Source organism: Streptomyces sp. NPDC017993, from assembly GCF_044328065.1.
GTDB lineage: Bacteria > Actinomycetota > Actinomycetes > Streptomycetales > Streptomycetaceae > Streptomyces.
The window spans coordinates 8223-65893 of record NZ_JBIRGO010000023.1 but is presented as its reverse complement, the minus strand read 5'-3'; the positions used below and the strand labels follow the sequence as shown (position 1 = coordinate 65893).

47 protein-coding genes, 2 tRNA genes and 1 pseudogene (1 of these 50 only partly in view) are annotated in these 57671 nt (G+C 70.4%); 35 read left to right on the top strand and 15 right to left on the bottom strand.

Features of this window, described 5'->3' with window-relative positions:
• The 6 genes from ACH4FH_RS32410 to alc form a co-directional block, all read left to right on the top strand.
• A protein-coding gene (locus ACH4FH_RS32410; RefSeq protein WP_398559519.1) for an alpha-L-fucosidase crosses the window boundary here: on the top strand, window positions 1-301 show its end. Its footprint begins 1448 nt before the window's first position; 301 of the gene's 1749 nt are visible here — the last part of the coding sequence; the start codon falls outside the window, past its left edge; its stop codon occupies window positions 299-301.
• Window positions 302-362: 61 nt separating this feature from the next.
• Complete coding sequence (locus ACH4FH_RS32405; RefSeq protein ID WP_398559518.1) at window positions 363-611, top strand: hypothetical protein; 249 nt, start codon at window positions 363-365, stop codon at window positions 609-611.
• Between the two features lie 242 nt (window positions 612-853).
• Window positions 854-1831 (top strand): acyl-ACP desaturase, encoded by a 978-nt coding sequence (locus tag ACH4FH_RS32400; protein ID WP_398559517.1) that lies wholly within the window; start codon window positions 854-856, stop codon window positions 1829-1831.
• A 217-nt stretch (window positions 1832-2048) separates the two neighbouring features.
• Window positions 2049-2933 (top strand): DMT family transporter, encoded by an 885-nt coding sequence (locus ACH4FH_RS32395; RefSeq protein WP_398559550.1) that lies wholly within the window; start codon window positions 2049-2051, stop codon window positions 2931-2933.
• A gap of 29 nt (window positions 2934-2962) precedes the next feature.
• The gene (locus ACH4FH_RS32390) at window positions 2963-3934 is read left to right on the top strand and encodes a LysR family transcriptional regulator (protein ID WP_398559516.1); all 972 of its coding nucleotides are present in this window, start codon (window positions 2963-2965) and stop codon (window positions 3932-3934) included.
• Window positions 3935-4039: 105 nt separating this feature from the next.
• Complete coding sequence (gene alc / locus ACH4FH_RS32385; protein ID WP_398559515.1) at window positions 4040-5194, top strand: allantoicase; 1155 nt, start codon at window positions 4040-4042, stop codon at window positions 5192-5194.
• A gap of 206 nt (window positions 5195-5400) precedes the next feature.
• Here alc and pepN (ACH4FH_RS32380) read toward each other — a convergent pair whose 3' ends face one another.
• Window positions 5401-7968, bottom strand: a complete 2568-nt coding sequence (pepN, locus tag ACH4FH_RS32380) for an aminopeptidase N (protein ID WP_398559514.1) — start codon at window positions 7966-7968, stop codon at window positions 5401-5403.
• 124 nt (window positions 7969-8092) lie between these two features.
• On the opposite strand from pepN (ACH4FH_RS32380), the gene ACH4FH_RS32375 reads away from it, so the two are divergent.
• Window positions 8093-8323, top strand: a complete 231-nt coding sequence (locus ACH4FH_RS32375) for a ribbon-helix-helix domain-containing protein (RefSeq protein ID WP_398559513.1) — start codon at window positions 8093-8095, stop codon at window positions 8321-8323.
• Window positions 8310-8657: a type II toxin-antitoxin system PemK/MazF family toxin gene (locus tag ACH4FH_RS32370; RefSeq protein WP_398559512.1), complete on the top strand. Its 348-nt coding sequence runs from the start codon at window positions 8310-8312 to the stop codon at window positions 8655-8657. The genes ACH4FH_RS32375 and ACH4FH_RS32370 overlap by 14 nt, the downstream gene beginning before the upstream one ends.
• A 79-nt stretch (window positions 8658-8736) precedes the next feature.
• Here the strand turns inward: ACH4FH_RS32370 and ACH4FH_RS32365 are convergent, their stop codons facing one another.
• Window positions 8737-9768 (bottom strand): aspartate-semialdehyde dehydrogenase, encoded by a 1032-nt coding sequence (locus ACH4FH_RS32365; RefSeq protein ID WP_398559511.1) that lies wholly within the window; start codon window positions 9766-9768, stop codon window positions 8737-8739.
• 582 nt (window positions 9769-10350) lie between these two features.
• On the opposite strand from ACH4FH_RS32365, the gene ACH4FH_RS32360 reads away from it, so the two are divergent.
• Window positions 10351-12099: a TIGR03767 family metallophosphoesterase gene (locus tag ACH4FH_RS32360; protein WP_398559510.1), complete on the top strand. Its 1749-nt coding sequence runs from the start codon at window positions 10351-10353 to the stop codon at window positions 12097-12099.
• Window positions 12100-12110: 11 nt separating this feature from the next.
• Here the strand turns inward: ACH4FH_RS32360 and ACH4FH_RS32355 are convergent, their stop codons facing one another.
• Together ACH4FH_RS32355 and pepN (ACH4FH_RS32350) are read right to left on the bottom strand one after the other, a co-directional pair.
• Window positions 12111-13133: a hypothetical protein gene (locus tag ACH4FH_RS32355; RefSeq protein WP_398559509.1), complete on the bottom strand. Its 1023-nt coding sequence runs from the start codon at window positions 13131-13133 to the stop codon at window positions 12111-12113.
• Window positions 13134-13257: 124 nt separating this feature from the next.
• Window positions 13258-15846, bottom strand: a complete 2589-nt coding sequence (gene pepN / locus ACH4FH_RS32350) for an aminopeptidase N (RefSeq protein WP_398559508.1) — start codon at window positions 15844-15846, stop codon at window positions 13258-13260.
• Between the two features lie 111 nt (window positions 15847-15957).
• On the opposite strand from pepN (ACH4FH_RS32350), the gene ACH4FH_RS32345 reads away from it, so the two are divergent.
• Entirely contained in the window at window positions 15958-16593 is a 636-nt protein-coding gene (locus ACH4FH_RS32345) for a DsbA family protein (RefSeq protein WP_398559507.1), read from the top strand.
• Window positions 16594-16790: 197 nt separating this feature from the next.
• Here ACH4FH_RS32345 and ACH4FH_RS32340 read toward each other — a convergent pair whose 3' ends face one another.
• The 3 genes from ACH4FH_RS32340 to ACH4FH_RS32330 all read right to left on the bottom strand — a co-directional run bounded on the left by ACH4FH_RS32340 (window position 16791) and on the right by ACH4FH_RS32330 (window position 20778).
• On the bottom strand, window positions 16791-17432 hold the full coding sequence (locus tag ACH4FH_RS32340; protein WP_398559506.1) for a superoxide dismutase: 642 nt from the start codon (window positions 17430-17432) through the stop codon (window positions 16791-16793).
• Between the two features lie 182 nt (window positions 17433-17614).
• Window positions 17615-19063, bottom strand: a complete 1449-nt coding sequence (locus ACH4FH_RS32335; RefSeq protein ID WP_398559505.1) for an amino acid permease — start codon at window positions 19061-19063, stop codon at window positions 17615-17617.
• Window positions 19064-19362: 299 nt separating this feature from the next.
• The gene (locus tag ACH4FH_RS32330) at window positions 19363-20778 is read right to left on the bottom strand and encodes an amino acid permease (RefSeq protein WP_398559504.1); all 1416 of its coding nucleotides are present in this window, start codon (window positions 20776-20778) and stop codon (window positions 19363-19365) included.
• Between the two features lie 311 nt (window positions 20779-21089).
• On the opposite strand from ACH4FH_RS32330, the gene ACH4FH_RS32325 reads away from it, so the two are divergent.
• Window positions 21090-21713: a biotin transporter BioY gene (locus ACH4FH_RS32325; RefSeq protein WP_398559503.1), complete on the top strand. Its 624-nt coding sequence runs from the start codon at window positions 21090-21092 to the stop codon at window positions 21711-21713.
• Between the two features lie 72 nt (window positions 21714-21785).
• On the opposite strand, the gene ACH4FH_RS32320 is transcribed toward ACH4FH_RS32325, so the two are convergent.
• On the bottom strand, window positions 21786-23249 hold the full coding sequence (locus ACH4FH_RS32320) for an amino acid permease (protein ID WP_398559502.1): 1464 nt from the start codon (window positions 23247-23249) through the stop codon (window positions 21786-21788).
• Window positions 23250-23463: 214 nt separating this feature from the next.
• Here ACH4FH_RS32320 and ACH4FH_RS32315 point away from each other — a divergent pair, with 214 nt between their 5' ends.
• The gene (locus ACH4FH_RS32315; RefSeq protein ID WP_398559501.1) at window positions 23464-23949 is read left to right on the top strand and encodes a ribose-5-phosphate isomerase; all 486 of its coding nucleotides are present in this window, start codon (window positions 23464-23466) and stop codon (window positions 23947-23949) included.
• 73 nt (window positions 23950-24022) lie between these two features.
• Window positions 24023-24850: an Fpg/Nei family DNA glycosylase gene (locus ACH4FH_RS32310; RefSeq protein WP_398559500.1), complete on the top strand. Its 828-nt coding sequence runs from the start codon at window positions 24023-24025 to the stop codon at window positions 24848-24850.
• 20 nt (window positions 24851-24870) lie between these two features.
• Here ACH4FH_RS32310 and ACH4FH_RS32305 read toward each other — a convergent pair whose 3' ends face one another.
• Complete coding sequence (locus ACH4FH_RS32305) at window positions 24871-26100, bottom strand: GNAT family N-acetyltransferase (RefSeq protein WP_398559499.1); 1230 nt, start codon at window positions 26098-26100, stop codon at window positions 24871-24873.
• 127 nt (window positions 26101-26227) lie between these two features.
• Between ACH4FH_RS32305 and ACH4FH_RS32300 the strand changes: the two genes are divergently transcribed.
• Window positions 26228-27373, top strand: a complete 1146-nt coding sequence (locus tag ACH4FH_RS32300) for a PP2C family protein-serine/threonine phosphatase (RefSeq protein ID WP_398559498.1) — start codon at window positions 26228-26230, stop codon at window positions 27371-27373.
• A 36-nt stretch (window positions 27374-27409) separates the two neighbouring features.
• Here ACH4FH_RS32300 and ACH4FH_RS32295 read toward each other — a convergent pair whose 3' ends face one another.
• A complete protein-coding gene (locus tag ACH4FH_RS32295; protein ID WP_398559497.1) occupies window positions 27410-28570 on the bottom strand; it encodes an acyltransferase family protein in 1161 nt (386 codons plus the stop codon).
• A gap of 746 nt (window positions 28571-29316) precedes the next feature.
• Here ACH4FH_RS32295 and ACH4FH_RS32290 point away from each other — a divergent pair.
• On the top strand, window positions 29317-29511 hold the full coding sequence (locus tag ACH4FH_RS32290; protein WP_393895537.1) for a hypothetical protein: 195 nt from the start codon (window positions 29317-29319) through the stop codon (window positions 29509-29511).
• Here ACH4FH_RS32290 and ACH4FH_RS32285 read toward each other — a convergent pair.
• Window positions 29508-29888 carry an arsenate reductase family protein gene (locus ACH4FH_RS32285; RefSeq protein ID WP_398559496.1) on the bottom strand — a complete coding sequence of 127 codons (381 nt, stop codon included), beginning with the start codon at window positions 29886-29888 and terminating at the stop codon, window positions 29508-29510. The genes ACH4FH_RS32290 and ACH4FH_RS32285 overlap by 4 nt on opposite strands.
• A gap of 140 nt (window positions 29889-30028) precedes the next feature.
• On the opposite strand from ACH4FH_RS32285, the gene ACH4FH_RS32280 reads away from it, so the two are divergent.
• Window positions 30029-30394: a hypothetical protein gene (locus ACH4FH_RS32280; RefSeq protein ID WP_398559495.1), complete on the top strand. Its 366-nt coding sequence runs from the start codon at window positions 30029-30031 to the stop codon at window positions 30392-30394.
• A 104-nt stretch (window positions 30395-30498) separates the two neighbouring features.
• Here the strand turns inward: ACH4FH_RS32280 and ACH4FH_RS32275 are convergent.
• Window positions 30499-30569 (bottom strand) — tRNA-Gly (locus ACH4FH_RS32275).
• A gap of 262 nt (window positions 30570-30831) precedes the next feature.
• Between ACH4FH_RS32275 and ACH4FH_RS32270 the strand changes: the two genes are divergently transcribed.
• From ACH4FH_RS32270 to clpX, 5 genes are all read left to right on the top strand, one after another.
• Window positions 30832-30908: transfer RNA gene (locus ACH4FH_RS32270), tRNA-Pro, on the top strand.
• Between the two features lie 210 nt (window positions 30909-31118).
• Window positions 31119-32507: a trigger factor gene (tig, locus tag ACH4FH_RS32265; RefSeq protein WP_398559494.1), complete on the top strand. Its 1389-nt coding sequence runs from the start codon at window positions 31119-31121 to the stop codon at window positions 32505-32507.
• A 292-nt stretch (window positions 32508-32799) separates the two neighbouring features.
• Entirely contained in the window at window positions 32800-33402 is a 603-nt protein-coding gene (locus ACH4FH_RS32260; protein ID WP_393895570.1) for an ATP-dependent Clp protease proteolytic subunit, read from the top strand.
• A gap of 67 nt (window positions 33403-33469) precedes the next feature.
• The gene (locus tag ACH4FH_RS32255; protein ID WP_393895571.1) at window positions 33470-34147 is read left to right on the top strand and encodes an ATP-dependent Clp protease proteolytic subunit; all 678 of its coding nucleotides are present in this window, start codon (window positions 33470-33472) and stop codon (window positions 34145-34147) included.
• A gap of 156 nt (window positions 34148-34303) precedes the next feature.
• The gene (gene clpX / locus ACH4FH_RS32250; protein WP_398559493.1) at window positions 34304-35590 is read left to right on the top strand and encodes an ATP-dependent Clp protease ATP-binding subunit ClpX; all 1287 of its coding nucleotides are present in this window, start codon (window positions 34304-34306) and stop codon (window positions 35588-35590) included.
• An 82-nt stretch (window positions 35591-35672) separates the two neighbouring features.
• Here clpX and ACH4FH_RS32245 read toward each other — a convergent pair whose 3' ends face one another.
• Window positions 35673-36632 carry a hypothetical protein gene (locus tag ACH4FH_RS32245; RefSeq protein ID WP_398559492.1) on the bottom strand — a complete coding sequence of 320 codons (960 nt, stop codon included), beginning with the start codon at window positions 36630-36632 and terminating at the stop codon, window positions 35673-35675.
• Window positions 36633-36783: 151 nt separating this feature from the next.
• Between ACH4FH_RS32245 and ACH4FH_RS32240 the strand changes: the two genes are divergently transcribed.
• Window positions 36784-39405: a valine--tRNA ligase gene (locus tag ACH4FH_RS32240; protein ID WP_398559491.1), complete on the top strand. Its 2622-nt coding sequence runs from the start codon at window positions 36784-36786 to the stop codon at window positions 39403-39405.
• Here the strand turns inward: ACH4FH_RS32240 and ACH4FH_RS32235 are convergent.
• The gene (locus tag ACH4FH_RS32235) at window positions 39371-40585 is read right to left on the bottom strand and encodes a hypothetical protein (protein WP_398559549.1); all 1215 of its coding nucleotides are present in this window, start codon (window positions 40583-40585) and stop codon (window positions 39371-39373) included. The genes ACH4FH_RS32240 and ACH4FH_RS32235 overlap by 35 nt on opposite strands.
• Before the next feature lie 234 nt (window positions 40586-40819).
• Here ACH4FH_RS32235 and ACH4FH_RS32230 point away from each other — a divergent pair, with 234 nt between their 5' ends.
• From ACH4FH_RS32230 to rodA, 9 genes are all read left to right on the top strand, one after another.
• Window positions 40820-42268 (top strand): peptidoglycan D,D-transpeptidase FtsI family protein, encoded by a 1449-nt coding sequence (locus tag ACH4FH_RS32230; RefSeq protein ID WP_398559490.1) that lies wholly within the window; start codon window positions 40820-40822, stop codon window positions 42266-42268.
• Window positions 42269-42375: 107 nt separating this feature from the next.
• The gene (locus ACH4FH_RS32225; RefSeq protein WP_398559489.1) at window positions 42376-43890 is read left to right on the top strand and encodes a bifunctional folylpolyglutamate synthase/dihydrofolate synthase; all 1515 of its coding nucleotides are present in this window, start codon (window positions 42376-42378) and stop codon (window positions 43888-43890) included.
• Between the two features lie 2 nt (window positions 43891-43892).
• On the top strand, window positions 43893-44258 hold the full coding sequence (locus ACH4FH_RS32220) for a DUF4233 domain-containing protein (RefSeq protein WP_398559488.1): 366 nt from the start codon (window positions 43893-43895) through the stop codon (window positions 44256-44258).
• Window positions 44259-44381: 123 nt separating this feature from the next.
• Window positions 44382-44795 (top strand): nucleoside-diphosphate kinase, encoded by a 414-nt coding sequence (gene ndk, locus ACH4FH_RS32215; protein WP_398559487.1) that lies wholly within the window; start codon window positions 44382-44384, stop codon window positions 44793-44795.
• 294 nt (window positions 44796-45089) lie between these two features.
• Window positions 45090-46109 carry a rod shape-determining protein gene (locus ACH4FH_RS32210; RefSeq protein WP_393895573.1) on the top strand — a complete coding sequence of 340 codons (1020 nt, stop codon included), beginning with the start codon at window positions 45090-45092 and terminating at the stop codon, window positions 46107-46109.
• A 244-nt stretch (window positions 46110-46353) separates the two neighbouring features.
• Entirely contained in the window at window positions 46354-47286 is a 933-nt protein-coding gene (gene mreC / locus ACH4FH_RS32205; RefSeq protein ID WP_398559486.1) for a rod shape-determining protein MreC, read from the top strand.
• Between the two features lie 3 nt (window positions 47287-47289).
• Window positions 47290-48021, top strand: coding sequence for a rod shape-determining protein MreD (gene mreD / locus ACH4FH_RS32200; RefSeq protein WP_398559485.1), 732 nt, complete (start codon window positions 47290-47292; stop codon window positions 48019-48021).
• 103 nt (window positions 48022-48124) lie between these two features.
• Entirely contained in the window at window positions 48125-50275 is a 2151-nt protein-coding gene (gene mrdA, locus ACH4FH_RS32195) for a penicillin-binding protein 2 (RefSeq protein ID WP_398559484.1), read from the top strand.
• A 29-nt stretch (window positions 50276-50304) separates the two neighbouring features.
• Window positions 50305-51486, top strand: a complete 1182-nt coding sequence (gene rodA / locus ACH4FH_RS32190) for a rod shape-determining protein RodA (RefSeq protein WP_398559548.1) — start codon at window positions 50305-50307, stop codon at window positions 51484-51486.
• 40 nt (window positions 51487-51526) lie between these two features.
• Here the strand turns inward: rodA and ACH4FH_RS32185 are convergent, their stop codons facing one another.
• Entirely contained in the window at window positions 51527-51991 is a 465-nt protein-coding gene (locus ACH4FH_RS32185) for an ATP-binding protein (protein WP_398559483.1), read from the bottom strand.
• Window positions 51992-52210: 219 nt separating this feature from the next.
• Between ACH4FH_RS32185 and ACH4FH_RS32180 the strand changes: the two genes are divergently transcribed.
• The 4 genes and pseudogenes from ACH4FH_RS32180 to ACH4FH_RS32165 form a co-directional block, all read left to right on the top strand.
• On the top strand, window positions 52211-53869 hold the full coding sequence (locus tag ACH4FH_RS32180; RefSeq protein WP_398559482.1) for a CHAD domain-containing protein: 1659 nt from the start codon (window positions 52211-52213) through the stop codon (window positions 53867-53869).
• 252 nt (window positions 53870-54121) lie between these two features.
• Window positions 54122-56044 carry a TIGR03960 family B12-binding radical SAM protein gene (locus ACH4FH_RS32175; protein ID WP_398559481.1) on the top strand — a complete coding sequence of 641 codons (1923 nt, stop codon included), beginning with the start codon at window positions 54122-54124 and terminating at the stop codon, window positions 56042-56044.
• Window positions 56045-56134: 90 nt separating this feature from the next.
• The gene (locus ACH4FH_RS32170) at window positions 56135-56704 is read left to right on the top strand and encodes a GNAT family N-acetyltransferase (protein WP_398559480.1); all 570 of its coding nucleotides are present in this window, start codon (window positions 56135-56137) and stop codon (window positions 56702-56704) included.
• A 284-nt stretch (window positions 56705-56988) separates the two neighbouring features.
• Window positions 56989-57671: pseudogene (locus tag ACH4FH_RS32165) on the top strand (hypothetical protein); the annotation flags it as partial.

The window sequence follows — 57671 nt, the reverse complement described above, 5'->3', positions numbered from 1 at the left end:
CGCCGTACGCGAGACCTACGGCACGGACCTGCGCGCCGGCGCCCCGGGCCCCCGCACCTTCGACCGGGTCGGCCTCGCCGAGGACATCCGGCACGGTCAGCGGGTGGAGCGGTTCACCGTCCAGGCGCGGACCGGCGGCGCCTGGACGAAGATCGCCGAGGGCACCACCATCGGGCACCGGCGGATTCTCGCGCTGCCCGCCCCGGTGACCGCGGACGCCGTACGGGTCGTGGTGCAGGAGGCCAGGGGCCGGACGTACCTGAAGCCGGTCACGCTGCACCGCAGCCGGCCGCCGGCGTGACGGGCCGCAAAAGCCCACCCCCGGGCGCGCGGGGCGACGGTGGGTCCGATACGTTGACTTCGTGAGCAACAAGGTCAATAAGAATGTCCTGCGCGCCGGAACCATCACGGCCGGCACCGCGCTGATGCTGCTGATGTCGTCCCCCGCGTTTGCGCTCACGCGCGACGACGGAGACGACCCGGGTCCGGGTCTGAGCGTGATCGAGACGCTCGGCCTCTACGTCGCCGCGCCCCTCGTTCTCTTCCTGGTCATCGCCGGGCTGGTCATGGTGGGCGACAAGAGCGACAAGCCGGCCAAGACCAAGGGCTGACACCGGCCACCGGTGACGCCTCGGGCGCCCCTCGGTTCTGTTGAACCGGAGGGCGCCCTTTGTCGTACCTGGGGGGAGTTTCCGCAGGTGAGAAACCGGTTGCGGGGAGGCTATCGGGCGGTTTTCGGGCGGTTTGCGAGGGCCGAAGTGTTTAACCGAACCAAACCTACGATGACGTAACCTACGGAGCCGTAGGTCAACCTGCGTCCCCGTAGGTCATCGTCGTCCCCAGGAGTTCCCGTATGACCATCGCCCCCGCCCGCCAGAACGGAGAGCGCGGCCAGACCGCATGGAGCGACGCTCAGCTGCTCTACGCGCTCGAAGAGGTCGTCGAGAAGGAACTCAACCGGCATCTGAAGGTCGCCAAGGAGTGGATGCCGCACGAGTACGTGCCCTGGAGTGACGGGCGGAACTTCGACGGGGTCATGGGCGGCGAAGCCTGGGCCCCCGAGCAGTCCAAGGTCACCGACATCGGCCGGACCGCCCTCGTGGTCAACCTCCTCACCGAGGACAACCTCCCCAGCTACCACCACGAGATCGCCAGCCTCTTCGGCCGGGACGGCGCCTGGGGCACCTGGGTGCACCGCTGGACCGCGGAGGAGGGTCGGCACGGCATCGTCATGCGCGACTACCTGCTCACCAGCCGCGCCGTCGACCCGGTCCAGCTGGAGCGGTTCCGCATGGCGCACATGGAGGAGGGCTTCGAGTCCGACAACGCGCACAGCATGCTGCACTCCGTCGCGTACGTCGCCTTCCAGGAGCTCGCCACCCGCATCTCGCACCGCAACACCGGCCACCACTCCGGTGACCCGGTCTGCGACCGGATGCTCTCCCGTATCGCCACGGACGAGAACCTCCACATGGTCTTCTACCGCAACCTCCTCGGCGCGGCCTTCGAGCTCGCCCCGGACCAGACCATGTGCGCGGTACGCGACGTCGTCACCGGCTTCCGGATGCCCGGCCACGGCATGCCCGGCTTCGAGCGGGCCGCCGCCCGGATGGCCATCGGCGGGATCTACAACCTGCGCATCCACCACGACGACGTGCTGCAGCCGGTGCTGCGCTTCCTGAAGGTGCTGGAGATCGGTGGCCTCGGCCCGGCCGGGCTGGAGGCGCAGGAGGAGCTCGGGCTCTTCATGGGCGGCCTGGACGACCAGGCGCGGAAGTTCGACGAGCGCAGGGCGGCGCTGATCGCCCGCCGCGAGGCCCGTAAGGCGTAGCGGACGCCGGAGGCGGGCCCGTCGGGGGCCGGGCCCGCCTCTCCCGCCCGGGTTCCCATCGATCGTTCAGCTCACCTTAATGAATTGATCGAAAGTTTTCGATGGACCTGATGAATGGCGGGCTGTCACGGTGGATCTCCACACCACCGAGGGAGAGGAACCCGTGGCAGCAGTCCTGGAGAGCATCCGCGCACCCCGTACACCGTCCGCGCAGGGAATGGGGCTGACGCTCGCCCTGACGGCGACCGTCGTCTGGTCCGGCAACTTCGTCATCGCCCGCGCCCTGCACGACAGCGTCCCGCCCGTGCAGACCGCCTTCTGGCGCTGGATCATCGCCCTGCTCGCCGTCGCGCCCATGGCCCTCCCGCAAGTCCGCCGCCAGTGGCCGGTCATCCGCCCGCACCTGCCCTTCCTGGCGGCCGCCGCGCTGCTGGGCGTCACCCTCTTCAACACCCTCATCTACCAAGCGGGCCGCAGCACCTCCGCCACCAACATGGCGATGATCGCGGCGGCTTCACCGGCGATGATCGCGCTGTTCGACCTCGTCGGACGGCGCGGCGGCCGCGAGAAGCTCGGTGCGCGCCGAGCCGTCGGCATGGCGATCGCCCTGCTCGGCGTCGTCACCCTGGTCGGCAAGGGCTCCCCGGCGGCCGTCCTGCGCCTCGACTTCGCCACCGGCGACCTCTGGATGCTGGCAGCGACCGCCGCCTTCGCCGGCTACAGCGCCATGCTGCGCCGCCGCCCCGAAGGAATCGGCGGCCTCTCCTTCCTCTTCATGACCTTCGCCCTGGGCGCGGCGATGCTGCTGCCCGCCTACGGCGTCAGCCTCGCCGTCGAAGGCGGCTTCGACCTCACGGCGTCGACGGCTGGTCCGCTGCTCTACATCGGCGTGCTCTCCTCCGCCGTCGCCTACTTCACCTGGAACAAGGCGATCGCGCTGGTCGGGGCCGCGCGGGCCGGAGTCGTCTACTACCTCCAGCCGGTGTGCGTGGCGCTGCTGTCGGCGGCCGTCCTCGGTGAGGGCGTCGGGGCCGTGCAGGTGCTGTGCATGGCGCTGATCGTCGCCGGGGTCGCTCTGGGGGCGGCGGGCGGCACCCGGTGACCACCGGGGCGGGTGCGTACGCTGCCCGCATGGCCGACTGGGACATCAAGAAGCTGCGCATCCTGCGCACCCTCCAAGAGCTGGGTACGGTCACCGCGACCGCCGAGGCGCTGCACATGACGCCCTCGGCGGTCTCGCAGCAGTTGACGGGCCTCGCCAAGCAGCTCGGCGTCACGCTCCTGGAGGCCCACGGGCGGCGGGTGCGGCTGACCGACGCCGCCCACCTGGTGCTTCGGCACGCCGAGGCGGTCTTCGCCCAGCTGGAGCGCGCGGACGCCGAACTCCTCGGCTACCTCAAGGGAGAGGCCGGTCAGGTGCGCGTCGGGGCGTTCTCCACGGCCATCCCCGCGCTGGTGGTGCCGGCCGTCCAGGAGCTGCGCCGTACGCATCCGGGCCTGGCCGTCGCGGTGCGGGAGGCGGAGGCGGAGGCCGCGTACGAGCTGCTGGCGGAGGGCGCCGTCGATCTGGCGCTGTCCCTCGCCGCGCACGCGCCGACCCCGCGCGACCCCAGGTTCAGCCGGGTCTCGCTGCTCGCCGACCCCCTGGACGTGGCGCTGCCGGCCGGTCATCCGCTGGTCGCCGAGCCGGGGCTGCGGCTGGCCGACCTGGCGGGCGAACCGTGGATCTTCGGCAGCAGCGGGCCCTGGTCCCAGATCACCACCACGGCCTGCGAGAGCGCCGGCTTCGTCCCCGAACAGGCCCACGCCGCCGCCGACTGGGGCGCCATCCTGGCCATGGTCGCGGCGGGGATGGGCGTCGCCCTGGTGCCGCGGATGGCGATGGCGGCCGGGACGGCCGGCCGCGGGGAGCGGGTGGTCACCGGGGTGGCGCTGCGGGTGCTGCACGCGGACCAGCCGCGCCGCCATGTGGTGGCCGCCGCGCGGCGCGGCTCCGAGGGGGCGCCGGGCCTGGCCCGGGTGCTCGCCGCGCTCCAGCAGGCCGCGGCGACCCCGTCACGGGGCGAGGCTCCCCGGGCGTCCGGGGGCGGCCCGCACGTCTGAACCGTTCAGTTCCGCTGAATGTATTCCTCAAGAACTTTCGATGGACCTGCCCGGTGGGCCCTGCGACGGTGGTGAGGTCAGCACCGGCCACAGCGAAGGGCAGAGATGACCACCACCCCAGCCGCCGCCTCCAACGATCCGCACGCCAACGACGCCAACCCGTACGGTGGCGGAGACCCCTACGCGGACTACCGCGGCGGGGACTTCCCCTTCACCTCGCTCGTCGATCTCGCCGACCGCCGCTTCGGCGCCGGTGTGATCGCCGCGAACGACGAGTTCTTCGCCGAGCGCGAGAACCTGCTGAAGCCGACTCCGGCGGTCTTCGACCCCGAGCACTTCGGCCACAAGGGCAAGATCATGGACGGCTGGGAGACCCGGCGCCGCCGCGGCGCGGACGGTGACCATCCCTTCCCCACCGACGACGAGCACGACTGGGCCCTGATCCGCCTCGCCGCCCCCGGCGTGATCCGCGGGGTCATCATCGACACCGCGCACTTCCGCGGCAACTACCCGCAGCAGGTCACCGTCGAGGCCACCTCGCTGCCGGGCAGCCCCAGCCCCGAGGCCCTGCTCGCCGACGACGTCAAGTGGGAGGAGCTGGTCCCGCGCACGCCCGTCCGCGGCCACGCCGCCAACGGCTTCGAGGTCACCGCCGAGCGTCGCTTCACGCACCTGCGCCTCAAGCAGCACCCGGACGGCGGCATCGCCCGCCTGCGGGTCTACGGCGAGGTCGTGCCCGACCCCGAGTGGCTGGACGTGCTCGGCACCCTCGACCTGGCCTCCGTGATGCACGGCGGCACCGTCGAGGACGCCTCCGACCGCTTCTACTCCTCGCCCACCCAGATCATCCAGCCCGACCTGTCCCGCAAGATGGACGACGGCTGGGAGAACCGCCGCCGCCGGGTCAAGGGCACCAACGACTGGGTCCGCTTCCGCCTCGCCGCCCAGGGCGAGATACGCGCCGTGGAGATCGACACCGCCTACCTCAAGGGCAACTCCGCCGGCTGGGCCGCGCTCTACGGCTGCGACGCGACCGCCGGTGACCTGGCCGACGACGCTTCGTGGTTCGAGATCCTGCCGCGGACGAAGCTGCAGCCCGACACCCCGCACCGCTTCAAGCTGACCGGGGCCGTCACCGCCACCCACGTACGGCTCGACGTCTTCCCCGACGGCGGGCTCGCCCGGATGCGGGTGCACGGCAGCCTCACCGACAGCGGGCGCGCCGAACTCGGCCGCCGCTTCGACGAGCTCAACGGCTGACCGCCCGCCACGCCGATTCCGCCGGGCCCCGTGGGCGGACGGGGCCCGGCGGTCCCTCACTCGCCCGGCGGACGGCTGCGCACCGACGCCCGTCCGCCGGGCGGTTTCACGGATGACGACCGGCGCACCCGCCACGCACAGGGGCGCCCGGGACCACTCGGTCCCGGGCGCCCCTCGCTCGATGCCTTGCCGACGCCCCAGGGGCGTCAGCCGGCCGCCGCGTCCGCCGCCCGCGCCTTCAGTGCCCGCTCGACGCCCGCACGGGACTCGGTCACCAGCCGGCGCAGCGCGGCGCTCGGCTCGGCCGAGGCCAGCCAGGCGTCCGTCGCGTCCAGGGTCTCCTGCGAGACCTGCAGCGCCGGGTAGAGGCCCACCGCGATCTGCTGCGCCATCTCATGGCTGCGGGAGTTCCAGACGTCCTTGACGGCGTCGAAGTACCGCGCGGTGTAGGGCGCAAGCAGCTCCCGCTGGTCGGTCTGCACGAAGCCGCCGATGACGGCCTCCTGGAGCGAGTTGGGGAGCTTGTCGGACTCCACCACCGAGGCCCACGCCTCGGCCTTCGCACCGGCCGTCGGACGCGCCGCCCGCGCCGTCGCGGCGTGCCGCTCGCCCGCCGAGGTCTTGTCGCGCTCCAGCTCCGCGGCGATGGCCTTCTCGTCGGCCCGGCCGGCGGCGGCCAGCCGCTGCAGCAGCGACCAGCGCATCTCGGTGTCCACGGCGAACCCGGCCAGCTCCTGCGTGCCGTCCAGCAGGCCCTGCAGCAGGTCCAGCTGCTCGTCGGTGCGGGCCGTGGCGGCGAACGCGCGGGCCCACGCCAGCTGATGGTCGCTGCCCGGCGCCGCGGCCCGCAGCTGCTCCAGCGCCGCCTCGGTCCACTTCGCCAGACCCGTCTCACGCCACTCGGGCGCCGCGTACAGCTCCAGCGCCAGCTTCACCTGGCGGTGCAGCGACTGGACGACGCCGATGTCCGACTCCTTGCCGATGCCGGACAGCACCAGCGCGAGGTAGTCACGGGTGGCCAGTTCGCCGTCCCGCGTCATGTCCCAGGCGGACGCCCAGGACAGAGCGCGCGGCAGCGATTCGGTGAAGTCGCCGAGGTGCTCGGTGACGACCTTCAGCGACTCCTCGTCCAGGCGGACCTTGGCGTAGGTCAGGTCGTCGTCGTTGAGCAGGAGGACGGCGGGCCGCGGGGTGTTCGCGGGGAACGGCACCTTCGTCAGGTCGCCGTCCACGTCCAGCTCGATACGGCTGGTGCGGACGAGCTTGCCGTCCTGGAGGTCGTAGCAGCCGATCGCGATGCGGTGCGGGCGCAGCACCGGCTCGCCGGTGGCGCCGGACGGCAGGGCGGGCGCCTCCTGGCGCACCGCGAAGGAGGTGACGTGGCCGTTCGCGTCCACCTCGATCTCCGGGCGCAGGATGTTGATCCCGGCGGTCTGCAGCCACTTCTTCGACCAGGTCTTCAGATCGCGCCCGCTGGTCTCCTCCAGCGCGCCCAGCAGATCGCTCAGCCGGGTGTTCTTGAAGGCGTGCGCCTTGAAGTACGCCTGCACGCCCGTGAAGAACTCGTCCATGCCGACGTACGCGACGAGCTGCTTGAGCACCGAGGCGCCCTTGGCGTAGGTGATGCCGTCGAAGTTGACGAGCACATCGTCCAGGTCGCGGATCTCGGCCATGATCGGGTGGGTGGACGGCAGCTGGTCCTGCCGGTAGGCCCAGGTCTTCATGGAGTTCGCGAACGACGTCCAGGCGTGCGGCCACTTCGAGCCCGGCGCGTACGCCTGGCAGGCGATCGAGGTGTAGGTGGCGAACGACTCGTTCAGCCAGAGGTCGTTCCACCACTCCATGGTGACCAGGTCGCCGAACCACATGTGCGCCAGCTCGTGCAGGATGGTCTCGGCGCGCGACTCGTAGGCCGCGTCGGTGACCTTCGAGCGGAAGACGTACTGGTCGCGGATGGTGACCGCGCCGGCGTTCTCCATCGCGCCCGCGTTGAACTCCGGCACGAAGAGCTGGTCGTACTTCGCGAACGGGTAGGGGTAGTCGAACTTCTCCTGGAACCAGTCGAAGCCCTGCCGGGTGACGGCGAAGATCTCCTCCGCGTCGAGGTGTTCGGCCAGCGAGGGCCGGCAGTAGATGCCCAGCGGCACCGACCGCCCGTCACCCTCCCAGGTGCTGTGCACGCTGTGGTACGGCCCGGCGATGAGCGCCGTGATGTAGGTGGAGATCCGCGGCGTCGGCGCGAAGCGCCACACCGTGCCCTCCGGCTCGGGCGTCGGCGAGTTGGAGATCACCGTCCAGCCCTCCGGCGCCTTCACGGTGAACCGGAACGTCGCCTTCAGGTCCGGCTGCTCGAAGCTCGCGAACACCCGGCGGGCGTCCGGTACCTCGAACTGCGTGTAGAGATAAGCCTGTTCGTCCACCGGGTCGACGAAGCGGTGCAGCCCCTCACCGGTGTTGGTGTACGCGCAGTCCGCGACCACCGTCAGCTCGTTGCCGCCGGCGCGCAGTCCCGCGAGCGCGATCCGGGAGTCCTCGAACACCTCGGCCGGATCCAGCGCCTCGCCGTTGAGGACCACCTCGTGAACGGTGGGGGCGACCAGGTCGATAAACGATTCCGCGCCCGCCTCGGCGGCGTCGAAGCGCACCGTCGTCACGGACCGGTACGTGCCGCCCTCCTGTGCGCCGGAGAGGTCGAGATCGATCTCGTACGCATCCACGGTCAGCAGCCGCGCGCGCTGCTGCGCCTCGTCGCGGGTCAGATTCGTGCCAGGCACCCGTTCATCTCCTTCGCAGGGGTCATCGGATCGGACTCTTCGGCCATCCTTCCACGTGACCTTGGGTGAGCGACGGGCAATATCAGCGGTAGCGCGATGGTAGGAACCTCGGTAGCATCGGGGTATGAAGATCAGTGTGAGCCTGCCTCCGGAGGATCTCGCGTTCGTCGACGAGTACGCGAAGAGGACGGAGGCCGAATCGCGGTCCGCCGTGATACACGCCGCTATCGAGCTGCTGCGTGCCGGGGACCTCGAGGCGGAGTACACCGAGGCATTCGCGGAGTGGGACGCGAGCAAGGACGCGGCGCTGTGGGATCGCGCGAGCGGGGACGGACTCACCGATGAGGCGTGGTGACGTCTACATGATCGATCTGGAGCCCGTCCGCGGCAGTGAGGCCAACAAGGTCCGCCCGGCGGTGATCGTGTCCAACAACGGCGCCAACCAGTCGGTCGAGTTCAACGGCCGCGGCGTGGTCACGGTGATCCCCTTGACGTCGAACACCTCGCGGGTCCTCTCCTTCCAGGTGTTCCTCCCCGCCGACGAGTGCCGGCTGCCCAAGGATTCCAAGGCCCAGTGCGAGCAGGTCCGCTCCGTCACACCCGAGCGCATACGCCAGAAGGTCGGCGCGGTCCCGCGGCAGCGCATGGCGGAGATCGACGTGGCGCTGCGCCGCCACCTGGCGCTCTGAGCGCACCTGTACGACAGGGCGGGCGGAGCCGGTACGTACCGGCTCCGCCCGCCCTGTCGCACAGGAGCTGCGGTGGAGATCAGCCGCGCAGCTCCGCGGCGACCAGCTCCGCGATCTGGACGGCGTTCAGCGCCGCGCCCTTGCGGAGGTTGTCGTTGGAGACGAACAGCGCGAGGCCGTTCTCGACCGTCTCGTCCTCGCGGATACGGCCGACGAAGGACGCGTCCTGGCCCGCCGCCTGCAGCGGGGTGGGGACCTCGGAGATGCTGACGCCGGGGGCACCGGCCAGCAGCTCCTGGGCGCGGGCCGCGCTGACCGGGCGCGCGAACCGGGCGTTGATCTGGAGCGAGTGGCCGGTGAAGACCGGCACGCGGACACAGGTGCCCGAGACCTTCAGCTCCGGGATGTCCAGGATCTTGCGGCTCTCGTTGCGGAGCTTCTGCTCCTCGTCGGTCTCGTTCAGACCGTCGTCGACGATGGAGCCGGCCATCGGCAGCACGTTGAAGGCGATCGGGCGGACGTAGTTGTCCGGCTCGGGGAACTCCACCGCCGCGCCGCTGTGCGTCAGCTTGGTGGCGTCCTGGTCGATGACCTTACGGGCCTGGCTGTCCAGCTCCGCCACGCCGGCGAGACCGCTGCCGGACACCGCCTGGTAGGTGGAGACGATGATCGAGACCAGGCCGGCCTCGTCGTGCAGCGGACGCAGCACGGGCATCGCGGCCATGGTGGTGCAGTTCGGGTTGGCGATGATGCCCTTGGGGCGGTCGGTGATCGCCGAGGGGTTGACCTCGGAGACGACCAGCGGCACCTGGGGGTCACGACGCCAGGCCGAGGAGTTGTCGATCACGACGGGGCCCGCGGCGGCGACCTTCTCCGCCAGCGCCTTGGACGTCGCGCCGCCCGCGGAGAAGAGCACGATGTCCAGCCCCGAGTAGTCGGCGGTGGCCGCGTCCTCGACGGTGATCTCGGTGTCCTGCCAGGGCAGCGTGCGTCCGGCGGACCGGGCCGAAGCGAACAGGCGAAGCTGCTCGACCGGGAAGTTCCGCTCGGCGAGAATGCCGCGCATCACGCCGCCGACCTGTCCGGTGGCTCCGACGATTCCGATCCTCATGGGACTCCTTCTTCCTAACCTGACATCCGGTGTCTGCTGGGAACACCTGCTCAGAAGCGCTCCCATCATGTGTGTGACACCCGTCGCGTTGCCAATCCGTTCCACTACGTGGAGCGTCCGTTCCACGCCGCGGAGCCCGGCAGACGGCACCGCTCGGGGGTGTGCCCGTCCCTCAAGAGTGCCGCACCACAGGCGAAAGCGGCGGTATCGGGGTGTCCGGGGCGCGGCCGGACACGCTCCGGCGGACGGGGCGCGACGGGGCCGGAGTGTGCCGCGGCTCACTCCGCCGGACGGGGGTCACCCGCGGAGGGCGCGGGCCCGGCGGACCTCGGGCCGGCAGCCCGGACCGCCGGCCCGGATCATGGCCCCGCTACCCCGCCAGATGAACACCCGGTGACCGTCACCCGCCCCCGCGGCCAGAGGACGATGACCGCTCGCCGGCGCCGGGACCTCTGTGCGGTGATGGGCGGGCTGCGTTGCGGTGCCGTTCACGCGCAAGTTACCCCGGCTGCCAAACATCCCTGGTGACAGGGCAGTTGCGCTGCCCGGCCGCCTTCGCGTTCGCACCCGGGGAGTTCGCGCATGTCCCGTATCCGGTCCGCCGCCGCCACCCTCGACCGCCGTACCTTCCTGGCCGCCACCGGCGCCGTCGGCGCGGCCGCCGGGCTTGGCCTCACCCTGGGCGTCGGCGGCGAGCGGCCCGCCGCAGCCGCCACCGTCCCCCCGGGGCCGGCCCCCGCGGCCCCCGAGCCCGTGGAGGCCCCCGCGGTACCGCGCGTGCCGTACGCCCGCGGCACCACCCTCGGCAACGTCGCCACCCCCCGCGGCACCGGAGGCTTCCGCCGGCTCGACGACGGTCCCGGCTGGGACCGGGTCGTCCGCGCCGACCTCGCCTCGGCCCACGGCGGGCGCGCGGACCGCCGCACCGCGCTGGCGTCGTTCGTGCAGTTCACCGACCTGCACCTGGTCGATGTGCAGAGCCCGCTGCGCTACGAGTACCTGCGCTCGGAGACCGCCAGCGCCTGGCGGCCGCAGGAGGCGCTGTCGGTGGCCGGGGTGATCTCGCTGATCGAGCGGGTCAACGCGCTGCCGGGCGGCCCCGCCACCGGCGCCCCGCTGTCCTTCGTCATGACCACCGGCGACAACACCGACAACAACTCGCGCCTCGAACTCGACTGGTTCCTGACCGTGATGAGCGGCGGCCGGATCACCCCCAATTCCGGGGCCCCGCGTCGCTACGAAGGCGTCCAGGACAGCGGGCTGCCCCTGTACTGGCAGCCGGACAGCGCCCTGCGCGACACCGACAAGCAGCGCGGCTTCCCGCAGCTCGAAGGCTTCCTCGCCGCCGCCATCCGCACCGTCCACAGCCCCGGGCTGCGGCTGCCCTGGTACTCCACGGTAGGCAACCACGACTCGCTGCCGGGCGGCTGCTACGCCCCCGGCGACCCCTTCTTCACCGAGATCGCCACCGGCGGCCGCAAGCTGGAGACGCTGCCCGCGGCGGAGGCCGCGCGGGTGTGGAAGGCGGTCAAGGACGGCCTCGACCCCCGGGGTGAGGACTTCAAGCAGCTGCTGATGTCGCAGGCCAAGAAGGCACGGCCGGTCACCCCCGACGAGCGGCGCGCCCCCTTCACCCGGGCCGAGTACCTCAAGGCGCACCTCGACCCGGCGTACACCGGCCCCGGCCCGCACGGCCACGGCTACACCGCCGACCACCTCGCCGAGGACCGGCTCTACTACAGCTTCCCGGTCTCCGACGACGTCCTCGGCATCAGCCTGGACACCACCGACCCCGGCGGCCACTACACCGGCTCCGTCGGCGAGGGGCAGTGGCGCTGGCTCCAGCAGACGCTCAAGGACAACGAGAAGCACGCGAACGCGCACGTCCTGATCTTCAGCCACCACACCAGCAAGACCATGAACAACACCCGCCCCGACCCGGCCCGCCCCCACGAGCGGCGCTACGGGGGCGACGAACTCGTCGAGCTGCTGGCCGGCCACCCGAGTGTGGTCGGCTGGATCAACGGCCACAGCCACAAGAACGACATCACCCCGCACGGCGGCTTCTGGGAGATCTCCACCGCCTCGCACATCGACTTCCCCCAGCTCGCCCGGGTCATCGAGCTGGTGGACAACCACGACGGCACCCTGTCGCTGTTCACCACCCTGGTCGAGTCGGCCGCCCCGCACCGCACGGACTTCTCCGACCTCTCCCAGACCGGCCTCGCCGCCCTCTACCGCGAGCTGTCCTGCAACGCCCCCGCGGGCCGCACCGACCTCGCCGGCACCCCGACCGACCGCAACGTCGAACTGCTCCTGCAGCGCGGCTGACCTGCCCGCGCCTACCGCGGCAGGACCGCCACATACGCGCTCGGCTCCCGGTCCGTCGCCGCCATCAGCGCCGTACGGATCACCGCGGCCTGCTGCTCCGGCGCCTCCCGCAGGGTGCGCGGCGCGCAGCGCACGACCGTGATGCCCAGCCGCTCCAGATGCTCCCGCTTGCGGTCGTAGGGCGAGCGCAGCGGGTCCTCCTCGAGGCGCGACGTCCGGGTGTCGATCTCCAGGGCGACCGCGTGCTCCGGCCAGAACGCGTCCACGCCTCCCAGATGCGGCCCGCCCGGCAGCCGCAGATCGACGTTCCACAGGGGGTCGGGCAGGCCGTGCGTGTGCACCATCGCGTACAGCCGTTGCTCGGCCAGCGCCCGGCCCTCGGCCAGCAGGGTGTCCACCGCGTCCACCACGTGCGGCCGGGTCAGCAGCCGCGCCCGGGTCAACTCCCGTACCACCGCGGTCGCCTCGCAGTGCCCGCCGCGCACCGCCTCGGTCAGCAGACGGCGCACCGCCGACGCGTCGGTCAGCCGGCCGACCGCGTCCGCGAGGGCGCGGGGGACCGGCGCGGTGAGCACCCCGGAGACCTCCTCGGGCACCGGCATCTCCTGCGCCCGCACGATCAGCGCGAAACCGGTCGAGCGCAGCCGCCGGGTCCGGCCCACCAGTACCTCGATCCGGTCCAGGGACGGCAGCGGGGGAGCGGCGGAGAAACCGTGCAGGGCGAGCGCCGCCAGACCGGTGATCATCGCCTCCGGCGTCTCCCGGGCCGGGCCGGCCTGGCTGGGCACGGTCGGCCCGCGCTGGGCGGCGTACAGCAGGACGGCGTGCAGCCGCTCCTCCTCGGTCGGCGGGCCCGGGTGCAGCAGGTGGACACCGGGCAGCAGCTGCTGCCAGGGGCCGCCGGGACGGCACCGTTCGGTGATCTCCGTCGTCCCGACGCCGTGCTCGCGCAGCCGGCGGGAGGTCAGCACCCGGCAGCGGGCGTCGAAGAGGTGGCGGAGGGGGAGCGGGGAGAGCGGGGTGTCGTGGTTCATGACCCGGCCATTCCCGCTCCCCGACCGCCCCCTAACCGCTGTTACACGCCCGTGGCACAACCCGGACAACCCCGCCCTAAAGTACGGGCGTTCGAGTGCCGAAAGGGGCTGGTCGGCTCGGGGGTTACGGCCTCGGCGCGGCCGCCGCGTCACAAGCCTGTCCGCGCAGTGCACGGGCCAGATCGTCGCGCTCCTCCAGGACCAGCCGGCGCAGCGCCGGAGCCGCTTCGGCATGCTCGGACAGCCAGGCGTCCGCGGCGTCCAGCGTCCGCTGCTCCACCTGCCAGGCCGGGAACAGCCCGCGCACCACGGCCATCGCGATCTCGATGGACCGCTCCCGCCACACCCGCTCGATCACCTCGAAGTAGCGCGCGGTGTACGGCGCCAGCAGCTCCCGCTGCCCGAGCTGCGCGAAGCCGCTGATCGTCGCCTCCACCAGCGCGTTCGAGAGGGTGTCGGACTCGACCACCTCCGCCCACGCCGCGGCCTTGACCTCGGCGGAGGGCCGCGCGGCCAGGCAGCGCACCTGGTGGCGCTTGCCGGAGGCGGTGTCGTCGCGGGCCAGCTCCGCGTCGATCGCGGCCTCGTCCGCGACGCCGTGCGAGGCCAGCTGTGACAGGAGCGTCCAGCGCAGCTCCTGGTCCACCTCCAGGCCGTCGATCCTGGCCGTACCGTCGACCAGGCCCTGCAGCAGCTGAAGGTCGGCGGGGGTCGAGGCGACCGAGGCGAAATGCCGGGCCCAGGACAGCTGGTGGCCGCTGCCGGGCTCGGCCCGCCGCAGCTCGCGCACCGCCCCCTCGGCCAGCTCGCGGCCGGCGCTCTCGCGGCGGTCCGGCGCGGTGTAGTGCTCCAGCGCCGTACGGGCCTGGCCGTGCAGCGACTGCAGCACGCCGATGTCGGTCTCCTGGCCCGCGAACCGCAGCACCAGGCCCAGATAGTCGCGGGCCGGCATCAGCGCGTCGCGGGTCATGCTCCACAGCGCCGACCAGCACAGGGCGCGCGCCAGCGGGTCGGCGATCTCACCGAGCCGGGCGCGCAGGGCGGCCAGCGAGCCCTCGTCGAAACGGATCTTGCAGTAGGTGAGGTCCTCGTCGTTGACCAGGATCACCTCGGGCCGCTCCGCGCCGGCCAGCTGCGGCACGGCGGTGTGCGCCCCGGAGACGTCCACCTCGGCGCGCGCGAAGCGCACCAGCCCGCCGGTCGCGTCCTGGCGCCGGTAGAGGCCCACCGCGACTCGGTGCGGCCGCAGTTCGGGGTGCGAAGGCGCCGCCTCCTGGAGGATGCTCAGCTCCGTGATCCGGCCCTGCGCGTCGTAGGTGGCCTGCGGCGTGAGGGAGTTGACGCCGGCCGTCTCCAGCCAGGCGCGCGACCAGGCCGCCATGTCCCGCCCGGAGGTGTCCTCCAGCACCGACAGCAGATCGTTCAGCTCGGTGTTGCCGTAGGCGTGCCGCTTGAAGTAGCGCCGCGCGCCCTCCAGGAACGCCTCCCGCCCCGCGTACGCGACGAGCTGCTTGAGCACCGAGGCGCCCTTGGCGTAGGTGATCCCGTCGAAGTTGAGCTTGGCGTCCTCCAGGTCACGGATGTCGGCGGTGACCGGGTGGGTGGAGGGCAGTTGGTCGGCGCGGTAGGCCCACGACTTGCGGCGGTTGGCGAAGGTGATCCAGCCGTCGCGGAACCGCGTGGCCTCCACCAGCGAGAACGCGCCCATGAAGTCCGCGAACGACTCCTTGAGCCACAGGTCGTCCCACCACCGCATGGTGACCAGGTCGCCGAACCACATGTGCGCCATCTCGTGCAGGATGACGTTGGCCCGGCCCTCGTAGGACGCGGCGGTCACCTTGCCGCGGAAGATGAACTCCTCGCGGAACGTCACGCACCCCGGGTTCTCCATCGCGCCGAGGTTGTACTCCGGCACGAACGCCTGGTCGTACTTCCCGAAGGGGTACGGGTAGTCGAAGTGCTCGTGGAAGAAGTCCAGCCCCTGCTTGGTGACGGTGAAGATGTCCTCCGCGTCGAAGTGCTTCGCCAGCCCCTTGCGGCACAGCGCGCCCAGCGGAATCTCCAGCTCGGTGCCGTCCGCGAAGGTGCGGCGGTAGCTGTCGGAGACGTAGTGGTAGGGGCCGGCGACGACCGCGGTGATGTACGTCGAGATCGGCCTCGTCGTCGCGAACCGGTGCCGGCCGCCCTCGGGCCGGCCTTCCTCCGCGCCGTTGCTGAGGACCGTCCAGCCCTCCGGAGCGGTGACCTCGAAGGTGAACGGCGCCTTCAGGTCGGGCTGTTCGAAGTTGGCGAAGACCCGGCGGGCATCGGCCGGTTCGTACTGGGTGTAGAGGTAGACCTCGCCGTCCTCCGGGTCGACGAAGCGGTGCAGCCCCTCGCCGGTCCGGCTGTAGGCGCACCGCGCCTCGACGACGAGCGTGTTGTCCGCGGCGAGCCCGTCGAGCGAGATCCGAGTGCCGTCGAAGACCGCGGCGGGGTCCAGCTCGCGGCCGTTGAGGGTGACGGAGACGACCGAGGGCGCGAGCAGATCCGCGAAGGTCGAGGCGCCCGGCTCGGCGCAGCGGAAGCGCAGGGTCGTGCGGGAGCGGAAGGTCGCGGCGTCCGGGCCGCGGTCCACCGCTGACCGGACATCCAGCGCCACGTCGTACCCGTCGACACTCAGCAGTCGGCCCCGCTCACGGGCCTCGTCCCGGGACAGATTCTCACCTGGCACGACGTGACTCCCTTGTCCTCGTCTCGAATATCGAACACGGGAATCATGGCATGGCAGGCGGGGGTTGAAGCGTTGACGGAACAAGCAGTGGAACGCGCACAAGGAGACGACGTGTCCGAGACAGCCAAGACCCCGGCAGAATTCTGGTTCGACCCGCTGTGCCCCTGGGCCTGGATGACCTCCCGCTGGATGCTGGAGGTGGAGAAGGTCCGCCCGGTGGAGGTGCGCTGGCACGTCATGAGCCTGGCGGTACTCAACGAGAACCGGCTGGACGAGCTGCCCGACGAATACCGCGAACTGCTGCGGACGGCCTGGGGCCCGGTCCGGGTCTGCATCGCCGCGGAGCAGGAGCACGGCAGCGAGGTGCTGGGCGCGCTCTATACGGCGCTCGGCACCCGCTTCCACAACGAGGGCCGCGACCGCGACCGCGAGACCATCCTGGACGCCCTCGCGGAGGCCGGCCTCCCGGCGAGCCTTGCCGACGCCGCGGACTCCGACGCGTACGACAAGCAGCTGCGCGCCTCCCACAAGGAAGGCATCGACCTGGTCGGCCAGGAGGTCGGCACCCCGGTCATCGCCGTCCCCGGCTCCGACGGCGAGCAGATCGCCTTCTTCGGCCCGGTCGTCACCCCGGCCCCCAAGGGCGAGGACGCCGCCAAGCTCTGGGACGGCACGATCATGGTCGCGTCCATCCCCGGCTTCTACGAGATCAAGCGCACCCGCACCCAGGGCCCGATCTTCGACTGATCCCGGCCCGAGACCCGAGACCCGAGACCCGGGACCCGGGACCCGAGACCCGAGGCCCGGGACCGCGACAGCGGATACGGGCGAGGCCCCACGAGTCACGTCCTCGTGGGGCCTCGCCTTTGCGCCGCCTGCCGGGTGAAGGTTGAGAAGACGATCACGAGGCAGGACGTCCGTGGCGGCGGAACGCCGCAGGGGTGCTACGGCGCCGGCAGCAGGGTGTTCGCGCGGAGCTTGGCGGACGCGTACCGCTTGGCGACGTCCTGCCAGTTGACGACCTGCCACATCGCCTCGATGAAGTCGACCTTCTGGTTCTTGTACTGCAGGTAGAAGGCGTGCTCCCAGGCGTCGAAGACCAGGATCGGCACCGAGCCCTGGCCGACGTTCCCCTGGTGGTCGTAGATCTGCTCGACGATCAGCCGGCCGCTGACCGGCTCGAAGGCCAGGACGCCCCAGCCGGAGCCCTGCGTGGTGGCCGCCGCCTTGGTCAGCTGGGCCTTGAAGCCCGCGAACGAGCCGAAGCTCTCGGCGATGGCGTCGGCCAGCTCGCCCACGCCGTCCTTCTCCAGCGGCTCGCCACCGCCGTCGCCGGTCATGTTGTGCCAGTAGATGCTGTGCAGGATGTGGCCGGAGAGGTGGAACGCGAGGTTCTTCTCCAGGCCGTTGATGCCGCCCCACTGTTCCTTGTCGCGCGCCTCGGCGAGCTGCTCCAGGGTGTCGTTCGCGCCCTTCACGTACGCCGCGTGGTGCTTGTCGTGGTGCAGCTCGATGATCTCGGGGCTGATGACCGGGGCCAGCGCCGAGTAGTCGTACGGAAGTTCAGGAAGTGTGTAGGTGGCCATGCCCAGCCTCTCCAACTGCTTACGACTGCTTATTGCAACGAATGTGCAAGAGCACGCTACCAGCAGGAGTGATCATCGGCCGGTCATGGGCCCGGCCCGGTCCCAAAGACGGAGGCGGGGCGGGACCTCAGGAGGAGGTCCCGCCCCGCCTTGTGCCGGGAGGCGTCGTCAAGGAATGCGGATCAGCCCTCGGCCGGCTCCGTGCCCGCGCTCTTGCGCAGCGCCCGCTGCCGCACCAGGCCGATGACGACCAGCACCGCGCCGAAGGCGGCCGTGAACAGCAGCTGGATGCGCTGGTTGTCGTCGCGCAGCATCAGCAGCAGGACGGCGGCGATACCGGCCAGCGCGACCCAGGTCAGGACGGGGAAGGCCCACATCTTCACGACGAGCTTCTCGGGCGCCTCGCGCTCCAGCCGGCGGCGCATCCGCAGCTGGGCCACCGCGATGAAGCCCCAGACGACGAGGACGGCCGCGCCGACCATGTTGAGCAGCCACTGGAAGACGGTGGTGGGCCACCAGAAGCTGAAGAGGACCGCGAGGAAACCGAACGCGGAGCAGAGGAGCACCGCACGGCGCGGCACCCCGCCGCTCACCTTGTTGAGGAACCTCGGCCCCTGGCCGCGGAAGGTCAGCGAGTACGCCATCCGGGACGAGCCGTAGATGTTGGCGTTCATCGCGGACAGCAGGGCCACCAGGATGACCACGTTCATGATCTGGCCGGCGGCCGGGATGTGCAGGTAGTTCAGCACCGCGACGTACGGGCCGTGCTCGGCGATCGAGGCGTTGTTCCAGGGGATGACGGTGACGATGATCGCCATCGAGCCGACGTAGAAGAGGGCGATGCGCCACATGGCGGTGCGCACCGCACCGGCCACGCCGCGGACCGGGTCCTTGGACTCGGCGGCCGCGATGGTGACCGTCTCCAGCCCGCCGTAGGCGAAGACCGAGGCCAGCAGGCCGACCATCAGGCCGTCGACGCCCCTGGGCAGGAACCCGCCGTCACCGGTGAGGTGCGCGGCACCCGGCGCGTCCGTGCCCGGGAGGACGCCGAAGATGGCGAGCAGGCCCAGGACCAGGAAGATGCCGATGGCGGCCACCTTCAGCGCGGCGAACCAGAACTCGAATTCGCCGAAGTTGCTGACCGCCGCCAGGTTCGTCGCGGAGAAGATCACCATGAACAGCAGCACCCACATCCACGGCTCGGTGCCGGGGAACCAGGCGGTCATGATGTCGGCGGCGCCGAGCGCCTCGGCGGCCACCGCCACGCACAGCAGCGCGGTGAACATCCAGCCGACGGTGAAGCCGGCCCAGGAGCCGATCGAGCGTTCCGCGTGCACGGAGAAGGAGCCGGAGGCGGGGTTGGCCGCGGCCATCTCGCCGAGCATCCGCATCACGAGCATGACCAGGGCGCCGGATATCGCGTAGGCCAGCACGATGGAGGGGCCCGCGGCCGCGATGCCTTCGCGGGAGCCGACGAACAGGCCCGCACCGATCACACCGCCCAGCGCGATCATCGAGAGGTGGCGCTGCTTGAGGCCGTTGGAGAGCGAGGAGCCGCCGTCCTGGCCGGCGCCCGGGACCGCGTCGGTCTGCTCGCGCGTGGGCGCGGCGGACGAGGGTGTCCGATTCATTCGTACCTGTCCCAGTTGGTGAGAGCGGAGCGGGGCGATACTGCGTTCTCCCGGGGCCGCGGCCAGGGCGACGGTGCTGCCCGGCCCCCTGGACCCGCGCGAGGCAGCGGGGCGCTCAGGGGCTGCCGACGGCTCAACTCCGGGGGTCCTCGGTGAAGCGCGCTCAGTTTGGGTGCCGGTGTCCGCTCAGGGCAACAGTCGTGCAGCGAATGTTCGGTATTCAGACATGATCGTTACTTTGCGTGCCTGACAGGTCGTCGGTTGGGACCCACGGTGACCACCCGCCGCGCCGTGCCGGCTCAGCGGGTGGCGCGGCGGCGGTCCCGCAGTTCCCGTGCCACCGCGACGAGCAGCACCGCGGCGGTCGCCCCGGCCGACCACAGCAGCTGCGGACGGGCCGTGGCGTCGGTCAGCATCAGGACCAGGATCGCGCCCATCGCGAGCAGCGCCGCCCAGGTCAGCCAGGGGAACGCCCACATGCGCAGGGACAGCGTCTGCGGTGCCTCGCGCTCGATGCGCGGGCGCAGCAGCAGTTGGGAGACGGCGATCAGGCCCCAGACGAACAACAGCACCGCGCCGACGGCATTGAGCATGTAGAGGAAGACCGAGTCCGGCCACTTCAGATTGAGCAGCACCGAGACGAAGCCGAAGGCGACGGAGGCCAGCACGGCCCGGCGCGGCACCCCGCCGCCCGACACCTTCAGCAGCGAACGCGGCGCCTCGCCCCGCTCCGCCAGCGAGAAGACCATCCGTGAGGAGCCGTAGAGGTTGGCGTTCAGCGCCGAGAGCAGCGCCACGAAGACCACGATGTTCATGATCTGCCCGGCGCCCGGCACGCCGATGCTGTCCAGCACCGCGACGTACGGGCTCAGGCCCGGCTCCATCGACGACCAGGGCAGCAGCGTGACGATGACCAGCATCGAGCCGACGTAGAAGAAGAGGATGCGCCACACCGCGCTGCGCACCGCGCGGCCGACCGCGCGCGCCGGGTCGTCGGACTCGGCGGCGGCGATGGTGACGACCTCCAGGCCGCCGAAGGCGAAGACGACCGCCAGCACGCCGGAGATCACCCCGGACCAGCCGTTGGGCAGGAAGCCGCCCCGTCCGGTGAGGTTCGTCAGGCCCACCGGGTCGCTGTCCGGCAGTACGCCGAGGATGGCGAGCACGCCGAGGCCGAGGAAGAGGACGATCGCGGTGACCTTGAGGGTGGCGAACCAGAACTCGAATTCGCCGAAGTTCTTCACCGCGGCCAGATTGGCGACGGTGAAGACGACCATGAAGATCAGGACCCAGCCCCACTGGGGGACCGCCGGCACCCAGCCGTTGGCGATCTGCGCCGCGCCGGTGGCCTCCACCGCGAGCACGACGACCAGCAGGAACCAGTAGAGCCAGCCCACGCTGAAGCCCGCCCAGCGGCCCAGCGCCCGCTCCGCGTGCACCGAGAACGCGCCGGAGGCCGGCATCGCCGCAGACATCTCGCCCAGCATCCGCATCACCAGCATCGCCAGCGCGCCCGCGATCAGGTACGACAGCACGATCCCGGGCCCGGCTACCGCGATCCCCGCGCCGGAGCCCACGAACAGGCCCGCGCCGATCACCCCGCCCAGCCCGAGCATGGTCAGATGGCGCTGCTTCAGCCCTGCGGACAGCGGCTCTCGCTCGCCGGCGCGCTCACCGGTAGGGGTCTTCCCGGCGGTGGTCGGTGCATCGTGCATGGGCTCGTACTCTCGCAAGGTGCTTTGGGGGAACTCCACAGGTCTCCGCGGGGCGCTGCCAGTTTCCCCGCACGTCGCGCGCTAGCACAAAACGCACGCCCTGCCATGCGGTGCGCCCGTGATGAGCATCACGTGACCTGCGAAGACGCACCTCACCCCGGCACGGCCTGGCAGCGTGGCGGTTGTTCGGAACTCTCCAAGCGGGCTGCCGCGGCTTTGTCGCCGCCACACGATGATCGCCGGGGCCCCGCTGGACTAACGTCGTCGCGTCCCGTCCTGTCCCGGATCCACTCACACCTCGCGGAGTACCGATGAGCACTGAGTCCGCCCTCACCCTCCCCCACGCCTCGCGCGGGGGGACCTCCATCGGTGCGGTCCTCGCCGATCTGCTGCCCGCCGCCACCGCCTCCCGTGCCCGCGTCCGTGACGCGGCGCTGGTGCTCGGCGGTGCCGCGCTGACCGGCGTCGCGGCCCAGATCGCCGTCCCGGTTCCCGGCTCCCCGGTCCCGGTCACCGGCCAGACCTTCGCCGCCCTGCTGGTCGGCGCCTCGCTCGGCGCCGGCCGCGGCCTGCTCTCCCTCGCGCTGTACGCCCTGGCGGGCCTGGCGGGCATGCCGTGGTTCGCCGGTGGCGCCTCGGGTGCCGGTGCGACCTTCGGCTACATCCTGGGCATGCTGCTCGCCGCCACCGTCGTGGGCGCGCTGGCCCGCCGCGGCGGCGACCGCGGCGTGCTGCGCACGGCCGGAACGATGGCCGCGGGCATGGCCCTGATCTACGCCGTCGGCGTCCCGTACCTCGCGCTGAGCACCGGCATGCCGTTCGGCGAGGCGGTGGCCGTCGGTCTGGTGCCGTTCCTGATCGGCGACGCCCTCAAGGCCGCCCTGGCGATGGGCGCGCTGCCCACCGCCTGGAAGCTGGCCGGCCGCCGCGGCTGACACGCTTCCCCACCGCAAGAGGGCGGGGCCCGCACCGGTTCGGTGCGGGCCCCGCCCTCTTCTCGTGCGGCGTTACTCGACCGCGCCGGTCCCGGCCTCGACGGTGCCTGGGTCCCGCGGCCTGCGCCGGTCCAGGAGCAGGCCGATGGCCAGCACCACGACGGCCGCGACGACCGACAGGATCATCTGCTCCCGGCCCTCCGGGTCGTAGAACATGTAGCCGATGACGAAGACGATCATCCCGATGGTCGCGTACGTCAGCCACGGGTACAGCCACATCCGCACCGTCAGCCGCTCCGGCGTCTCCCGTTCGATGACCCGGCGCATCCGCAGCTGCGAGAAGCAGATGACCAGCCACACGAACAGGGCCACCGCGCCGGAGGAGTTCAGCAGGAACTGGAAGATGGTGTCCTTCGACGTGTAGCTGAAGATCGTCGCGACGAAGCCGAAGGCGACCGAGGCCCAGATCGCGACCGCCGGCACCCCGCCCTTGTTGACCTTCTTGAACGCCTTGGGCGCGTCGCCGCGCTCACCGAGCGAGAACGCCATCCGGGAGGCCGTGTACAGCCCGGAGTTCAGACAGGACAGCACCGCGGTCAGCACCACGACGTCCATGACCGTGCCGGCGTACGGGATGTCCAGCGACTTCAGCACCGCCACGTACGGGCTCTTGACCACCGACGGGTCGTTCCACGGCAGCAGCGTCACGATCACCGCGATCGAGCCGATGTAGAAGATCGCGATACGCCAGATGACGCTGTTGACGGCCTTGCGGACGGCCTGCACCGGGTTCGGCGACTCGCTCGCCGCCAGCGTGACGATCTCGCTGCCCATGAAGGAGAAGACCACCAGCAGCATGCCCGAGAGGATCGCGCCCGGCCCGTTCGGCAGGAACCCGCCGTGCCCGGTCAGGTTCGTCACGCCCACCGGGTCGCCGCCCGGGGGCAGCCCGAATATCGCCAGCGCGCCGACCGCGATGAACACGACGATCGCGACGACCTTGATCCCGGCGAACCAGAATTCGAACTCGCCGAACGAGCCGACGGAGATGAGGTTGGTACCGGTCAGCACGATCATCACCAGCAGCGCCCAGGCCCACTGCGGGACGGCCGGCACCCAGCCGGTGAGGATCGCGGCGGCGGCGGTCGCCTCGACGGCCAGTACGACCGACCAGAAGAACCAGTACAGCCAGCCGATGGTGAAGCCCGCCCAGTGGCCCAGCGCCCGGTCCGCGTAGGCGGAGAACGAGCCGGAGGTGGGGGAGGCCGCGGCCATCTCGCCCAGCATCCGCATCACCAGCACGACCAGCAGGCCGGTCAGCGCGTACGAGAGGAGAATGCCCGGCCCGGCGGCCGAGATCCCCGCGCCGGAGCCGACGAAGAGGCCGGCGCCGATGACGCCGCCGATGGCGATCATCGACAGGTGGCGGTTCTTGAGTCCTGCCTGCAGCCCGTCCTGCGGCTGGCTCCCGGAAGGTCCGCCGCCGGGTTCTCCGGTGGTGGGGACCGTCTTGGTGGTAGGCGGGTGCGCGCCCATGTGCACCGTCCTTGTGTGGTTCACGGAATGGAACTCCCGCATTAGATCTTCGCTAACCCAGGGTTTGGAAGGTCTGAATCCGGATCGTTGCATGAAACCCTGGACGGTTACGTCCAGCGCTTGCGTACGAAAGGTCGACCAGGGGTTTCATGCGTAGAACCGTAGGAAGACCCAGGCGCGCCTACCCGCACATCGTCATGCCACACTCATGGCCATGCGCGTGTATCTCGGCTCCGACCATGCAGGTTTCGATCTCAAGAACCACCTCGTCGAGTGGCTCAAGGCCAACGGCCACGAGCCCGTCGACTGCGGTCCGCACCTCTACGACGCCCAGGACGACTACCCCCCGTTCTGCCTGCGCGCCGCGGAGAAGACCGCCGGCGACCCGGACAGCCTCGGCATCGTGATCGGCGGCTCCGGCAACGGCGAGCAGATCGCCGCCAACAAGGTCAAGGGCGTACGGGCCGCGCTGGCCTGGAGCGAGGAGACCGCCAAGCTCGGCCGCGAGCACAACAACGCCAACGTCATCTCCGTCGGCGGCCGGATGCACACCCAGGACGAGGCGACCAAGTTCATCGAGGTCTTCCTCGCCACGCCGTACTCGGGTGAGGAACGTCACACCCGCCGCATCGACATGCTGTCGGCGTACGAGACCACCGGCGAGCTGCCCGCCATCCCCGCACACCACCCGCAGGGCTGACGCCCACCGCCGTCGCCGCCCGCCCACCCCGGCCGCCGGGGCGGGCGGGCGCGCCCACTGGAGGACCACCCGCATGCCCGAGGGGCACACGATCCACCGCCTCGCGCTGGACCACCGGGCCCGCTTCGAGGGTGAACCGGTCCGGGCGAGCAGCCCGCAGGGGAAGTTCGCGGGCGGCGCCGCGCTCATCGACGGTCAGGTCATGGACACCGCCGAGGCGCACGGCAAGCACCTCTTCCTCGGGTTCGGCCCCGCCCGCTGGGTGCACATCCACCTCGGACTGTTCGGCAAGCTCGGCTTCGGCGACGCCCCCGCGCCGCCGCCCACCGACACCGTCCGGCTGCGCCTGGCCACCTCCCGCCACTACGCGGATCTGCGCGGCCCCACCACCTGCGCACTGATCACCGACGCCGAGAAGCAGGCGATACACGACCGGCTCGGCCCCGACCCGCTGCGCCCCGGGGACGACGGGGAGCGTGCCTGGCAGCGGATCTCGCGCAGCCGTACGACCATCGCGGCGCTGCTGCTCGACCAGAAGGTCATCGCGGGCGTCGGCAACGTCTACCGCGCCGAGGTCCTCTTCCGGCACGGCATCGACCCCTACCGGCCCGGCCGTGACCTCACCCGCGCCGAGTGGGACGCCCTCTGGGACGACCTGGTGCTGCTGATGCGGGAGGGCGTGCGCCACAACCGCATCGACACCGTCCGCCCGGAGCACCTGCCGGAGGCGATGGGCCGCCCGCCACGGGTCGACGACCACGGCGGTGAGGTGTACGTCTACCGCCGTGCGGAGGGGCCCTGCCACATCTGTGGCGGCGAGATCCGCACCGCCGGTCTCGCCGCCCGCAATCTCTTCTGGTGCCCGGGGTGCCAGCCGGCGACGGGCGGCCACCGGGCCTGAGAGGCCGCCGGCCCGCGCGGCTAGAACCCGTGCGGCAGCCACGGCGCGACGTCGGAGCCGAACGCCACCGACGCCGCATGCAGCGCACCGGTCCGCAGCTCCTGCACCCGGCCCGCGGCCGCCAGCGCCGACAGGGTGAAGCCCCCCAGGTAGGCGGAGCCCAACTCCCTTACCGACAGCGCCAGATCCGGCGCGTCGGTGGTGCGCGCGCAGGAAGCCCCCTTGGCGTCACCGCTCAGCCGCCAACGCCCTTCGTTCCAGGGGCAGAACGGGTCCGCCACCTCCAGCACCACCTCCACCGGCGTGCGGTACGTCCGCGCCGCCAGCGCCGCGCCCACCTCCACCGGCCGCACGAACAGCGACTCCCGCATCTCGATGCCGCAGCGCCGCATGTCCGCCACCAGATGCAGCACCGGATCGTCCACGGGCCGGCCGCGTACCGACACCGACGAGGTGAGGTCGATCCCGAACAGATAGCGCCACAGCGCCGCGTACACCACCGGCTCCAGGGCGTCGACCTGCCGGACGTGCACCGTCCCGAACGGCCCGGCATGGTCCCACTCCGGTTTGACGGCGTAGCGCGCGTATCCCCGCACCTCGCCGTCGACCTCGGCCACCACGCACTGCAGCCTCCCGGCCCCGTCCCGCTCGCCCTCGGGGTCGTACACGCCCATCCGCTCCCAGCCCGGCAGCCGCGCGAGCATCCCCGCACGGGTCGGCACCAGCTGCCCGTACACCCGCTCGCAGTCGGGCAGCGCTTCCGCCGGATCCACCAGCCGCAGGCGTACGCCGTCGATGCCCGGCAGGTCCGGGGGCGCCAGCCGCAGCGTGTCGACGCTCAGCCGCAGCTCCTGGGTCGCCGGGCCGTAACCGAACCGGCCGTAGATGGCGGGCTCCGAGGCGGTCAGCAACGCCAGCGCCTCGCCGCGCGCGCGGACGTCCGCCAGCTGGTGCCGCATCATCGAGCGCAGCACTCCGCGCCTGCGGTGCGTCGGCAGCACCGAGACCATCGTGACGCCGGCCGCCGCCACCCGGTCCCCGCCCGGCACCGTCAGCCCGAACGAGAACGCCCCGGCCGTGCCGACCCAGTCACCGTCCGCCCAAGCGCCGAAGGAGCGCTCGATCTCGGTGCGGTCCCGCCAGAGGGTCCGCCCTTCCGGTGGCTCGGGCACGCCGCCGAACGCGAGGTCCACCTTGTCGAACCAGCCATCCCATTCGGCGTCGCGCAGCGCCCGCACTTCAGTCGTCATGCGCCATGCCTAGCAGGACACTCTCCGGCCGCGCGACCGCATTTCGAACGCGGTTTCCCGGCAATTGACCTGAGGTCTGTACGGCGAATCGACGCACCGCCGAACGGGTGGCTAAAGTCCCAGAACAATGACAAGCGGCCCGGGAGCGGAACCCCTGACGGCCCGGATGCACAGAGGTCTGCACCGGGCCCGCATCGGCGTGCGCAAGGCCGGCGTCGACTACTTCCGGGGCGACGGCTCCGACTGGATCGCGCTGGCCGCCCTCCTCCTGGCCATACCCGCCATCGCGGCCGGCACGCTCTGGCGCCCCGACTGGATCGCTCCCACCGCGCTGGTGCTCCCCGTCATCGCCGGCGGCCTGCTGCTGCGGCCGGCCAACCTCCTGGCCCTGTACGCCACGTCGGCCGGCGCGCTGATCGTCGAGGCGGCGCTGCTCGGCCCGTACGCCGCGGGACCGGACCGGGTCACCCCCGGCACGGTGCTGGTCGTGGCGGCGGTCGGCCTCTTCGGGCTGCTGATCGCGCAGTTCCGCAGCCGGGTCGGAGTGCCCTGGAGGCGCGGCGGAACCATGCTCTTCGACCTGCGGGAACGCATCCGCGTCCAGAGCAAGCTCCCCGAGCTGCCCCGGGGATGGCACCGGGAGATGGCCCTGCGCCCGGCCGGCGGGCAGTCCTTCTCCGGCGACTTCGTGGTGGCCTCGCGCACCCAGGGCGGCAACATCCTCGAAGTGGTCCTGACGGACGTCTCCGGCAAGGGCATGGACGCGGCATCCCGCGCGCTGCTGCTGTCCGGGGCGTTCGGCGGCCTCCTCGGCTCCCTGCCGCCGCATGCCTTCCTTCCCGCGGCCAACGGCTATCTGCTCCGCCAGGACTGGGACGAGGGGTTCGCGACCTCCATCCATCTCGTCCTGGATCTGGAGTCGGGGGACTACGAACTGCTCTCCGCCGGCCATCTGCCGGCTCTCCAGCTGAGCGCGGGCACCGGTCGCTGGGAGGAGAAGTCGGGCGAGGGCCCGCTCCTCGGGGTCTACGACGGCGCCCAGTTCGACCCGGTCAAGGGGACCCTGCGGCCCGGGGATGTGCTGATGATGTTCACCGATGGCCTGGTGGAGGCCGCCGACCGCGATATCGCCGAGGGCATCGACCGGCTGACCGGCGAGGCCGACCGCTATGTCGTCGAGGGTTTCGTGGGCGCCGCCTGGCACCTGATCGAGGCCGTCGCCAAGGACGTCAACGACGACCGGGCACTGTTGATGATCTGCCGCGACGCCTGAAACCGGTGCGCGTGAGGCCGGGGCGGCCCGCCGCTCTCACAAGCTGACGCGCTCCCGCGCCGTATCGGCCGCGTCCTTCCGGAACGCCCACGCCATCGTCGGCTCCATCGCGAAGCGGAACATCTTGCGGACCGGTGGGGTGCACAGCGCCGTCACGATCGCCCCCGCGATCAGGGTGACCGCGATCTCGCCTGCCGGGGTCTGCAGCCATGCGTAGTCCTCGAACCAGCCCCAGAACCGCGAGCCCTTGGCCAGGAAGCCGTGCAGCAGATAGCCGTAGAGCGTCCCGGCGCCCAGCACCGTGAACCACATCGGCCGGGTGGGCACCCAGGCGAAGAAGCAGGCCACCAGGACGATCGAGCAGCCGAAGAGAGCCATCGTCATGACCGAGCCGATCCACCAGGTGGTGCCCAACTCCTGACCGCTGTCCCGGTGGTAGAACCAGGCCGACGACATCCGGGGCGCCGCCCAGTACGCCATGAGCAGCGCGCAGGCGAAGATCGGCAGCGAGGCGATACGCACCGCCCGCCGCTGCACCATCTTGAAGTGCTCGGGCCGCAGGTTCAGGCCGAGGACGAAGAACGGCAGGAACTGCAGCACCCGTTGGAGGTCCAGATCGTCGCCGATGTCGGGCGAGATGGAGGCGAGTACGGCGATGGCCAGCGCGAGCGGCAGCGGCCAGCGCACGATCTTCCACAGCGGGGTGGTCAGCCGCCAGATGAACAGGGCCACCAGGAACCACGTCAGGAACCAGGGATCGAGCAGGCTGATCGGATGCCCCGGGTCGTCGTCCGCCCAGCGCTTGAAGAAGGCGTAGGCCGTCTCGAAGAGGATGTAAGGGACGGCGACTCCGGTGACCAGACGCTGCAGCCGGTCCTTGCGCATGTCGAAACTGCGCGAGAAGTAGCCGGAGATGATGATGAACGCCGGCATGTGGAAGCCGTAGACGGTCATGTACAGCGCTTCGGCGGTGCGACTGCCGTCGGTCAGCGGTTCCCAGACATGCCCCATCGCCACGAGCACGATGGCCAGGTACTTCGCGTTGTCGAAGAAGGCGTCCCGGCCGGCTTTGGGGGAGGGGGCCGGAGCGCGCTCCGGCACGCCGGACGGCTGTGCCGCACGCGCCGTCCGGTCCGCACCCGCCGCCTCCCTGGCCGGAGGGAGCTCACGTCGTGGTGTCGGGGCAGCGTGAAACATCTGAGGCACGATAGCGGCGGTCGACGAATGCGTAAAACCGCCCGAGCGTAATTCTCTATTTCCCCAGGTGCCGCCGCACATATGGAGTGGATAAAGCTGCGGCGGATACGAAAAGATCTTTCCTGCGACCCTCCGCGTCCCGCAGATCCGTGCCCGCAGGCGCCTTGCTATATCCCGCTTCTCCTCCCTAAAACGGGCGGTATCCCCTGGGGGCGGCCCGGAAGGAATGTCTGCTTCCTTTACGCTATGTCCGAATAGCTCGACCCGGTCGCGGCAGGCGTCGGGTGACATGGATAACGCCTCGCGGGGCCGGGCGATTGCCCGCCGCGGGCGCTCCGTAATTACTGTGACGGATGCCACGGGAATTGTCGCGGACGCGGCTCGATTGTCGTCGCCTCCGCCAATTCATGGCGAGGTCATGCGCATGTCCGTGCCGACGCGCCGCTGTCCGTTTCGACGTGCCGCATTGCGCAGCGGCCACTACCGGCCACCGGCAGGGACGCGATCCAGCCGAATCGTCGACGTCATCTCGGCCGCCGGGGGCCTTCTTCCGACGTGGCACCCCTGCCCGCCTGCCCGGCCCCGCCCACCTCACACGCCCCAGGGGTCGAAATCGGGCAAAGCGTTGGCCGATGATTCGTCACCCACCTCCGGTGGGCAAGGAGTTGGTGGCACGATGGGGCCAGGGGGTGTGCGCGGCATGCTCCCGGGCCGGTGAGGCGTTCCGACCAAGGGTGTGATCAGTTGTGGCTCTTTCACTTTCAGTGGTGCTGCTGTTGGGGATCGTCCTGATCGTTTTGATCAGAGGGAAGTCGATCAAGGCGGGTCCGGCGATCGTCGCCATACTCTTCGGGTTCTTCCTCGCCTCGACCGGCATGGCCCCGTCCATCAACCGGTTCCTCAACTCCCTCGCGGACACCATCAACCACATCACCTTCTAGGCGGTCTGCCCGCCCCCGGTACGCCCCATCGCCTCCTTCACGGCCTGCTCGCTGCGTCCCACCAGCGCCGATCCATCGTCCGCGGTGATGATCGGACGCTGAATCAGCCGCGGGTGTGCCGCGAGCGCCGCGATCCACCGTTCACGTCCGGCGTCGGTCCGCTCCCACGCCGCGACCCCCAGCTCCTTCGCCTCCACCTCCTGGGTCCGTGTGATGTCCCACGGCTCCAGCCCCAGCCGCTCCAGCACCGCGCGCAGCTCCTCCGCGGTCGGCGGCTCCTCCAGGTATTTGCGGACGGTGTACTCCGCGCCCTCCTCATCGAGGATCTGCACGGCGGAACGGCACTTGGAACACGCGGGATTGAGCCAGATCTCCATGCCCGCCACCCTATTGACCCGCGCCCGCGCTGCGAAGGGCGCCCGCCTCGCCGGCTCCGCACGTGTCGCAGGCCCCCACGGCCGGGGCGAGACTGGAAGGGCAGCGAGTCGGCCGGCAGCGGACCGGCCCTGGAGGAGCCATGACGGCAACGACGCGCAATGACACCCCGGTCATGATCGAAGGTGACGGCGTGGAGCTGCGGACGCGGGAAATCGGGGGAGACATGTCCGTCGCCTTCGTGCGCCTGCCCCGTGGCGCGGACATGGGGCCGGCTCTCAAGGGGCTGACGGACGATCTGTGCCAGTGCCCCCACTGGGGCTACCTGCTCAAGGGCCGCCTCAAGATGCGGACCCGGGACGGCGAGCGGGTCTACGAGGCCGGACAGGCCTTCTACTGGTCACCCGGGCATGCCCCGGAGGCCCTTGAGGACTGCGAATACGTGGATTTCTCACCCACGAAGGACTTCGCCGAAGTGATCGACCACATCAAGGCCCGGATGGGCTGACGCCTGAGGACCTCGGCCCGGCCGCCCCGGTCTTCGGTCGTCCGGGCGAAGGCAAAGGGCCAGGTCAGAGGAATCGTCCTCTGACCTGGCCCTTTGTCGTACGGAGCGGGCGACGGGAATCGAACCCGCGTAGCCAGTTTGGAAGACTGGGGCTCTACCATTGAGCTACGCCCGCGAGCGCCGCAGGTCGCAGGACCTCGGCACGCAGTGCATCGTAGCGGGTCGGAGCGGTGTGCCGCACACCCGTGGGCGGGTTCGCGCTCGCGAGGCGCCCTCCGGGGGCTCGCGAGCGCGCGTGTGCGCCCCCGTGCGACCGACCGCCACCGCGCGAGGGCCGGGGCCCCGTCTGCGGGATCGCGGCGTAACGCGCCAGGGTGGGCATCTCGATATCGTGCAGCCGCACTGCCATCAGCCATGTACCCTACGTGTCGCACCGACGGGGTGTGGCGCAGCTTGGTAGCGCGTCCGCTTTGGGAGCGGAAGGTCGTCGGTTCGAATCCGGCCACCCCGACCAGCAGTCCTCAGTTCAGCACTCAGCGCCACTCCGTGGCCGCGGACAGCGGCCTTTCAAGATCGCGTTGTGGGTGCGATCCTCCTTGCGGTTACTATGCAAGCTGCGTGCCCGTGTGTCTTTGTACCGGGTGCGATCGGCCGGGGCCCGGATCACCGGGTGCCGGAAGATCTCAGGCAGAACCCCAGAAGTCAGCCCCAAGGAGACCGAACCGTGAAGAGCGCCGTGGAGACCCTGAACCCGACCCGGGTTCGGCTCACTGTCGAGGTGCCCTTCGAGGAGCTCAAGGACAGCCTCGACGCGGCGTACAAGAAGATCAACCAGCAGGTCACGGTGAAGGGCTTCCGCAAGGGCAAGATCCCGGCCCGCGTCATCGACCAGCGGTTCGGCCGCGGTGCGGTGCTGGAGGAGGCCGTCAACGACGCCCTCCCGAAGTTCTACACCGAGGCGGTCAACGAGGGTGAGCTCAACGTCCTCGGCCAGCCCGAGGTCGACATCACCGAGCTGAAGGACGGCGAGCTGCTGGCCTTCACCGCCGAGGTCGACATCCGCCCCGCCCTGGAGATCCCGGACTACTCCGGTATCGAGGTCGAGGTCGACGCCGTCGAGGTGTCGGACGAGGACATCGACAAGTCGGTCGAGCAGCTTCGTGAGCGCTTCGCCTCGACCAGCCCGGTCGAGCGCGCCGCGCAGGACGGCGACGTCCTGACGCTGGACCTCGAGGCCAAGGTGGACGGCGAGGTCCTGGAGGACGGCGTCGCCCAGGGCGTCAGCTACACCGTCGGCTCCGGTGAGCTCCTCGACGGCATCGACGAGGCCGTCAAGGGCGTCGAGGCCGGCGGCAGCGCCACCTTCACCTCCGAGCTCAAGGGCGGCTCCGCCCAGGGCAAGGAGGCCGAGGTCAAGGTCGACGTCACCGCCGTCGCGGCCCGTGAACTGCCCGAGCTGGATGATGACTTCGCGCAGCTGGCGAGCGAGTTCGACACCCTCGACGAGCTCAAGGCCGACAGCAGCAAGCGCCTCGCACAGATGAAGAAGTACGACCAGGCCACCCAGGCTCAGGAGAAGGTCCTGGACGAGCTGCTCAAGCTCGTCGAGGTGCCGATCCCCGAGAAGCTGCTCGCGGACGAGATGGAGACCCGCAAGCACAACCTGGTGAACCACCAGCTCGGCCAGATGGGCCTCGACCTCGCCAAGTACCTGGAGATCCAGGGCAAGAGCGAGGAAGAGTTCGACGCCGAGACCAAGGAGCAGGCGGAGAAGGGCATCAAGACCCAGTTCATCCTCGATGAGCTGGTCAACAAGGAGAAGCTGAACGTCAGCCAGGAGGAGCTCACCGAGCACCTCATGCGCCGCGCGCAGTCCTCCGGCATGTCCCCCGACCAGTTCGCCCAGGCCGTCGTCGAGGGTGGCCAGGTGCCGATGCTCGTCGGCGAGGTCGCCCGCGGCAAGGCGCTCGCGGTGGTCGTCGAGGCCGCCACGGTCAAGGACACCAAGGGTGAGGTCGTCGACCTCGACGACGAGGACGAGACGGCCGAGACCGTCCAGGCCGAGTCCGAGGGCACCGACGAGGCCGCGGCCGAGGAGAAGAACGAGGGCTGAGCTTCAGCCCCGCGCTCTCCTGCAGTCCTGTGCATACGGGCCCGAACACGCACGTGCGCGTGTTCGGGCCCGTATGTCATCCCGGTCCGTGAGCCTGCGCTCACAGCGAACAGTTCTCAATGCGGGATGGCGTTGTCCGACCTGCGCGTTAGGGTCCGTAGATACGAGGGCAGGGGAGTCCCTGAAAGCGCGCCGGGGGCACCACACGGCGCAGATCCCCGCGCCCCAGAAGACGACGCTGAGACGGTCTCGAGCCGTCCGACAACGAGCAGGTGGACACGTGACGATCCCGATGCCTTCCGCCGCCGCTGAGCCGACCTTCGGTGGCCTCGGCGACCAGGTCTACAACCGGCTGCTCGGCGAGCGGATCATCTTCCTCGGCCAGCCGGTCGACGACGACATCGCCAACAAGATCACCGCGCAGCTTCTTCTCCTCGCCGCGGACCCTGAGAAGGACATCTTCCTCTACATCAACTCTCCGGGCGGCTCGATCTCGGCCGGTCTGGCGATCTACGACACCATGCAGTACATCAAGAACGACGTGGTGACGATCGCGATGGGCCTCGCCGCCTCGATGGGGCAGTTCCTGCTGAGCGCCGGCACCCCGGGAAAGCGCTTCGCGCTGCCGAACGCCGAGATCCTCATCCACCAGCCCTCCGCGGGCCTGGCCGGTTCCGCGTCGGACATCAAGATCCACGCCGAGCGGCTGCTGCACACCAAGAAGCGGATGGCCGAGCTGACCGCCTTCCACACCGGTCAGACCGTCGAGCGCATCACCCACGACTCCGACCGCGACCGCTGGTTCTCCGCCGACGAGGCCAAGACGTACGGCCTCATCGACGATGTGATGACCTCCGCCGCAGGCGTTCCGGGCGGGGGCGGCACCGGGGCCTGAGCCCTGGACCACTCGCCCCACAGCCACCCCAGCCCACTTGATCGCCACCAGGACGGTGAACACCACGATGAACAACTTCCACGGCAGCGGCCTGTACGAGGGCGCGGAGTCCGAGTTTTCCGGCCCGCGCGCCGAGTCCCGCTACATCGTTCCGCGCTTCGTCGAGCGCACCTCGCAGGGCGTGCGCGAGTACGACCCGTACGCGAAGCTCTTCGAGGAGCGTGTGATCTTCCTCGGCGTGCAGATCGACGACGCGTCGGCCAACGACGTCATGGCGCAGCTGCTGTGCCTGGAGTCGATGGACCCCGACCGTGACATCTCGATCTACATCAACTCGCCCGGTGGCTCCTTCACGGCGCTCACCGCGATCTACGACACGATGCAGTTCGTCAAGCCCGACATCCAGACGGTCTGCATGGGCCAGGCGGCCTCCGCCGCTGCCGTGCTGCTCGCGGCCGGCACCCCCGGCAAGCGGATGGCGCTGCCGAACGCCCGAGTGCTGATCCACCAGCCGTACAGCGAGACCGGCCGCGGTCAGGTCTCCGACCTGGAGATCGCCGCCAACGAGATCCTGCGGATGCGTTCGCAGCTGGAGGACCTGCTGGCCAAGCACTCCTCCACGCCGATCGAAAAGATTCGGGACGATATCGAGCGTGACAAGATTCTGACCGCCGAGGAGTCCTTGGCGTACGGTCTGGTCGACCAGATCGTCTCGACGCGGAAGTCGTCCGTCTCCATCGGATAGTGGCTTCGCGCGTGAGCCGGAGAGTCGCCCCCTTGGATCGAGTGAACCCAGTCGGTTCAAGGGGGGCCCGTACGGGGGGCCCGGCAAGGTACCGTCGATAGGCAAGCACCCGGGTCCGTGGAGCAATGCGGATCCCAGGCGAAGGGGAAGCACCTCGTGGCACGCATCGGTGACGGCGGCGACCTGCTCAAGTGCTCGTTCTGCGGAAAGAGCCAGAAGCAGGTGAAGAAGCTCATCGCGGGACCTGGTGTGTACATCTGCGACGAGTGCATCGACCTCTGCAACGAAATCATCGAGGAGGAGCTCGCCGAGACCTCCGAGGTGCGGTGGGAAGAACTCCCCAAACCGCGGGAGATCTACGAGTTCCTGAACGGCTATGTCGTCGGCCAGGAGCCCGCCAAGAAGACGCTCTCGGTCGCCGTCTACAACCACTACAAGCGGGTGCAGGCCGGCGAGAACGGCGGTGGCCGCGGCGACGAGGGCATCGAGCTCGCCAAGTCCAACATCCTGCTGCTCGGCCCGACCGGCTCCGGCAAGACGCTGCTGGCGCAGACCCTCGCCCGGATGCTCAACGTCCCCTTCGCCTTCGCCGACGCCACGGCGCTGACGGAGGCCGGCTATGTCGGCGAGGACGTCGAGAACATCCTCCTCAAGCTGATCCAGGCCGCGGACTTCGACATCAAGAAGGCCGAGACCGGCATCATCTACATCGACGAGATCGACAAGGTCGCCCGGAAGAGCGAGAACCCGTCGATCACGCGTGATGTCTCCGGCGAGGGCGTCCAGCAGGCGCTGCTGAAGATCCTGGAGGGCACCACCGCCTCCGTGCCGCCGCAGGGCGGCCGCAAGCACCCGCACCAGGAATTCATCCAGATCGACACGACGAACGTGCTGTTCATCGTGGGTGGCGCGTTCGCCGGCCTGGAGAAGATCATCGAGTCGCGCTCCGGCGCCAAGGGCATCGGCTTCGGCGCGACGATCCGCTCCAAGCGCGAGATCGAGTCGAAGGACCAGCTCCAGGAGGTCATGCCGGAGGACCTGGTGAAGTTCGGGATGATCCCGGAGTTCATCGGCCGTCTCCCCGTCCTCACCTCCGTCCACAACCTGGACCGCGAGGCCCTGCTGCAGATCCTGGTCGAGCCGCGCAACGCGCTCGTCAAGCAGTACCAGCGCCTCTTCGAACTCGACGGCGTGGAGCTGGACTTCGACCGCCCGGCCCTGGAGGCCATCGCCGACCAGGCCATCCTCCGCGGCACCGGCGCCCGCGGTTTGCGCGCCATCATGGAGGAGGTCCTCCAGGCGGTGATGTACGAGATCCCGTCCCGCAAGGACGTCGCCCGGGTCGTCATCACCGAGGACGTGGTGCACTCCAACGTCAACCCGACGCTGGTGCCCCGCACCCGCAACGGTGAGTCGGGCGAGCCGCACGAGAAGAGCGCGTAGCACCCGCGGTATTCGAAACAGAGAGCCGCCCGGCAGCGAGGTCGCTGCCGGGCGGCTCTGTGCGGTCCGCTCCTCGGTCCGGCTACTTCTCCTTGCGGACCTCGTTACGGATCTTCGCGGTCTGCTCCGAGAGCTCCTCGGCGGACGGCGTCTTCGCGCCGCCGCCGCTGGGCGACGGGACGGCCATGGACTGGACCACGCCGATGGCGCTGCTGTCGCCCCAGATGCAGATGGAGATGTCGACGGACACCGTGATGCCGCTCTGCGACGACGAGACCTTCGTGGTCTTGCACTTCAGCACCGTGCCGTCGAAGTCGCTCGGCGTGTACTCGGTCACCGGAGTGGCCGTCTCGGCCGTGGCCTGCTTGCCCTCCATGCTCTTGTTCTGAGTGTCCTCGATCTTGGCGAACATCTGGTCCACGGCGTGTTCGGGATCGGCGACCGTGCCGTACGCGCCCGCCACCTGCACCTGCAGCTTGGCGGAGTTCTGGTACTTGCCGCTGACGCCCTTGCTGTCGGTGATGCCCAGCGCCTTGGTCGTCTCGTCGTCGGAGATGTCCTCCGCGCCGCCGCTGCTGGAGCTGGACGACTTCGTGAACTCGCCGCTCAGGAGGCTGTCCGGCATCACCATCGTGTACGGCGCCACGTCGCCACCCGAGCCGAAGGCGAAGTAGGCGCCCACGCCGATCGCCGCGACCACCGCGACGCCGCCGGCGATGAGGCCGATCTTCTTGCCGTTGCCGCCCGTCTCGGGCGGGGCCGGCGGGATCATGCCGTAGGGCGTCTGCTGGCCGCCGTACGGGGCCTGCTGGCCATAGCCGGGCTGCTGGCCCTGCTGGGGGTAGCCGTAGCCCTGCTGCGGGGGCACCTGGCCGCCCTGCTGGGGGTAGCCGTAGCCGGGCTGCTGCGGGGGGACCTGGCCGCCCTGCTGCGGGTAGCCGTAACCAGGCTGCTGAGCCGGCGGCTGCTGCGGCTGGCCGTACGGGCCGGGCTGCTGCGGCTGCTGTCCGTACGGGCCGGGAGGCGGCTGGTTGTAGCTCATGGAGCGGTTCCCCTCGTGACAACTGAATCCAGTTGAAGTCCTGCGTGATGTTTATGCGCTGCCGACATCCTGTACGACGCCACTGACGGCCGCTGCCCCGGGGGCGAAACCGATTCGAAGCTGCTACATCCGCGCCCGTACACTGTCGGGCGTGACCGAGAACTCTCAGCAGAGCAACCACAGCGCCCCCGAACTGCCGACTCAGTACACGCCGGCCGATGTAGAGGGGCCGCTGTACGAGCGCTGGGTGGAGCGGGGTTACTTCGAGGCGGACGAGAAGAGCGAGAAGCCGCCGTACACCGTCGTCATCCCCCCGCCGAACGTCACGGGCTCCCTGCACCTGGGTCACGCCTTCGAGCACACCCTGATCGACGCGTTGACCCGCAGGAAGCGGATGCAGGGCTTCGAGACGCTGTGGCAGCCGGGCATGGACCACGCCGGCATCGCCACCCAGAACGTCGTCGAGCGCGAGCTGGCCAAGGAGGGCGTCTCGCGCCACGACTTGGGCCGTGAGGCGTTCGTCGAGCGGGTCTGGCAGTGGAAGGCGGAGTCCGGCGGGCAGATCTCCGGGCAGATGCGGCGCCTGGGTGACGGCGTCGCCTGGTCGCGCGAGCGGTTCACGATGGACGAGGGCCTGTCCAAGGCCGTCCAGACGATCTTCAAGCGGCTCTACGACGACGAGCTGATCTACCGCGCCGAGCGCATCATCAACTGGTGCCCGCGCTGTCTGACCGCCATCTCGGACATCGAGGTGGAGTACCAGGACGACGACGGCGAGCTGGTCTCGATCCGCTACGGCGAGGGCGACTCCTCGATCGTCGTCGCGACGACGCGTGCCGAGACGATGCTCGGTGACACCGCGGTCGCGGTCCACCCCGAGGACGAGCGCTACGCCCATCTCGTCGGCACCGAGATCGAGTTGCCGCTGACCGGCCGCCGCATCCCGGTCGTCGCGGACGAGCACGTCGACCCGGAGTTCGGTACCGGCGCGGTCAAGGTCACGCCGGCCCACGACCCGAACGACTTCGAGATCGGCCGCCGGCACCACCTGACCAACCTCGCCGTCATGGACGAGCACGCGGTCATCACGGCGCACGGCCCCTTCCAGGGCCTGGACCGGCTGGAGGCGCGCAGCGCCATCGTCGGCGCCCTGCGCGCCGAGGGCCGGATCGTCGCCGAGAAGCGCCCGTACACCCACTCCGTCGGTCACTGCTCGCGTTGCAAGACCACCATCGAGCCGCGGCTGTCGATGCAGTGGTGGGTCAAGGTCGGCCCGCTCGCCCAGGCCGCGGGCGACGCGGTCCGCGACGGCAAGGTCGCCATCCACCCCAAGGAGATGGAGTCCCGCTACTTCGGCTGGGTCGACAATCTCCACGACTGGTGCATTTCGCGACAGTTGTGGTGGGGGCACCGCATCCCGGTCTGGTACGGCCCGAACGGCGAGGTCGTCTGCGTCGGCCCGGACGACGAGGCACCCACCGGCGAGGGCTGGACGCAGGACACCGACGTCCTGGACACCTGGTTCTCCTCCGGCCTGTGGCCCTTCTCCACACTCGGCTGGCCCGAGCAGACCCCGAGCGTCGAGAAGTTCTATCCGAACTCCGTCCTGGTCACCGGCTACGACATCCTGTTCTTCTGGGTCGCCCGGATGATGATGTTCGGCATCTACGCGATGGACGGCACGCCGCCGTTCCACACCATCGCGCTGCACGGCATGGTCCGCGACCAGTTCGGCAAGAAGATGTCCAAGTCCTTCGGGAACGCGGTCAATCCGCTGGACTGGATGGACGCGTACGGCTCCGACGCCGTCCGCTTCACTCTCGCCCGCGGCGCCAACCCCGGTGTCGACGTCCCGATCGGCGAGGACTGGGTCCAGGGCTCCCGGAACTTCGCCAACAAGATCTGGAACGCCACCCGGTTCGCGCTGATGAACGGCGCGACCGTCGAGGGTGAACTGCCGCCCGCCGAGCAGCTGTCGGCGACCGACCGGTGGATCCTCTCGCGGCTCAACTCGGTCGTCACCGAGGTCGACGCCTACTACGACGACTACCAGTTCGCGAAGCTGTCGGACACCCTCTTCCACTTCGCCTGGGACGAGGTCTTCGACTGGTACGTCGAGCTGTCCAAGACGACGTTCATGGCGGGCGGCCCGGCCGCCGAGGTCTCGCGCCGCGTCCTGGGCGAGGTCCTGGACGTCACGCTGCGGCTGCTGCACCCGATCGTCCCGTTCGTCACCGAGACCCTCTGGACGACGCTGACCGGCCGCGAGTCGGTCGTCATCGCCGAGTGGCCCGCCGACTCCGGCTTCCGTGACGCGGCGGCCGAGCAGGAGATCGCGCTCGTCCAGCAGGTCGTGACCGAGGTCCGCCGGTTCCGCTCCGACCAGGGGCTGCAGCCCGGCCAGAAGGTCCCGGCCCGGCTGGACCTGTCCGGCACGGCGCTGGCGGCACACGAAGCCGCGATGCGCTCGCTGCTGCGGCTTCAGCCGGCCGGTGACGACTTCAGCGCCACCGCTTCCCTGCCGGTCGCCGGCGCCACTGTCGCCCTGGACCTCTCCGGTGCGATCGACGTCGAGGCCGAGCGCAAGCGGCTGGCGAAGGACCTCGCGGCCGCGGAGAAGGAGAAGGCGCAGGCCAACGGCAAGCTCGGCAACGAGGCGTTCCTCGCCAAGGCGCCGGAGAAGGTCGTGGACAAGATCCGTGTCCGGCTGGAGACCGCCGAGGCGGACATCGTCCGGATCACCGCGCAGCTGGAGGCCCTGCCCAAGGCGTAGGTGCGGGACCCGGCCAGGGGTCGGGCTCCCGGCCGTCCGCGGGACTGTCGTTCGCAGGCCCCTCGTCCTTCGGGACGGGGGGCCTGCGGCGTCCCCGGCCCCGCCCACCCCGTTCGCGTACCGGCCACAGCAGGACGTACGCGGTCGAGACGGCCACGAACGCCAGCCGGATCAGGCCCCGCGCCGCGTCGTCGGGGACGGCGAAGACACTGCCGTAGAGGATGAGCAGCGCGAGCCAGCTCCACCACGGGACCAGCCGGCGCTGGCCGATGACGTCCCACAGCAGCGTGCCCAGCAGCACCGAGGCGGTGTAGTAGGTGTAGACGCTGGGATCGAGGACGATGCGGGCGTTGGCACCGAGCAGGACCACCGCCGCCCAGCGTCCGCGCCAGACGGCGAGAGTGCCGAGCGCCAGCCCCAGTGCGGCCTGCGCGGGCCGGTCCCAGGAGGGGGTCTGCGGGTCGCCGACGCCCAGCCAGCGCAGTGCGGACGCCGGATGATTGGGGATGGCGAATTTCGCCGCGGCGAAGGACTGCGGGTCGCCGACGAAGAACGGGAGCCAGACGACGGCGACCAGCCCCGCGCACCACAGGCCCGCGCGCAGCCACTTCTCCTTGGGGAGGGCGAGCAGCAGCGGGGTGAAGGCCAGGGCGGTGGGTTTGGAATCCATGGCCAGGGCCAGGAAGACGCCGGTGAGGGCGGCGTTGCCGCGGGTGACGGACCGGACCGCGAGGGCGGTGAAGAAGAGCGCGAGCACGTCGTCGAGATGCCCGAACCGGACCGAGACCTCGATCCACATGGGGAGGAAGGCCAGTCCGGCGATCAGTACCCGCTGCCGCAGCCGCTGGTGGTTGGTGCCGGTGCCGAGGAAGTGGTGGGCGGCGCTGCGGCCCGCCAGGACGACGATGACCAGCCCGAGCAGCGCCATCAGTGCGGCGGCGAGGAACTGGCCGGTGGCCTCGGGGAAGGGGTTGAACAGGCCCGCGACCAGGAAGCTGACCGGGCCCATCTGGAGCTCGGGGTGGTGGGCGTAGAGATTGAGCCCTCCGGTGCCGTCCCCGGCGGCTCCCTGGTAGATCAGCTCGCCGCCGGTGCGTAAGTAATGCCAGGAGAAGCCGCCGTTCGGTTCGACCACCGCGAACCACAGCACGGTCCAGGCGGTGAGCAACACCAAATGCATCCGCTGACTGATTGCCGGCACCTGTTCTCCGCTCCCGCTACCCCGTGTGATGCGCGCGTGTGGCAAAGCCGGGGCGTACGGAGCCCGCCGTCGAAGAGGGCGGAAACAGGAGAAAAGTTGTCCGGGGCGGTTGATCGTCCGTTCTCATCGGCCTCTCATGAAGGCCAGGCACGGTGGAGCGGATGGCCGGACGTCCGGCAGTCACCGCCCGTGAGAGCCGAGGAGCCGCGCCCCATGAACAAGCCACTGCGACGGGTCTCGGTCTTCTGTCTCGCCCTGATCCTCGCGCTGATGGGCTGGGTCACCTGGCTCCAGGCCGCCAAGGCCGACACGTACAAGGACGACCCGAAGAACCCGCGAGTGGCGATCGGTAAGTACGCGGCGCCGCTGGGCAACATCCTCGTCGACGGGAAGCCGGTCACCGGCTCGCAGGCCACCTCCGAGCAGCTGAAGTACAAGCGGACCTACCAGCAGGGGTCCCTGTACGCGCCGGTCACCGGCTTCTCCTCGCAGATCTTCGGCAGCAACCAGCTGGAGAACCTCTACGGCGATGTCCTCGACGGCTCCGACAGCCGGCTGCAGAGCCCCGCCGACGCCCTGACGCGCAAGCGGGCCAAGGGCGGCGACGTCGCCACCACCATCGACTCCGCGGTGCAGAAGGCCGGCTACCGGGCCCTGGGCGGCAAGACCGGTGCGGCGGTCGCCCTGGACCCGGGGACGGGGCGGATCCTCGGCATGGTCAGCACGCCGTCGTACGACCCTGGGAAGTTCGCCGGATCGGACAGCTCCGACCAGAAGGCGTGGCAGGCGATGTCGCGGGACGACGGCAAGCCGGAGCTGAACCGCGCGCTGCGCCAGCCGCTGCCGCCCGGTTCCACCTTCAAGCTGGTGGTCGCCGCGGCAGCGCTGGAGAACGGCCTGTACTCCTCGGTGGACGAGCAGACCGACAGCCCCGACCCCTACAAGCTGCCGCACACCAGCACCGAGCTGAAGAACGAGAACACCGCGGCGCCCTGCAAGGACGCCACCATCCGCACCGCGCTCCAGTACTCCTGCAACACCGTCTTCGCGAAGATGGCCGCCGACCTCGGGCCGCACAAGGTGGCCGCCCAGGCGGAGAAGTTCGGCTTCAACGACGACGAGGTGGACACTCCGGTGCGGGCGGCCAAGAGCGTCTACCCCACCGACATGGACGCGGCGCAGACCGCGCTGTCCGGTATCGGCCAGTTCAACGACCAGGCGACCCCGATGCAGATGGCGATGGTCTCGTCGGCCATCGCCAACGGCGGCGAGCTGAAGAACCCGCAGCTGGTCAACAAGGTGACCGACGGCGGCGGGAACACCGTCGAGGAGAACGACCCGAAGACGTACGGCACGGCGATGTCGGCGCGTACGGCAGAGCAGCTGCGGTCGGCGATGGGGACGGTCGTGGACAAGGGCACCGGATCCAACGCGAAGATCGACGGGCTGACCGTCGGCGGCAAGACCGGCACCGCCCAGCACGGTGTCGACAACAGCGGGACGCCCTACGCCTGGTTCGTCTCCTACGCGCAGGACGGCGACGGCCACCAGGTCGCGGTGGCCGTGATGGTCGAGGACGGCCACGCCGCCCGCAACGAGATCTCCGGCAACGGGCTGGCCGCACCGATCGCCCGCGCCATGATGAAGGCGGCGCTCGGCTAGCTCCCGGCGGGCGTCGGCGGCCGCCGGAAGCCGGGGCGGGGCGGGCGGATGCCGGGGAGGGCGGCGCAGCGCGACCGCTGTCACCGGTGCCTCGTAGACTGGTCGGCGTGAGCGAGCGCCCCCAGAACGACGACCCTGACCCGAACGACGCCTTCGACGAACTGGTCGAGGCCGAAACCGACCGTGACCCCGATCTCGCGGTGATCGAGGCAGGCAGCCGGACCCTGCGCGCGCAGGCCGGCCCGCCTCAGGGGGACGGTGTTCCCGCCCGCCCCGCGGACCCGGAGGTCGACCGTGCCCTGCGCGCGGTCGAGGAGGAGCTGGCAGGCCGCTGGGGTGAGACCAAGCTCGACCCGTCGGTGCAGCGCATCGCGGCCCTGCTGGACATCCTCGGCTCACCGCAGCACGCCTACCGTTCCATCCACATCACCGGCACCAACGGCAAGACCAGCACGGCCCGCATGATCGAGGCCCTGCTGTCCGCCTTCGATCTGCGCACCGGCCGCTACACCAGCCCGCACGTCCAGTCGGTCACCGAGCGCATCAGCCTGGACGGCAGCCCGATCTCGGCCGAGCGCTTCATCGAGACCTATCAGGACATCGCTCCCTACGTGGAGATGGTCGACACCCAGCAGGAGTTCCGCCTCTCGTTCTTCGAGGTGCTGACGGCGATGGCGTACGCCGCCTTCGCGGACGCGCCGGTGGACATCGCCGTCGTCGAGGTCGGCATGGGCGGCACCTGGGACGCCACGAACGTCATCGACGGCGATGTCGCCGTGGTCACCCCGATCTCCCTGGACCACACCGACCGGCTGGGGGAGACGCCCGAGCAGATCGCCGGTGAGAAGTCCGGGATCATCAAGAAGGACGCCACGGTCGTGCTGGCCCAGCAGCCGGTCGAAGCGGCCTCGGTGATGCTCAAGCGCGCGGTCGAGGTGGACGCCACGGTCGCCCGCGAGGGCATGGAGTTCGGGGTGCTCTCCCGTGAGGTGGCGGTCGGCGGCCAGATGCTGACGCTGCGCGGCCTGGGCGGCGAGTATCCGGAGATCTTCCTGCCGCTGTACGGCGCGCACCAGGCACACAACGCCGCGGTGGCGCTCGCCGCGGTCGAGGCGTTCTTCGGCGTCGGCTCCGAGCACGCGCGTGTGCTGGACATCGACACCATCCGCTCCGCGTTCGCCGCGGTGTCCTCGCCGGGCCGCATGGAGGTCGTGCGGCGCAGCCCGACCGTGGTGCTGGACGCGGCGCACAACCCGGCCGGCGCGCGGGCGGCGGCCGAGGCGGTCACCGAGGCATTCGGCTTCAGCCGTCTGGTGGGCGTCGTCGCCGCCAGCGCCGGCAAGGACGTCCGGGGCCTGCTGGAGGCATTCGAGCCGATCTTCGCCGAGATCGTGGTGACGCGTAATTCCAGCCATCGCGCGATGGACGCCGATGAGTTGGCGGCCGTCGCGGTCGAGGTCTTCGGCGCCGAGCGGGTCCAGGTCGAGCCGCGGCTCGACGACGCACTGGAGGCGGCCATCACCCTCGCCGAGGAAGAGGGCGAGTACTCCGGAGCGGGTGTGCTGGTGACCGGCTCCGTGATCACGGTCGGCGAGGCCCGGCTGCTCATGGGGAGGAACTGACCATGCGCACCCTGTGTGCGAGCACCCTCATCGGCGAGTTCTTCGTGATCGGCTTCGCCGGTCTGGTCGCGATGCAGCTCAGCGACCTGCCGGCGGCCACGGTCTGGACGGTCAGCGGGATCGCGATGCTGTTGTGCGTGCTGCTGTGCGGCATGCTCACCCGTCCCGGTGGTGTCCAGCTGGGCTGGGTCCTGCAGATCGCCCTGATCGCCAGTGGCCTGGTCATCCCGGCGATGTTCTTCCTCGGTGCGGTGTTCGCGGCCCTGTGGTGGGCGTCGGTCCACTACGGCCGCAAGATCGACGCGGCGAAGGCGCGCTGGGCGGCGCAGGGCGAGGCGGCCGGGGAGCCGGTGGCGGACCCGGCGTAGAGGGTGCCGGGGGTGGGCCCCAGGGGCCCACCCGGTAGGCCGGGGCTGGCCCGCGAAGGGCCCTGCACCCCATGTAGCCTCGGGGAACCCGCTGACCGTCGTTCGTATACAGGGAGTCCCTTCGTGAGCCAGCGCACCCTCGTCCTCCTCAAGCCCGATGCCGTCAGGCGCGGTCTCGTGGGGGAGATCATCGGCCGTATCGAGAAGAAGGCCGGCTGGACGATCGGCGCGCTGGAGCTGCGCACCCTGGACCGCGCGCTCCTGGAGCAGCATTACGCCGAGCACGTCGGCAAGCCCTTTTATGAGCCGTTGGTGGAGTTCATGTCCTCCGGTCCGGTGGTTTCCCTTGTGGTCGAGGGCGAGCGGGTGATTGAGGGCGTGCGGGTGCTCGCCGGTCCGACTGACCCGATTGCCGCACCGAGTGGGTCCATTCGTGGGGACTTCGGCACGATCACCCGAGAGAATCTGATCCACGCCTCGGATTCCGAAGAGTCCGCGGAGCGCGAGATCAAGATTTTCTTTCCGGGCGTTTCCTGACTCATCGTCAGCCGCGAAACCCTTGTGACCTGGGGCGACCGATGGAATCATCGGTCGCCCCTTGGTATATGCGCACCGATCGGGGGAACGCATCATTGCGACACGACGTCACCATTGAAGGGGGCGGGTGCGTGGAGAGCCGACAATGGCGAAGTCCCTCCCACCGGGTTCGAGTGGGCAAGGGACGGGACTACGATGGAAGCTTCCGCGCCTCACGGCGCATCACCTCCTGCCGACCTCCAGTAAGCATTCGCTCCAGTTGGGAAGGCCAGACGTATCCTCATGGGGAACAACATGTCGTTCATCGGCCGTGACATGGCTGTCGACCTCGGGACCGCCAACACGCTGGTGTACGTCAGGGGCCGCGGAATCGTTCTCAACGAACCGTCGGTCGTGGCCATCAACACCAACACCGGCGGCATCCTCGCGGTAGGTGCCGAGGCGAAGAAGATGATCGGGCGTACGCCCGGGAACATCGTCGCCGTCCGCCCTCTGAAGGACGGCGTGATCGCCGACTTCGAGATCACCGAGCGGATGCTCCGCTACTTCATCCTGAAGATTCACAAGCGCCGCTGGATGGCCCGTCCGCGCGTGGTCGTCTGTGTTCCCTCCGGCATCACCGGAGTCGAGCGCCGCGCCGTCATCGAGGCGTCGACCCAGGCCGGCGCCCGCCAGGTCCACATCATCGAAGAGCCGATGGCCGCCGCGATCGGATCCGGTCTGCCGGTCCACGAGGCCACCGGCAACATGGTCGTGGACATCGGCGGCGGCACGACCGAGGTCGCGGTCATCTCGCTCGGCGGCATCGTCACGGCCCAGTCCATCCGGGTGGCGGGCGACGAGCTCGACAACGCGATCATCCAGCACATCAAGAAGGAGTACAGCCTTCTGCTGGGCGAGCGCACCGCCGAGAGCATCAAGATCACCATCGGTTCCGCGTACGACCTCGAGCAGGACGAGCACACCGAGATCCGCGGTCGCGACCTGGTCTCCGGCCTGCCGAAGACCGTCGTCATCTCGGCCGCCGAGGTCCGCAAGGCCATCGAGGAGCCGGTCAACTCCATCGTCGACGCGGTCAAGACGACCCTCGACAAGTGCCCGCCGGAGCTGTCCGGCGACGTCATGGACCGCGGCATCGTGCTCACCGGAGGCGGCGCCCTGCTGCGCGGCCTCGATGAGCGGCTGCGCCGCGAGACCGGAATGCCCATTCACATCGCCGAGGACCCGCTCGACTCCGTCGCGCTCGGTTCCGGCAAGTGCGTCGAGGAGTTCGAGGCTCTCCAGCAGGTCCTCGACTCCCAGCCGCGCAGGTAACAAGGTCCCCTCCCGATCCGCCCCGCGGCCGTCATGCGGCGACCGCGGGGGTCGGGCACCATACATCTATCAACCGCTTTTTTCGGTCGATCGCTGATATACAGGCAGAACACCCCGACAAGCACGGTGCACTGACACTTCACCACCCGGCACCGCACACACAGGCACAACGCTCAACTCCCGAACGAGACCGGCGAGGGCCCGCAGCCGGCCGGTCCTACGAGGAAGGACACGGCCGCCGCACGTGAGGGACACACGAGAGAGCCGGCTGCTATTGGTGCTGCTGGTCGCGATCGCGTTCGCGCTGATCACGGTGGATATCCGCGGCGGCGAGCAGTCCCCGCTCGATGGTGCCAGGCAGGCCGCGGCCTCCGCCTTCGGCCCGGTGGAGAGCGGTGTCGCCCGCGTCGTCAGCCCGGTCGGCAACGCCGTCGGCGCGGTACGGGACTCCGGTGAGCGGCACAACCGGATCAGCACGCTGGAACACGAGAACGCCGCGCTGAAGGCCAAGCTCGGGTCCTCCGACCGCAACCGCAGCCGCGCCGCCGAACTCGACAAGATTCTGAAGTCGGCGGGCGCCGGGCAGTACGGCATCAAGGGCGCCGAGGTCATCGCCATCGGCGCCGCCCAGGGCTTCTCCTGGACCGTCACCATCGACGCGGGCAGCCGCGACGGCCTCGCCCGCGACATGACCGTCCTCAACGGCGACGGGCTGGTCGGCCGGGTCACCACCGTCGGCGCCAACACCGCCACGGTGCTGCTGGCCAACGACCCCGACTTCACCGTCGGCACCCGCATGGAGAAGACCAACGAAATCGGCTTCGGCAACGGGCAGGGCGGCCGCGCGCTGCGCGTCCAGCTCCTCAACGGCCGGGCCGCGGTCAAGAAGGGCGACCGCCTGGTCACCTTCGGCTCCAGCGCCGACAAGCCGTTCGTGCCCGGCGTGCCGGTCGGCCAGGTCATCAAGGTCGAGCCGTCCAACGGCGATCTGACCCGCACCCTGCAGATCCGGCCCTACGTCGCCTTCTCCCAGCTGGACGTCGTCGGCGTCGTCGTGGCGCCGCCCCGTGAGGACCCCCGCGACACCGTCCTGCCACCCAAACCGGCAAAGCCCAAGCCGGCGCCGACGGTCACCGTCACGGCCACCCCCACCGCGAGCGCCCCTCCCAGGAGCTGACCGATGCGCATCAACCGGATCCTGCTCGCCACCCCGCTGGTGGTCCTCGCCCTGGTCATCCAGGTCAGCATCCTCGCCCGGCTGCAACTGCCGGGTGCCGTCCCGGACCTCATGCTGCTGGTCGTGCTCGGCCTCGCGCTGGTCTACGGCCATGTCGGCGGGGCCCTGGTCGGCTTCGGCGCCGGGCTCCTCGCCGACCTCGCGCCGCCGTCCGACCACGCCATCGGCCGCTACGCGCTCGTGCTCTGCGTCATCGGCTACATCGCCGGCCTGACCCGGCCGGACAACGGCCAGCACCGCTCGGCGACCATCCCGCTGGTGGTCGTCGTCGGCGCCGCCATCGGCTCGACCCTGCTCTACGCCGGCGTCGGCGCGCTCGTCGGTGACACCGCCGCCCGGCACGTCGGCCTCGTCGGCCTGCTCCTCAGCGCGACCCTCTATGACCTGCTGCTCGCCCCGTTCACCGTCCCGCTGGTAATGGCGCTCGCGCGCAGAACGGACAGTGATCTGCTGTCGGGTGACGGCGTCGGCGGCTCCAGCGGCTCGGTCCTCGGCCGCGAGCCCGCCTACGGCTGGCTCAGCACCGGCACCGGCCTCAAGGGCAGCCGCGGCAATATGGCGACCGGCGGCACGGGACTGGCCGCCAAGGCCGGCAGGAACGGCAGCCGGCGGGGCGGCCTGCTCGGCAGGTCCGTCCGTGGCAAGGCGGCGCGCAAGGGGGACAAGCGGCTGTGAGCGGCGAACTGCCGCGGACCGCAGGACGGTCCTGCGCGGCACCGCGACCGAGCACCGGGCGGCGGGCGCTGCCGCCGGCCATCGCACAGACAGTGGGGGCGCTGTGAGCAACATTCCCGAGACGGGCCGGACCTCCCGCGTCACCGTCCGCCTGATCGCGATCCAGATCCTGGTCTTCTCCCTCCTGCTCACGCTCGGCGGCCGGCTCTGGTATCTGCAGATCCGCAACGGCCAGGAGTACGCCAACGAGGCCAAGAGCAACCACGTCCAGCAGGTCATCGAACCCGCCACGCGCGGCTCGATCCTCGACGCGCGTGGCGTGCCGCTGGCCGACAACCAGACCCGTCTGGTCGTCTCCGCCAGCCGTACCGAGCTGCTGAAGATGAAGGACGACGGCAAGGGCGTGCTCGGCCGTCTCTCCAAGGTTCTCGGTATGTCGGAGAAGGAGATCCGCAACAAGACCCGGCTCTGCGACGCCAAGACCCCGCAGCCCTGCTGGAACGGCTCCCCCTACCAGCCCATCCCGATCACGGACGAGGCCACCACCCAGCAGGCCCTCCAGATCCGCGAGCGCTCCGAGGACTTCCCCGGCATCAGCGCCGAGCCCACCGCCGTCCGCCGCTACGCCGCCCCCGGCAGCGCCAACACCGCGCAGGTCCTCGGCTATCTCTCCCCGGTCACCGACGAGGAGATCACCAAGGCCAAGGACAGCCACTCGCCGCTGCTGCGGTCCGACCAGATCGGCCGGTCCGGACTGGAGCGGACGTACGACAGCGATCTGCGCGGCAAGGCCGGCGTCACCCGCTACGAGGTCGACAACCTCGGCCGGGTCATCGGCCAGACCAAGAGCGAGAAGGGCGAGGCCGGCGCCAGCGTCGTCACCAGCATCGATGCCCGCGTGCAGGCGCTGGCGGAGAAAGAGCTGGCGCAGGCCATGAAGGATGCCCGCAAGGAGATCGACCGCAACACCAACCGCCCGTACGAGGCGGACTCGGGCGCGGTCGTGGTGATGGAGGCGAAGACGGGGCGTGTGGTGGCGATGGCCTCCAATCCCGACTACGACCCCAACGCCTGGGTCGGCGGGATCGACGCCAAGGACTACAAGCGGCTCACCACCAAGGGTTCCAACTACCCGCTGCTCAACCGGGCCATTCAGGCGCAGGCGGCGCCCGGCTCGATCTTCAAGGTGGTGCCGACCGCGGCCGCGGTCAACGCCGGCTACGACTTCAACGGCAGCTACCCCTGCGGCTCCTCGTACAGCATCGGCGGCCAGGTCTTCAAGAACTTCGAGTCGCAGAGCCACGGCTCGATCGACCTGGGCCGGGCGCTGGAGGTCTCCTGCGACACCGTCTTCTACAAGCTCTCGCACGACGAGTGGAAGAAGGACGGCGGGCTCAAGCCGAAGAAGGACGCCAAGAACTGGTTCTACAAGACCGCCCACCAGTTCGGCCTCGGCGCGGAGACCGGCATCGACCTCCCCAACGAGGTCACCGGCCGGGTGCCCGACCGGCAGTGGAAGAAGGACTTCTGGAAGGCCAACAAGGCCGGCTGGTGCAAGCAGGCCAAGAACTGGCCGAAGAAGAGGGACTTCGACACCCTGCTCGCCCGTGAGGGCTGCCTCGAAGGCATGAAGCTGCACGCCTACGACTCCGTCAACTACGCGATCGGCCAGGGTGACACCCTCGTCACCCCGATTCAGATGGCGACCATCTACGCCGCGATCAGCAACGGCGGCACGCTGTTCAACCCGAGCGTCGGCAAGGCCGTCATCAGCCCCAACGGCAAGAACGTCCGAGAGATCAAGGCGCAGCCGCACGGCAAGCTGCCGGTGAGCCGGGCGACGCTCAAGCAGATGGACGGCGCCCTCGCCGGTGTCGCCACCCGCGGTACGGCCGCCTGGCGGTTCGGCGGCTGGCCGCAGAGCAAGATCCCGATGCACGCCAAGACCGGTACGGCGGAGGTCTACGGCAAGCAGACCACCTCCTGGTTCGCCACGTATACCAAGGACTACTCGATCCTCATGACGATCTCCCAGGGTGGTACCGGTTCCGGCGCCTCGGGACCGGCCGTGCGCAAGATCTACGACGCGCTCTACGGGGTCGACGCCAAGGGCGGCATCAACCCGAAGGCGGCGCTGCTGCCGAGGCCGCAAGAGGCACTTCCCAAGATCGAGAAAGACGGCACCATTCAGGCCCAGCCGATCAAGCCGGTGGCGGCGCCGCCGACCGCCCCGCCGGGGAGGCGAGAGCAGTGACGACCAGCCACACCTCCCGGACGTTCTCCATCCGGCGCTACACCCCGGAGCTGGGCACCTGGGCCAAGCTCACCGCGCGCGACTCCCTCTTCCGCAAGCTGGACTGGATACTGCTGCTGTCCTGCCTGGCGCTGTCCTGCATCGGCTCGGTGCTGGTCTTCTCCGCGACCCGCAACCGCACCGAACTCAACCGCGACGACGAGTACTACTTCTTCCTGCACCACCTGCTGAACACCGGCATCGGACTGGCGTTGGCCGCCGCCACGATCTGGCTCGGGCACCGCACCCTGCGGGGCGCGGTCCCGATCCTCTACGGGCTGTCGGTGGTGCTCGCGCTGCTGGTGCTGACGCCGCTGGGCGCCACGATCAACGGATCGCGGTCCTGGCTGGCCATCCCCGGGGGTTTCTCCCTCCAGCCCGCGGAGTTCGCGAAGATCACCATCACGCTCGGCATGGCGATGATCCTCGCCTCGAAGGTCGACGCGGGCGACCGGCCGAACCCCGATCACCGCACGGTCGTCCAGGCACTCGCGGTGGCAGCCATCCCGGTGGCCGTCATCCTGCTGATGCCCGACCTCGGTTCGGTCATGGTGCTCGGCGCCATCGTCCTCGGTGTGCTGCTCTCCTCCGGCGCGTCCAACCGCTGGATCCTGGGCCTCTTGGGCACCGGCGTCGCCGGCTGCCTCGCCGTCTGGCAGCTCGGCCTGCTCGACGACTACCAGATCGCCCGTTTCGCCGCCTTCGCCAACCCGAGCCTGGACCCGGCGGGCGTCGGCTACAACACCAATCAGGCGCGTATCGCGATCGGCGGCGGCGGGCTGACCGGCTCCGGGCTCTTCCAGGGCAGTCAGACCACCGGTCAGTTCGTCCCCGAGCAGCAGACGGACTTCATCTTCACCGTCGCCGGCGAGGAACTCGGCTTCCTCGGCGCGGGCCTGATCATCGTTCTGCTCGGTGTGGTCCTGTGGCGGGCCTGCCGTATCGCCCGCGAGACGACCGAGCTCTACGGCACGGTCGTGGCGGCCGGCATCATCGCCTGGTTCGCCTTCCAGGCCTTCGAGAACATCGGGATGACCCTGGGCATCATGCCCGTCACCGGCCTCCCGCTCCCGTTCGTCTCCTACGGCGGCACCTCGATGTTCGCCGTCTGGATCGCGATCGGACTGCTCCAGTCGATCCGGGTGCAACGCCCGGTGTCGGCGTCCCGCTGAGGCTCCGGGGCGTACGACTCCCAGGGGCGTGAGGACACCCCTAGGAGTCGCGCTGTACGGCGGTGCGCAGCTCGAACCAGAGGGCGGGGGAGCGGCGCGGTCCGGCGGCGGGGGCGGTGCCCCAGTCGTCGGCGAGGTGGCGGAAGAGCAGCAGGCCGTGGTCGGGCTCCTGGTCGGAGGCCCGGCCCGGAGCCGTCTGCGCCGGGATCCGCCCGGGAGCCTCGTCGTGGACGCTGACGCGCAGGCCGTGGTCGGCGGTCAGGAGCCGGAGCAGGACGTCCGCGGAGGCCGGTGCGCGCAGGTGGGAGGTGGTGACCGCCTCCGAGGTGAGCAGCACCGCGTTGTCGAGCAGAGGGGCGAGCGGGGTGCCGCGCAGTGCCGTGCGGATGAAGTCGCGGGCGACCTTCGCAGCGGTGGGTTCGCTCGGTACGGCCAGGAGGTGCGGGCGGGCGCCCGCCGTGACGCGGAAGGGTGTCCGGGGGACGGCTGCGGTGGTGGGCTGCACGGTTGTCTCCCTCCCCGAAGGGGTCGAGCGGGCGCCTGAGGCAACCGTTAGTGGCTGCCTGGTGACACACCGTAAGTCACCTCGCGCCGCCCGTGCCACCATCAGTGCTCCGGCCGCCGTGGGGCCGGCTGGATCCGGCTGGATCCAGCCGGCCGGTCGGACGGGTGGCGGCCCGGTGGGTGGGTGGTCGCCGCCGGGGCGGTTGACTAGATTCGATGCATGGCTGACACGGTGCGGGAGATCGAACGTAAGTACGAGGCCACCGACGACACCGAGCTGCCCGACCTGACCGGAGTGAACCGGGTCGCGGCCGTGGTCGAACAGGGCGTCGAGTCCCTGGACGCCACCTACTACGACACCGCCGACCAGCGCCTCGCCGCGGACGGCATCACCCTGCGCCGCCGCACCGGCGGAAAGGACGCGGGCTGGCACCTGAAGCTGCCGGTCCCGGCCGAGGGCGCCGCCTCCGCGGGGTCCGGGCAGGTGCGGGACGAGGTGCAGGCGCCGCTGTCCGACACGCCTCCCAAGGAGCTGACGGACCTGGTGCACTCACGCGTGCGCGGCCGCGAGCTGTTGCCCGTCGTACGGCTGCGGACCCGGCGCTCGACACGGTTGCTCCAGGACGCCGCGGGCACCCCGCTCGCCGAGGTGGCGACCGACGCGGTGTGGGCCCGCCGGGCCGGCCCGGCGGGCGAGGAGGACGCCGCCCACGGCGAGGCCAGGTGGCACGAGATCGAGGTGGAGCTGACCGGCGCCGCGGGCGGTGACGCCGGACTCCTGGACGACGTGGGCCGGGCGCTGGCCGTGGCGGGGGTGCGCCCCGCCCGGGCGGCGTCGAAGCTGGCGCGGGCGCTCGCCGAGACCGCGCCGGCGACGGCGGAGGGCTCCCGAGGCGCCGCCACCGCCCCGCAGAAGCCGGGAAACCCGAGCGAGCCGAGCAAGCACGGCGACGCGCTGCGCAAGCGGCGCGGCAAGAAGTCGGGCAAGGCACGGCAGGCCGCCGCTGACGTGGTGCTGGCGTACGTGGAGGAGCAGGTGCGGGCCATCGTCGAGCGGGATCCCGCGGTACGCCGCGACCTGCCCGACTCCGTGCACCAGATGCGGGTCGCCACCCGCCGGCTGCGCAGCGTCTTCCGCTCCTCCACCAAGGTGCTCGACCGTGCCGTCACCGAGCCCCTCGGCGTCGAACTGAAGTGGCTGGCGGCGGAGTTGGGTGTGGACCGGGACCGGGAGGTGCTCACCGAGCGGCTGGACGGCGATCTGGCGGAGCTGCCCGAGGAGCTGCGGTTCGGCCCGGTGGCCGCCCGGCTGCGCATCAGGGCGGAGCGCAGCCGCCCGGCGTCGCGGCAGAAGGTGCTCGCGGCGCTGGACGGGGAGCGGTATCTGTCCCTGTTGGAGGCGTTGGAGGCGTTCCTGGCGGAGCCGCCGTTGCGCGGGGCGGCCGGCAAGCCGGCGCCCAAGGTGCTGGCGAAGGCGGTGCTGAAGGATCACGCCCGCCTGGCCGGCCGGATGGAGACCGCGCGGGACCTCCCGGCCGGACCGGCCCGTGACCTGGCGCTGCACCGCGCCCGTAAGGCGGCCAAGCGGGCGCGGTACGCCGCGGAGGCGGCCCGGCCTGCGCTGGGGCGGCCGGCGAAGAAGTACGGGAAGCGGATCAAGCGGGTCCAGCAGTCGCTGGGCGATCACCAGGACAGCGTGGTGGCGCGCGAGGCGCTGCGCGAGCTGGCGGCCCAGGCGCAGACCGCGGGCGAGGCCGGGTTCCCCTTCGGGCTGATGTACGGGCGGGAGGAGGCCCGCGCGGCGGAGCGGGAGCGGGAGCTGCCGGGGCTGTGGAACGAGGCTTCGCGCCGTAAGCACAGGGACGCGCTGCGGCGGTGAGGTGAGCGCGACGGGGCGCGTCCGGGCACCGGGAGTCCTCCCTCGGTGTGTGTGACGCGTGGTGCGCCGTCCCGGGAGGGGCGGCGCACCGGCCGTTCCGGGCCTGCTGACCCTCCCGGCCCGCTCGTACACCCGCCTCACGGCCCGCTCGGGGCCGCCCGCCCAGCAACCGGAACCCGACTCGTCAAGGCCGCACCGCGGAGCACGTTAGGCTTGAGGGTCACCCCTGCCCGCTGATGAAAGATCACCACGATGCCTGTCGAGTCGGTCTTCCCACGCCTGGAGGCCCTCCTCCCGCACGTCCAGAAGCCGATTCAATACGTCGGCGGCGAGCTGAACTCCACCGTCAAGGAGTGGGACGACTGCGATGTCCGCTGGTCGCTCATGTACCCGGACGCGTACGAGGTGGGTCTGCCCAACCAGGGCGTCATGATCCTTTACGAGGTCCTCAACGAGCGCGAGGGCGTACTCGCCGAGCGCACGTACAGCGTGTGGCCGGATCTCGAAGCGCTGATGCGCGAGCACGACGTGCCGCAGTTCACCGTCGACGCGCACCGCCCCGTCGGTGCCTTCGACGTCCTCGGCGTCTCCTTCTCGACCGAGCTGGGCTACACCAACCTGCTCACCGCCCTGGACCTCGCGGGCATCCCCATCGAGGCCAAGGACCGCACGGAGGACCACCCGCTGATCCTCGCGGGCGGCCACGCGGCCTTCAACCCGGAGCCGATCGCGGACTTCCTCGACTGCGCGGTCGTCGGCGACGGCGAGCAGGCGGTCCTGGAGATCACCGAGATCATCCGCGCCTGGAAGGCCGAGGACCGGCCGGGCGGGCGCGACGAGCTGCTGTTCCGTCTCGCGAGGACCGGCAGCGTCTACGTCCCCAAGTTCTACGACGTCGAGTACCTGGCCGACGGGCGGATCTCCCGTGTCGTGCCGAACCGTTCCGGCGTGCCGTGGCGGGTGTCCAAGCACACCGTCATGGACCTCGACGAGTGGCCCTACCCCAAGCAGCCGCTCGTTCCCCTGGCTGAGACCGTCCATGAGCGGATGTCGGTCGAGATCTTCCGTGGCTGCACCCGCGGCTGCCGTTTCTGCCAGGCCGGCATGATCACGCGCCCCGTACGGGAGCGAAGCATCACCGGCATCGGCGACATGGTGGAGAAGGGGCTGAAGGCCACGGGATTCGAGGAGGTCGGCCTGTTGTCGCTGTCCTCCGCGGACCACACCGAGATCGGCGATGTCGCGAAGGGGCTCGCCGACCGGTACGAGGAAGACAAGATCGGCCTGTCACTGCCGTCGACCCGCGTCGACGCCTTCAACATCGATCTTGCCAACGAGCTGACGCGCAACGGCCGTCGCTCCGGCCTCACCTTCGCGCCCGAGGGCGGCAGCGAGCGGATCCGCAAGGTCATCAACAAGATGGTCTCGGAAGAGGACCTGATCAGGACCGTCTCCACCGCCTACGGCAACGGCTGGCGGCAGGTGAAGCTCTACTTCATGTGTGGTCTGCCGACCGAGACCGACGAGGACGTCCTCCAGATCGGCGACATGGCCGTCAAGGTCATCGCCGAGGGCCGCAAGGTCTCCGGGCAGAACGACATCCGCTGCACGGTCTCCATCGGCGGCTTCGTCCCCAAGCCGCACACCCCGTTCCAGTGGGCGCCGCAGCTCTCCGCCGAGGAGACCGACGCACGGCTGACGAAGCTGCGCGACAAGATCCGTGGCGACAAGAAGTACGGCCGCTCCATCGGCTTCCGCTACCACGACGGCAAGCCCGGCATCGTCGAGGGCCTGCTCTCGCGCGGTGACCGCCGCATCGGCTCCGTCATCCGCGCCGTCTACGAAGGCGGCGGCCGCTTCGACGGCTGGCGCGAGCACTTCTCCTACGACCGCTGGATGAAGGCCGCCGAGGAGACGCTGCCCGCGTTCGGCGTGGATGTCGCCTGGTACACCACGCGTGAGCGTACGTACGAGGAGGTTCTGCCCTGGGACCACCTGGACTCCGGTCTGGACAAGGACTGGCTCTGGGAGGACTGGCAGGACTCGCTCGACGAGACCGAGGTCGAGGACTGCCGCTGGACCCCGTGCTTCGACTGCGGCGTCTGCCCGCAGATGGACACCGAGATCCAGATCGGCCCGACCGGCAAGAAGCTGCTCCCGCTGTCCGTGAAGTAACCACGGCCGGGCGGCCCCGCCCGTACGCCCTGTCGGCCCGGCCCCGCACCTCGCGGTGGCCGGGCCGATGTGTGCCCGCACAATGAGGTGATGCCGCCTCAACTCATCGCACCGACCCTGCGCGTCCACGCCTCCTTCCTCGCCGCGATGGATGAGTTCCGGGAGGAGGGCGGGGACGCCGCGCCCCACTCCGCCCTGGCCCGAGAGTTGCGGACTTGGCGCGACCGCTGGCCGGCCGCCGAGGGGTTCGCCGAGTACGTCGACATGATCGGCGGCATCTCCCGCGACGAGCGCGTCGACGGCACGGTGCCCCTGACCACCCTGTGGTGGGTCGAGGGCGACGACTATCTCGGACGCCTCACCGTCCGCCACCACCTCACGCCGAGCCTGCACGCCTACGGCGGCCACATCGGCTACGCCGTGCGCCCCGCGGCCCGCCGCCGCGGCCACGCCACCGCGATGCTGCGGGCCGCCCTCCCGTACGTCCGTCACACGCTGGGCATCGACCCGGTGCTGATCACCTGCGACGACACCAACACCGGTTCCCGTAGGGTCATCGAGGCCTGCGGTGGGGTCTTCGAGGACCAGCGCGAGGAGAAGCTGCGCTTCTGGATCGGCGCGGGCGCAACCAGCGGGCCCGACGGGGCGTGTGCCAGGTAGGGACACAACCGGGGGACGGAACCGGAACCGGACGGCCCGCCCGCGGAATCGCACCGCGGAGGACGCCCGCCGGGGCCGAGCAGATCCGACGCCGGCACGCACGGTAGAACCGGGAAGTACGTAGGACCGGGAAGTACAAGGGGGAGGGCGTTATGGAGCCCACGGACGGCCAAAGGCGGCAGGAGCGGGCGGTCGTACCGCAGGCCGGTTCGCGCGCCACGTCGCTCGACAAGGACCGGCGAGAGCCGGCCCGTTACGAGCCCGGTGAGGGCTGTCTGACCACGATGGTCCGCCTTCCGGTGCGGATCGTGGTCCTGGTGCTCGTGGTGCCCGTGCGCTTGGTGTGGGACGCGTTGGTCGTCTGCGCCAAGGCCGTGGACAGGACGGTGCTCCGCCCGTTCGGCCGGGGCCTGGCATGGCTGTGGCGCACCCTCGTCGTCGCCCCGCTGGCCTGGCTGTGGCGGTATCTCGTCGTGGTGCCCGCGGGGTGGCTGTGGCACGGGGTGCTGGCGCCGGTAGGACGCGGACTCGCGTGGCTGGCGCGTGGCCTGGGCGTGGTGCTGGTGTGGTGTGGCAAGGCGTTGTTCGTGTGGCCGTGGGTGGCGTTGTGGCGGTACGTGCTGGCGCCGGTCGGTCGGGGTGTCGCGGTGGCGGTCGCCTGGTTGGTGCGGTACCTCCTGGTCGTGCCCGCGCAGTGGCTGTATGCGCAGGTCCTCACGCCTGTCGGCCACGGCATCGCCTGGCTGGCCCGGACCACCGGCGCCGCGGTGGCCACCGCGGCGCGTGGCCTGGGCGTGGTGCTGGTGTGGTGTGGCAAGGCGTTGTTCGTGTGGCCGTGGGTGGCGTTGTGGCGGTACGTGCTGGCGCCGGTTGGTCGGGGTGTCGCGGTGGCGGTCGCCTGGTTGGTGCGGTACCTCCTGGTCGTGCCCGCGCAGTGGCTGTATGCGCAGGTCCTCACGCCTGTCGG

Coding starts and splice junctions, on each gene's coding strand:
- ACH4FH_RS32400 (WP_398559517.1), top strand. CDS start 854: ATGACCATCGCCCCCGCCCGCCAGAACGGAGAGCGCGGCCAGACCGCA.
- ACH4FH_RS32395 (WP_398559550.1), top strand. CDS start 2,049: ATGGGGCTGACGCTCGCCCTGACGGCGACCGTCGTCTGGTCCGGCAAC.
- ACH4FH_RS32390 (WP_398559516.1), top strand. CDS start 2,963: ATGGCCGACTGGGACATCAAGAAGCTGCGCATCCTGCGCACCCTCCAA.
- alc (WP_398559515.1), top strand. CDS start 4,040: ATGACCACCACCCCAGCCGCCGCCTCCAACGATCCGCACGCCAACGAC.
- ACH4FH_RS32375 (WP_398559513.1), top strand. CDS start 8,093: ATGAAGATCAGTGTGAGCCTGCCTCCGGAGGATCTCGCGTTCGTCGAC.
- ACH4FH_RS32370 (WP_398559512.1), top strand. CDS start 8,310: ATGAGGCGTGGTGACGTCTACATGATCGATCTGGAGCCCGTCCGCGGC.
- ACH4FH_RS32365 (WP_398559511.1), bottom strand. CDS start 9,768: ATGAGGATCGGAATCGTCGGAGCCACCGGACAGGTCGGCGGCGTGATG.
- ACH4FH_RS32360 (WP_398559510.1), top strand. CDS start 10,351: ATGTCCCGTATCCGGTCCGCCGCCGCCACCCTCGACCGCCGTACCTTC.
- ACH4FH_RS32355 (WP_398559509.1), bottom strand. CDS start 13,133: ATGAACCACGACACCCCGCTCTCCCCGCTCCCCCTCCGCCACCTCTTC.
- ACH4FH_RS32340 (WP_398559506.1), bottom strand. CDS start 17,432: ATGGCCACCTACACACTTCCTGAACTTCCGTACGACTACTCGGCGCTG.
- ACH4FH_RS32335 (WP_398559505.1), bottom strand. CDS start 19,063: ATGAATCGGACACCCTCGTCCGCCGCGCCCACGCGCGAGCAGACCGAC.
- ACH4FH_RS32330 (WP_398559504.1), bottom strand. CDS start 20,778: ATGCACGATGCACCGACCACCGCCGGGAAGACCCCTACCGGTGAGCGC.
- ACH4FH_RS32325 (WP_398559503.1), top strand. CDS start 21,090: ATGAGCACTGAGTCCGCCCTCACCCTCCCCCACGCCTCGCGCGGGGGG.
- ACH4FH_RS32320 (WP_398559502.1), bottom strand. CDS start 23,249: ATGGGCGCGCACCCGCCTACCACCAAGACGGTCCCCACCACCGGAGAA.
- ACH4FH_RS32315 (WP_398559501.1), top strand. CDS start 23,464: ATGCGCGTGTATCTCGGCTCCGACCATGCAGGTTTCGATCTCAAGAAC.
- ACH4FH_RS32310 (WP_398559500.1), top strand. CDS start 24,023: ATGCCCGAGGGGCACACGATCCACCGCCTCGCGCTGGACCACCGGGCC.
- ACH4FH_RS32305 (WP_398559499.1), bottom strand. CDS start 26,100: ATGACGACTGAAGTGCGGGCGCTGCGCGACGCCGAATGGGATGGCTGG.
- ACH4FH_RS32300 (WP_398559498.1), top strand. CDS start 26,228: ATGACAAGCGGCCCGGGAGCGGAACCCCTGACGGCCCGGATGCACAGA.
- ACH4FH_RS32295 (WP_398559497.1), bottom strand. CDS start 28,570: ATGTTTCACGCTGCCCCGACACCACGACGTGAGCTCCCTCCGGCCAGG.
- ACH4FH_RS32285 (WP_398559496.1), bottom strand. CDS start 29,888: ATGGAGATCTGGCTCAATCCCGCGTGTTCCAAGTGCCGTTCCGCCGTG.
- ACH4FH_RS32280 (WP_398559495.1), top strand. CDS start 30,029: ATGACGGCAACGACGCGCAATGACACCCCGGTCATGATCGAAGGTGAC.
- ACH4FH_RS32260 (WP_393895570.1), top strand. CDS start 32,800: ATGCCTTCCGCCGCCGCTGAGCCGACCTTCGGTGGCCTCGGCGACCAG.
- ACH4FH_RS32255 (WP_393895571.1), top strand. CDS start 33,470: ATGAACAACTTCCACGGCAGCGGCCTGTACGAGGGCGCGGAGTCCGAG.
- ACH4FH_RS32245 (WP_398559492.1), bottom strand. CDS start 36,632: ATGAGCTACAACCAGCCGCCTCCCGGCCCGTACGGACAGCAGCCGCAG.
- ACH4FH_RS32235 (WP_398559549.1), bottom strand. CDS start 40,585: ATGCATTTGGTGTTGCTCACCGCCTGGACCGTGCTGTGGTTCGCGGTG.
- ACH4FH_RS32230 (WP_398559490.1), top strand. CDS start 40,820: ATGAACAAGCCACTGCGACGGGTCTCGGTCTTCTGTCTCGCCCTGATC.
- ACH4FH_RS32220 (WP_398559488.1), top strand. CDS start 43,893: ATGCGCACCCTGTGTGCGAGCACCCTCATCGGCGAGTTCTTCGTGATC.
- ACH4FH_RS32210 (WP_393895573.1), top strand. CDS start 45,090: ATGTCGTTCATCGGCCGTGACATGGCTGTCGACCTCGGGACCGCCAAC.
- mreD (WP_398559485.1), top strand. CDS start 47,290: ATGCGCATCAACCGGATCCTGCTCGCCACCCCGCTGGTGGTCCTCGCC.
- ACH4FH_RS32180 (WP_398559482.1), top strand. CDS start 52,211: ATGGCTGACACGGTGCGGGAGATCGAACGTAAGTACGAGGCCACCGAC.
- ACH4FH_RS32175 (WP_398559481.1), top strand. CDS start 54,122: ATGCCTGTCGAGTCGGTCTTCCCACGCCTGGAGGCCCTCCTCCCGCAC.
- ACH4FH_RS32170 (WP_398559480.1), top strand. CDS start 56,135: ATGCCGCCTCAACTCATCGCACCGACCCTGCGCGTCCACGCCTCCTTC.